Raw genomic sequence first — 57,671 nt, forward strand, 5'->3', positions numbered from 1 at the left:
GGTATATTCTATAATCTGTTAAATAGTAATTTAAAGCGCTTACGTTATATAATTTTTTTAGAGAGGAGGTAAGATTTAGAAAAAAGAATACGGTAATACTCAAGTAGTATGTAGGTGCGTTATGACAAAAAAATTTGGGAGGAAGATTATGCTAAATTTTAAAAAGAATTTCTTGACGTTAGTTCTTGCAGCTACAGTAGGTTGCACCAGTATCCTTGCATCAACCGCAAGCGCAGCGACAGATTATTGGCAAAATTGGACGGATGGTGGCGGAACTGTAAATGCCGTTAATGGATCAAATGGGAATTATAGTGTTAATTGGTCCAATTCGGGCAATTTTGTTGTCGGTAAAGGCTGGAATACGGGATCACCAACTAGGACAATCAACTACAATGCTGGCGTTTGGGCGCCGTCCGGCAATGGGTATTTGTCACTCTACGGGTGGACGAGGAACTCACTCATAGAATATTACGTCGTTGATAGCTGGGGGACATATAGACCTACTGGAACGCTTAAAGGCACCGTGACAAGTGATGGGGGCACTTATGACATCTATACGACTACGCGAACCAACGCGCCTTCTATTGACGGCACACAAACGTTCACTCAGTTCTGGAGTGTCCGCCAGTCGAAGAGAGAGACCGGTAGCAACGTCGCTATCACTTTTAGCAATCACGTTAACGCATGGAAGAGTAAAGGAATGAATCTGGGGAGTAGCTGGGCTTACCAAATATTGGCGACAGAGGGGTATCAAAGTAGTGGGAGCTCTAACGTAACGGTGTGGTAACAGCATCTATGAGAAAGCTATTCATTTTCTTTTTAATGGGAATGATGGTTGTTGTAAGTGCTTGTTCGCAAGAAAGACCTGAAAAGAATGATAACTTTGTACTCGTCAAAGGCGGGACTTTTATGAACACAAAGTCCAACTACTACGGCAAGAGTGTAAAGATATCGAACTTTTATATCGGCAAATATGAGGTAACTCAAAAAGAGTGGATTGAGGTAATGGGAAGTAATCCCTCCGGATTCAAAGGCAGCAATTTGCCGGTAGAAATGGTAAGCTGGTATGATGTTGTTGAGTACTGTAATAAAAGAAGTATAAAGGAAGGCTTAAAACCTTATTACAATATCGACAAAAATAAAATAGACCCGAATAATAAGAGTGATAATGATAATATAAAGTGGACTGTAACGATTAATGCGGAAGCAAGTGGTTACCGATTGCCGACAGAGGCAGAGTGGGAATATGCTGCAGGTGGAGGTCAAGTGAGCAAGAGTTACACGTACAGCGGAAGCGATAATGCAGAGGAAGTAGCCTGGTATTGGAAAAACGCTGGAGATCATTACTTATCAGGTGATTGGAATTGGCCTGCGATTGAAAGCAACCACAATCAAACAAAATCTGTCGGTGATAAGAAACCCAACGAGTTAGGACTTTATGATATGTCAGGTAATGTGAGGGAATGGACCTGGAACTGGTACGGAGACCTGGATAGTAATAGCGGGTCTTACCGGGTTGTGAAAGGCGGCGGTTGGATTGGCGATGTCAGTAACAGCCAGTTGTCTTTTCGAGGCAAGTTCGAGGCGAATGGTTTTGGCCCCGATCAAGGTTTTCGCGTGTGTCGCAGCCCGCTTTAACTTCTAAGGATCCATTTCGACTGGAACTGTTTTGAATCAAGCAATATCACACCCCATCACCCTGTAGCTTCTTCTGGGAGATGGGGTGTTGTTTCCGTTATACCATCTTATTTTCCCATAGTCTCGCAACATTTCAATGTGTCCTCTTGGATGCTTGCGATTGCATGACTGAAATTCGTGGGGGTAATATCTTTACTCTGTGAATTGTAAGCGTATTCTTGATACGTATAATAAATAATGTAAGCAAATAAATGATTGAACTATACAAACGTGCATCTTCATAGAGACAATAAGGGAGGATTAGAAAATGGGTAAGAAAATAAAACGTCCTGTTTTGGCCACCATGGTACCTGTTCTGGCTCTTGGATTAACGCTGGCAGGCTGCACCGACTCGAAGGATGCGGCAAGCAGCACCTCTTCGCCTAGCGGAAGCCAGACAACGCCTGCGGCAACGCAGAGCAACGCAATTAAGCCAGTCACATTGTCCATGTTCATTGACAGCCCGTATCAACAGCCGACTCCTGACAACAAGATTTATAAGATGATTAAAGATAAGACAGGTGTTAGCTTGAAAATGGAGTTTCTGGTCGGTGACCTGCAGCAGAAGCTGGGCGTCATGATTGCCGGAGGCGATTATCCAGATATTATGACAGGAAACGACAAATTAATTGCTGCGGGTGCTTTTGTACCTCTCGAGGATTTGATTGAGAAGTACGCTCCGAATTTGAAGAAGCACTATGCAAACGTGTGGAATAAGATGAAGGATCCTGCGAGCGGCCATTTATATGTGCTTCCAAATTACAATGTGTTCAGTGGTCAATTTAACGAAACCGCGTATGAAGGACCAGGCTTTTATTTGCAAAAGGATGTACTGAAGGAAATGGGCTATCCAACGCCTAAAACATTGGACGAGTACTTTGATATCATTGCCAAATATAAAGCGAAGCACCCCGATATGATCGGCTTTGAGACGCTGAACTTTGACTGGAGAAACTTCCCGCTGCTCAATCCGCCAGAGCATTTAGCTGGTTTCCCTAATGACGGCGGGGTTATCGTCGAGAATGGGAAAGCACAAATATTTGCTGACAAGGACATCGCTAAGACATATTACAAGAAGCTGAATGAGATTAATGCGCAAGGTTTGTTGGATAGGGAAGCTCTGGTGCAGAACTACGACCAGTACTTGGCGAAAATTGCGAGCGGCCGTGTCATTGGGATGTTTGACCAGCACTGGAATTTCGGAGATGGCGAACGCTCGCTGATTTCTCAAAATAAAATTGGCAGTACTTACGTTGGGTTCCCGCTCTTATACCCAGGCGCTAAAGAATACTACCGTGACCGTCCCGTGTTGAACATCAATCGCGGATACGGGATTTCAACTAAAGCGAAGGATCCTGTACAAATCATTAAATTTTTGGATTCCCTTATGACAGAGGATTGGCAAAAGACACTCCAATGGGGGATTCAAGGCGAGGATTATATGGTGAAGGATGGCAAGTTCTATCGTACTCCTGAACAACGCGCTAAAGCGGATGATAATACATGGAAGCTTGCAAATAAAGCGGAAGCGTTCTTTGCTAATTCGCCTAAAATGCAAGGGACCTATAGTGATGGAAATGCTACAGATCCGGCAACGCAGCCGCAAGAATTTTATGACAGCTTGAAGCCGCAGGATCAAGAAGTATTGAAAGCGTATAACCATAAGACGTGGGCGGAGTTTTTCAAAATGCCAGTTGAGAATCCCGTATACTACCCAGCATGGAGCATTGATTTGATCGATGGTTCGCCAGCTAAAGTGGCCAATACGAAGATGACCGACCTTGCTGTAAAATATTTGCCGAAAGCTATTTTGGCCAAACCGGAGGACTTTGAAGGTATATGGAAGGAATATGTGGATCAGATTTCCAAAAGCAACTTCAAAGCTTACGAAGATCGTATCAATGATCAAATTAACTGGCGTATTCAGAACTGGAGCAGTAAATAAAGGGATAAAATATGCAGTGGAGTGGGGGAGGCTCAGGTCTTCTCCGCTTTACTTCCTAGGAGGAAATGTCGATGGCCGTGAGCATACTGCCCAAGAAATCAAATAAAAAGCAAAAAATTGATCCGGAAATCGGCGTCGGTTTAAGCTGGAAGACGATAAAAAACCAGAAGCAGTTAATTTTGATGTCTTTTCCTATCCTGATTTATATTTTGATCTTCAATTATGTACCGATTTGGGGCTGGCTGATGGCGTTCCAAAATTATCGCCCGGCATTAAAGTTTTCCAAACAGCAGTGGGTGGGGCTGAAGCATTTTAAATTTCTGTTTCAAGATGATACGTTCTTAACGGTGCTGCGCAACACGCTTGCTATGAGTATAATCAATTTGGTTTTAGGTTTTGCAACAGCCATCCTACTGGCTCTAATGCTGAATGAGATTAAAGTTCGTTTTTTGAAGCGGTCTATTCAAACAATATCCTATCTGCCTCACTTTCTGTCGTGGATTATTGCTGCGGGTATCGTAGCGACTTCGCTATCGATTGATGATGGTATCGTTAATCAACTGTTGATGAAGCTGCACATCATTAAGGAGCCTGTGATGTGGCTTAGCGAAGGGAAGTATTTTTGGGGCATTGTGGGCTTGTCTAATGTGTGGAAAGAGGTGGGATGGAATACGATCATTTACCTCGCGGCAATCACTTCGATTGATCCATCGCTGTATGAGTCTGCAGGGATCGACGGTGCAAATCGTTACCAGAAGATCCTGTACGTCACACTGCCCGGGATCAAGTCAACTTTTATTATTCTATTAATCATGAACGTGGGGCACATCCTGGATGCAGGCTTTGAGATTCAATATCTGCTCGGTAACGGGTTAATTATCGACTGGTCGCAAACAATTGATATTTTCGTTCTTAAGTACGGTATTGCTCTAGGCAATTATTCGCTGGCAACTGCAGCAGGCATTTTCAAAACGGTTGTGAGTATAGTCCTTATTCTAATTGCAAATTCTACCGCCAAACGTCTTGGTGAAGAGCGGTTGATATAAAGGAGAGATGACGATGGGGAGATCAACCGTTAGCAGAGCCCGAATTGAGCCCATTCTGTTCCATACGATTAATGGCATCTTCATGCTCCTTCTTGCTGTAGTTACGCTCTATCCTTTCCTTCATACTTTAACGATTTCATTTAATGAAGGTAATGATGCGCTTCGTGGGGGCATTTATTTATGGCCGCGCTCCTGGTCATTGCAAAATTACAAGGCGATTTTCATTTCTGGTACGATTTACCACGCGGCTTGGATTTCCGTGGCCCGTACAATTACAATAACTGTGCTAGGTGTGTTTCTCACCTCTATGCTTGCCTATACTCTGGCGCAGCCCCAATATATTTTTCGTAAAATAATAAGTTTAATATTTGTATTAACGATGTATTTCAATGCGGGGCTTATTCCTAATTACTTTCTGATTAAAAGCTTGGGACTGTTGAACAACTTCTGGGTATATGTTTTTCCGGGGATGGTAAGTGCGTTTAATCTTATCGTCATTCGAACATATATGCGTACTCTTCCTTCAGGCTTGGTTGAGTCTGCGAAGATAGACGGAGCAGGTGATTTTACCATATTTGTACGAATTATTCTTCCGTTGTGTACGCCTGTTCTAGCGACTATAGCCTTGTTTATTGCGGTTGGCTCTTGGAATTCCTGGTTCGATACGTTCCTGTATGCATCGTCTGATTTGAAACTGAGTACCCTTCAGTACGAAATGATGAAACTGCTTGGCTCTACGATGAACAGCAACAATGATCCAGGTCTTCTGGCTGGTGCAAACACGAATCAAACGAAGGCCATGGTTACGCCTGCTTCCATACGTGCGGCGATTACAATTGTGGCGGCGGTTCCGATTCTGTTCGTATATCCTTTTCTGCAAAGGTACTTTATTGTCGGTATGAACCTTGGAAGTGTCAAAGAATAAGAGTAAGACTTAGCAAGGATGATCATAATCATTTCCCGTTTCAGCTCGCTGCTGGGACGGTTTTTCTTTATTCAAGCTCATCTTCTCCTTTATAATAGTTCATATCTACTTCCTAAAGTGAGGTGATTCCCATGTTAAGGGTTATGTTTGCCGATGACGAGCCTTACATGCTGGAGGGACTGCGGTCGATGATTGATTGGGATAAACTAGGATTTGAAGTGTGCGGGGAAGCTTCAGATGGTGAAGACGCATTAGCTTTGATGGCGTCGACCCTGCCGCATTTGGTACTGACGGATGTTCGCATGCCTGTTATAGATGGTTTGGAATTGATTGAACAAGCTTCAAGTCTGTACCCTGAAATGAAATTTATCATTTTGAGTGGGTTTGCGGATTTCGAATATGCCAAAAGAGCAATGCGGCATGGTGTGGCCAATTATTTGATGAAGCCTTTAATTGAAGATGATCTTGTAGCTGCAGTGGAAGCGGTCGCGGTTACGATTCAAGTGTGTGAAGCTAACAGCAAGTATGAAAGCGCTGCATTGGATCGCTTACGCTTGGAAACGATTTCAAAGTTGCTGCAGGGAGAAAGCAGACAGAAATGGATCGAGCAGGCGAACGCCTTAATGGATTTTCATGAACGTTCCAATTTCCGCTGCATCTTGTTAGAGCCTGATATTCCGCCTCATGTCCAATCGGATCTTATGCAGGTTATTGCAGATCGAATAAAGCTTACTCAAACGACGGTGCTTCCATTTGGCGTAGGTAAAGAGCGACATGGATTCTTGCTGGTCACAGAACCCGGGGGGCGCGGTCTTTCTTCTGCGATGATAACAGAGATCATTGACAGTGTCAGACATAACTGGGGCAGAGTGCTCTCCTTTTCGATTAGCGGTGAACACAAGGGACCGCATGCGTTAAAAGAAGCATTTCGTGAGGGGCTTATGGCCGAAATGTGCAAAATTCCTTCTGGAACTGAAGGGATTTACATCTATCAAGGAGAGTGGTCAGCGGAGACGCTGCCTGCATTTGTTGGGATGACGGAATCCATCCTAGATGCTGTAGGGAGAGGGTGTCCAGAAGCAGTGCAAGCCCGTGTACACGACTTATTCATCGCTTTTTCGAGGCAGTCTGTATCTGAATCTTGGGTGAGTGCTTATTTAGGCAACATTAAGCTTGAAATTCTTAAGACGACAGCCCAATTCGGCGGTGATCCGATGTGGGCTCCAAGTTGGTTTGCTCCCACCGTTCCAATGGATATTGGCCTCTTGGAACGCAAGGTAACACAAGAAATTGTGCAAGCTGCAGAGTGGATTGGTCTGAAGAATGGCGTAAGGCAAGATGAAGTCGTTTCCGCAGCGGGAGACTATATCAAATTGCACTATAGGGAAAAGCTGCAGCTGCAGGTTGTTGCAGAGCATTTTCGGCTGAACCCTGCGTACTTTGGCCAGAGGTTCAAGAAGCAAGTGGGTCTCACCTTTAATGAATATTTACATGTCGTACGAATTGACGAGGCCAAAAAATTACTTCGCCGTGAAGAACTGAAAATATCCGATGTCGCCGATCGTGTCGGCTACTCGGATTCCGAACAGTTCGTATCCAAGTTCAAGGCGCTTACTGGCTTGTTACCCTCTGCCTACAAGAAGGGTTAACCTACGACTGACAAGGAGAGCAAATATGAGCAAGAAGTGGAAACTGTTGCGAATTGTTAATGATATTCCCCTGAAGTTCAAGTTTCTGATCATTTACTTGATGTGTGTGCTGCTGCCGATTTTGTGCATAAACAGCTTATTTTTCTTGCAGGATAGCAAAAATACAGAACGTAGAGAGATGGATAACTTGCGGATTTCTCTGGACAGGGTCGGAAACGAAATCATGCAAATGGTGAACTCAGGGGTTGTGATTGGCAACGCTGTTTCCGCTGATCGTGTCTTTAATGAGATGCTTGAATATACGTATTCGGATAATGTTGCTTATTACGAAGAATACGACAGTTACCTCCGTGACAAATTGGGGCAATATCCGAATATTTATCCCTACATTTCTTGGATTGGCGTATACACCTCGAACCCAACGCTATCCAATGGTGGAAGCTACTTTATGCTTAAGCCCAGTGATCTGAAGAGCGAATGGTATCAGAAGATGAACGAAAAGAAAGATAAGGTGACCGTGACCTCTTATTTGGATACGAATCCCATGAATCCCGAGGAGAAATTGGTCTATGTCAGCATCATTCGGAAGCTGGACAATTTCCCTGACCTCATGAAATTCTCCAAATATCTGCGTATCGATATTCGGATGGATAAGCTGTTGGAGCTGTTCGATAAAGAGCGCAATTACTTGCTAGTCAAGCTCGTGGATGAGGAAAATCGGCTTGTTCTTGAATCGGCGGGTGCGTTTAAGGGAAGAGACCCTTTGCTCCCGACTCTGCAGGTGTCAAAGGGTTTTCAGCTGACAGGCTTGCCTGAGAATAGCTTTGTCAGTCCTCTCAGCAGCGCTAGTTATGTGCTTAACTGGCGGCTGGTTGGAATTCCGGAGGGAAGTCGAATCGCGGAGGAGAGAAGGGCGGTTATCCACTTCTTTATCTGGCTGACGCTCATTAGTACGATCATTCCGACGATATTGATTTACATCATTATGCACTCTTTCAATTTCCGGGTAAGAAAGCTCTCTAAACATATGCAGTTGGTGAAAAACGAGAGGTTTGAATCCATTACGATGTATGAAGGGAAAGATGAGATCGGTCATCTTCTTCACAGCTTTAATTTAATGACGGAAAAAATTCGCAATTTAATTAACGACGTGTACAAACTCGAAATTCAAAAGAAAGATTTGGAGCTAGAACGCATACAGGCCGAGCTGAATTATTTGCAAAGCCAGGTAGATCCTCATTTTCTGTTCAATACGTTAAATGCGATTCTTGTCGTATGCAAGAAATATCGCTATGAGCATGTGATAGAAATTATTCAAAACCTGTCCCAGATTCTGAGAAGGCTGCTAAGCTGGAAGGAGGATTTGGTGACGGTAGAAGAAGAGCTAAGCTTCACTGATATGTACCTCCAGATCGAGAAGTTCAGATTCCAAGATCGGTTTCACTATGAATTATCCGTTGACGAATCTGTTCTATCGTATCGAATCCCGAAAATGAGCATCCAATCGCTCGTAGAGAATTCTTGCAAGCATGGGCTTCAATCGGTGAAAGGGAACCGCAGAATTCGGATATCCGTAGAAAGAGCAGGGACGAATATGCTCATGAAGGTCGAAGATAACGGAATCGGTATGAACAGCGCGAAACTGGATGAAATTGTTCAGAGTCTGTATAAGGGAGAAGACAATGGCAAGAACATCGGACTTCGCAATGTGTACCGCCGTTTAAATCTGTTTTATGCTGAACGTTCTTTGTTCCAAATTGAAAGCATCCCCTTCGAGAAAACGAGCGTTACCATACAGATTCCTTTGAGTCTTATTAGGAAACAGGAGGAGACTGTCGGACATGTATAAGGTTATCTTGGTGGATGACGAGCCTTTCGCATTGGAAGGCATAAAACTCATGGTCGAATGGGAAGAACTTGGCTTTGAAATCGTGGAAATGTGCGAGAACGGTGAAGAGGCCTTAGCCTGCATTGAAGCCTGTAAACCCGATCTGGTAGTGACAGATATTCGGATGCCGGGAATTGACGGATTGGAATTGATCGATCGGGTGCAAAAGGCAGGCAACGATCCGGTATTCATCATTTTAAGCGGCTACAATGACTTCGAATATGCACGCTCCGCCCTGAGGTTTGGGGTAAAGCATTATTTGCTTAAACCGGCGTTGGATAGGGAATGGGAGACTGTCATTCAATTCGTTATTGGGGAGCTGCAGCATCGAGAACAGCAAAGGGTACGCCAAGACCTCGTTGCCGATCGTCTAATACCGACTTTGCTTGCTCAGATGCTTCGGGGGGAAATATCGGCAACGGACGGGAACGTAGGCGAGATATTAGATCCCTTGGCACAAGGGGATCATGGCTGGAGGTATATTCACGTCGAATGGCTTAGCGGCTCAAAACAGGAGCTGGATGCCCGTTACTTCCTCTCGCGAAAAGCTCATGCCATCGATTTGCTTGGGAGTCAGGACGGTCTTGTTATGGAATCATTCCCTGAGATCGAGGAATGGGCCGGGCAGGTTTACGAAGACTTACACGAGCAAGGCATCGAATGCTGTCTTTCGATAGGACCACGGGTGGACTCGCTCCGTCAAATAGAAGATTCGTATGCAGGTGCTCTAGAAACATCCGTGCATCATTTCTTTCATATATCCGGTGGGCCACTCGGCTACGATAAGGTTCATCACAAGGAAATCAGCTATGATCTTAATGCGGTTTCTATGGTAGATGACATTCAAAGTGCGATCGAGGCGCTTCAGGATAAGCAGGTTGAGAACCTGATTAAGCAAATGTTTGTGATGCTGTCAGCTAACAAAACGGCCCGGGAAGTCGTTCATTTGCTTGTTATACGCATTGTTTTGAAGAGCGCTGCTGTCATGCGGGAGATGGGGATCGACTCGGAGGCGCTGCCTCGGGTTCGTGATTTTTTGAGAAGGGAGCATCGTACCCTGAAGGAAGTGGAGGAATCCCTGCAGGCGTATGTGCAGCAGTATATGAGCCAGTTGAAGCAGCATAAAGAGAAATTCTCCGGTCATCCCCTTCGAGTTATTGAGCGTTTTATCCAGGAGCATTATCGGGAAACGCTGACGATTAAAGAGATCGGAGAACGATTCTTCATGAACCCGGTTTATTTAGGCCAAGCGTTTATGAAGAGGAACGGCGTAGGCATCATTGAGTATATCCATGACCTGCGTATTAACGCGGCGAAGCGTATGCTATGCGAAACGGATGAGACGATTCGTCTGATTGCGGAGCAGACCGGATACGTTCACTATCATCATTTCCTCAAGGAGTTTGAAAAACGTGTGTCAGAGAAGCCTGCTGTGTTTAGACAATTAAGCAAAGCCTGATGGACGTTTTCAATTCAGCGAATTGGCGATGAATCGGAAAGGATAAAGGACGTGTATTTCTTTTCTAAGAAATGCACGTCTATTTGCTATGAGTACGACTGGAAACAACGTACACAATCTTAAAGGATTTTAAGAATAGGGGGTAGAGATCTTTAATCTGTGAATGGTAAGTGTATTCAGATTCTATATCATATAACATAGATGGCTTGTTTAAATAGGGTATGATGAGGAGGTTTGCCAATCTATGAACAACAAGGTACCGAACTTGCACGAGGCTTATAATGGCATATTCAGAATCGGGGCTGCTGTTAGCACGAAGACCATCCGGTCCGATGGGGATTTCATCGCCCGGCATTACAACAGCATTACCGCGGAGAACCAGATGAAGTTCGAGGAGATTCATCCCGAGGAAGAGCGGTATGCGTTTGAGGCGGCGGATGAAATAATGGATTTTGCCTTGCGAAACGGAATGGCCGTTCGGGGGCATACGATGGTCTGGCATAATCAGACCTCCGATTGGGTGTTTGAAAGCCCTTCTGGCGGTCCTGCCGACAAAGATCTGGTTCTCTTGCGGATGCAGGAGCATATCCGTACGATTGCCAGTCGTTATAAGGGCAAGGTTTATGCGTGGGACGTGGTTAATGAAGCAATCGAAGACAAGGCGGACCTGGTGATGCGAAGTACCAAATGGCTGGAAACTCTCGGGGAGGATTATATCCGGCATGCCTTCGAGGCGGCACATGAAGCTGATTCGAATGCACTTCTATTCTATAACGACTACAACGAGACAGAGCCGGTCAAGCGGGATAAGATTTATAACCTTGTACGTTCATTGAAGAAGAAGGGGGTTCCTATCCATGGAATCGGCATGCAGGGGCATTGGAACATCTATGGTCCCACTTTGGATGAAATTCGGCAAGCGATTGAGCTTTACGCATCTCTCGATCTGCAGCTTCACATCACCGAGTTGGATATCTCCATGTTCCAATTTGAGGACAGACGGACCGATCTGACAGCGCCCACCGTGCAAATGGTCGAGCTGCAGCAGCGACGGTACGAGGAAATCTTCAGGCTTTTTAAGGAATATCGGGATGTTATTACGTCGGTAACGTTCTGGGGAGCTGCTGACAATTATACTTGGTTGGACAACTTTCCGGTTCGCGGTCGAAAGAATTGGCCGTTTCTATTCGATGGGGATCTTCAGCCTAAGCAGGCATTTTGGCGTGTAATCCGGGAGGCAAAGTGATCCCAAACGGTCCATGACGGCTGTGGTGACAAGTCTCAAACCGTGAAGTCGGTGCGCACGCTGGCTATTCTGCTCCATAATTGAGGGGGGATTATTCTTTATTTTGAGTATGGGAAGCCAATGACCTAAGTTGTAGAATGAAATGGAATAATATTGTAAGCGATTGCAGAATGAGGAGGATGAGGATGCTTGTGAGAAAAAAAATGAATGTATGGATGGCAATCGTGCTGCTGTTCGGGTTGATCGCCCCCCAGCTTCTAGTTTCTTTGGCATCGGCTGCCGGCAATACGGTCGTTTTGTCCCAAAGTTTTGAAGACGGTCAAACTGGCGGTTGGGTTAAGGCATCCTGGATGGGAGACGGGACCATTGCCGTGACGTCAGCAGCAGCCTCTGACGGCTCCAAATCCTTGGCAATGACGAACCGTGCTGCAAGCAACAGCAGCCCGTTGCTGGGTTTGACTTCGTATACGCAAGCCGGCCATACGTACGATTTGTCACTGAAGCTTAAAGTCGGGACAGGAACCGATAGTTTTCATATCGCATCTAATGTCGATGCCGCCTCGCTGACCAACAAATATCCTTGGCTGGTGGGAAATAAATCGGTTAACTCCACCGATTGGACCCTTTTTGAACTGAAGGGATACGAGCTTCCAGGCGATACGAAAGGGTTCAAAATATGGGTGGAGTCGGATTCAGCTTCCACTACTACGGAAGACCTCTATATCGATGAAGTTCAGCTAACGGACGTCACGCCGGCTGCACCGGCTGATCCGGGAGCCGTTGACCAAACTGGAATCCAATCTTCCTTTGAGGACGGGCAAGGAAATTGGGTGCGCCGAAACGGTTCCGGCAATATTGATATATCGACGGCAGACAACCACACCACAGGCGGCTCTAAGAGCTTGCTGACCACGGTATCAGAGCAATATGACGGGCCGTTGCTGAACGTCCTTGGTAAGATGTCCAAAGGCTACAAGTACAATTTGTCCGCATGGGTAAAGATGGCTCCGGGACAAGCTCCTACCGTATTGCGGCTCTCTGTGCAAAGCGGCGATAGTAGTTTTGCTAATGTTTCGTCTAACGCGACGGTAACACCCGACGCTTGGGTAAAGTTGACTGGCACATTTACATTAACAAGCACTCCGACTGTTTTGAATGCATACGTGGAAACAGCTGACAAGTTGACCGGTGCAAGATCTTTCTATTTGGACGATTTCGAATTGTCCTATGTCGGTCAAGTATCCGGGCCGAAGCCAATTCAGACGGATATCGATGCTTTGAAGGACATCTATGCGGACAACTTCAAAGTTGGTGCGGCGGTGACGGGAGATCAGCTTACTTCGGATGTTCACAAGCTTCTGGATTATCACTACAGCTCCCTCGTAGCTGAGAATGCCACAAAGCCGGGTTCTCTGGAACCGGCAGAAGGGCAATGGAACTGGACGGAAGCAGACAAAATCGCACAATATGCCAAGGCTCACGCTATGAATTTCCGGCTGCATACCCTTGCTTGGCATTCGCAAGCAGCGGAATGGATGTTTAAGGATGCGCAGGGCCAGCCGCTAGCAGCTACACTAGAGAATAAACAGTTGGTGCTTGACCGACTGACAGTTTATATCCAAACCGTAGCGCGTCACTTTCATGCTATGGACGTGCCGATCAATGCCATCGACGTCGTAAACGAAGTCATTGACCCGGGGCAGCCAGACGGCATGCGGAAGAGCGAGTGGTATCATCTGACCGGCTTGGACTTCATTCGTACAGCCTTTAAAGTTGCCCGGCAAGAGCTGCCGAACGCAAAGCTGTATATCAACGATTACAGTACGCAGGATCCAGTTAAACGCGATTTCTTGTTCAATTTGGTGACGAAACTGAAAGGCGAGGGAATTCCGATTGACGGTGTTGGTCACCAAACGCACATCAATGTAAGCGGTCCCTCTATTGATCAAATTTCCGCATCCATCCGGAAATTCGGCGAAGCCGGATTCGACAACCAGGTGACGGAGCTTGACGTTTCGGTTTATACCGACAGCAGTTCCACCAGCTATGATGATTCCATCCTTGTGAAACAAGGCTACCGTTATAAGCAATTGTTCCAAGAGCTTGTTCGTCTGGACAATGAGGGTAAAAATGCCGCCCCGAACACCCCGGCCTATCATCCTGACGGATGGATCAGCAATGTTACGTTATGGGGGATTGCAGACGATCATACCTGGCTTGATAACCAAGGGGCAACGCGTAAAGATGCTCCTTTCCCGTTCGACGTGCAGTATCAGGCCAAATATGCTTATTGGGGTATGATTGAGGCGGTAAAGACGCTGACGCCATCCCACCTTCCCATAACCTCACAGACGGCAAATACAGCGAAAGGTACACCGGCTAATGCTTCGGCTCCGGTTTGGAACACGGTTCCGGCATTGAAAACACAACAATTAGGTATCCTTCGGGCTGAAGTGAAAACCTTGTGGGATGAACAAAATCTGTATGCCCGCGTTGCGGTCAAAGACATTACCAATACCGCAACGGATAAAATCGAGCTCTTCGTGGATGACAATGGAATCAAGAAATTTACTTTTCCACGTAATGACGCTCAAATTACGAACAGTACAGATGGTTATGTACTTCAAGCAACTATCCCGTTGGCAGGTACCTTAGGCAAGCAGCTGAGGTTTGATGTCAGAGTGACCGACATGGGGATGAATGACGGTACGGAGCATGGCAGCAACGGTGTCATCGTTTCCTGGAGCGATCCTAGGAACGTCCAGGACAACGATAGTCTTGGTTACGGGGTCTTGACTTATATCGATGCTACCAAAGTGGCAAAAGCTCTTTATGGCACCCCCGTTATTGACGGTGAAATGGACAGCATGTGGGCAAACGCTCCGGTTTATATGACCGATGTAATGGTAGAGCAGCGTAATAACGCAATCGCCAAAGCTCAATTCCGCACGATGTGGGATGAGCATAACCTTTATGTCTATGCCGTCGTGAAGGACAGCGTATTGAACGATGCCAACATCAACGCATGGGAGCAGGATTCGGTGGAAATTTTCGTTGACCAGAACAATGGAAAATCGGAGACCTACCAAGATGACGACGGTCAGTACCGGATCAACTTCAAGAACGTAAAGACGGTCGGCGGCCATGCGAAGCAAAATAACTATACATCGGCTACCAAAAAAATCGATGGAGGCTACGTCGTAGAAGCAGCCATCGCGCTGGATACGATCACGCCTACTGCAGGGAACATGATCGGATTCGACCTTCAAGTCAACAATGCTCAGGACCGTGGAAGCCGGGAGAGCGTCTTTACTTGGAACGACCCGACGGGTCAAACCTATCAGAATACCTCGAGATTTGGAGTTCTGACGCTTGAGCCGAAGCCTGCACCGCCTCAGAGCGGCACTACCTCGTCCTCCACTGCCACGACCTCCATACCGGATGGGTCCGTTAAAGTGGAAGACCAGAAGGGCGGCAAGGTGGAACAAAATGGGGTGACCCTTGTTTCGCCGCCGGGAGCCATGGGCAAAGACTTTATCGTGGTCGTTAAAAAGGTGAGTGATTCCTCAAAGCTGAATACCGACCCGAAATTGAAGCTGGCCGGAGATGTGTACGAGATTACCAAAGACGCAGCAGGAGCGTTCCAGAAACCAGTCACGATTACCCTTCCGTTCAACACTAGCTTGTTGGATGATGAGCTTGAGCCGGCACTGTACTGGTACAATGAAGAAATTGGCAAGTGGGTTAAACTGGACGATATTAGAATCGACCTGATGAAAGGCACCGTTTCCGGCAGTGTAAGGCACTTCACCAAATTTGCGGTATTGGCAGCAGAGAAGTCCGCATTTGTCAAACTTCCGGCATTGACCGATATTAAAGGACACTGGGCGGAAGCAGGCATACAATCCCTAGTGAAGGCCGGTATCATTAACGGCTTCCAAGACGGTTCATTCCGACCTGATTTCACTGTAACAAGATCCGAGTTCGTATCCATGATTGTCAGAGCTTTCCATCTGACGGCAACAGGAGGAGCTGGGTTCTCCGATACCGGCAGCCACTGGGCGAAGGATGCAATTGCAATAGCCTCCGCGATGGGGATCGTAAGTGGCTATGAGGATGGAACCTTCGGGCCGGATGACAACATCACCCGGGAACAAATGGCCGTAATCCTTGCACGTGCCGCACAATTGACATCGGCCAGCAGCGGTTTGGACTTTAAGGACAGCGACGATGTCTCGGCCTGGGCCCAAGGACCGCTTGCGGCTTTGACCGCCAAGGGTGTGTTGAACGGCTACGAAGATGCTACGCTGAAGCCGAAGGCTTTCAGCACCCGCGCAGAAGCGGCGGTTATCATCATTAGGACTATGGATGCTCAACATGTGCAATAACACCAGCCGGTGTCTACAATTTTAGTCGATTGATATTCAGTCATTGTGATGATCATGTAAGGTCCTGTGTTGTGAGTAACATACTTTGTTCGTCAATTTTAAAAGGACCGTCAGGGTGAACTTCCCTGACGGTTTTTCTTATTCTAACAGTCGCCCATTCCAGGTGATTTAAATCCATCTGGTAACTTGCCCTGTAAAGTGCCTTAGACGAAGCAGGGGAGGTATAGGCAAAAGCGGCTTTACAAAACAAATTCGTTTATGCTAAGCTGAGATTATCGCACTTGATGAAACTAAGTTTCATTAGATGAAACTAAAAGGAGGATGAAACAAATGGATACTAAGGAACAGGTCAAGGCACAATTCGGCGCGAATGCGGCCAAGTATGTCGAGAGTCCGCGTCATGCTTCCGGCAACGATTTGAACATTTTGAAGGAATGGGTGAAGCAGGAGCACGCGGATAAGGCGCTCGACATTGCAACCGGCGGTGGGCATAGCGCACTTGCTTTGAGTCCAATCGTCCGCGAAGTGACTGCGCTGGATATGACTCCCGAGATGCTTCGGGAAGCGGAGGCATTCCTGAGCGGAAAGGGCTGCACGAATATAAACTATGTACAGGGCGACGCGGAAAATTTGCCTTTTGGGGATGCGGAATTCGATCTGGTTGTCTGCCGCATAGCGGCTCATCATTTTCCGAATGTGGAACGGTTTGTCGCGGAAACAGCGCGTGTGCTGAACAGCGGAGGAAGCTTTATTCTGATGGATAATGTGGCTCCGGAGCCGGATCGTCTGGATGAGCTCTACAACGAGGTGGAGAAACGAAGAGACCCGAGTCACTTCCGGGCATGGAAGAAGACGGAGTGGATGCGTCGAATCGAATTAGCTGGATTCCGCGTAGAGCAGCTGCTGCAGACAGGAAAAGCTTTTGAATTCGATTCTTGGTGCGTTCGAATGAATGTTCCCGAGGAAGTCAAAAGGCAGCTTGAGGCTGATATGCTGGGCTGGCCGGAAGAACATCAAAGGCAGCTTAACGTGCGTATAGAGAACGGCAGGCTGGTCGGCTTTGAAGGAAGCTTCATGATGCTGAAAGCGATCAAAGTCTAAAGGCGCGAGCAAGGAGCGATTCATAACGGCCCTCGGCTTCGATTCGGTTCGGTAAGCCTGTCTGCGATCGGAAGAGCACAAGGGAAAAGAGACGTGCCGGAGTCAAATTTCCCTTGCCCGATTCGTACTTATTTGAGGGGTGAAATAATTTTAAGATGAAGGGAACCATATGAAAACTCATACGAAAATAAGAAAAGCTATAGCAAGCGATGCCAAAGGAATAGCCAAAGTACATGTGGATAGTTGGAGAACTACTTACAAAAATATCATTCCAGATGATTACTTACAAAATCTCTCTTACGCAAAAAGAGAACAGCTGTGGATCGATGTTATTCCTAGAGGGATGGTCTATGTTGCTGAAAATGAACATGGAGAGATTGTTGGATTTTCGGATGGTGGAAAAGAAAGAAGCGGGAATTTTAAGAATTTTGATGGGGAATTATATGCTATTTATCTTCTCCAGGAATATCAAGGTCATGGAATAGGGACGAAACTTGTAAAATCGGTTGTAAATGAATTGAAAAAGATGGGAATGAAATCAATGACTGTTGTTGTGTTAGAAGATAATCAATCCCGACTATTTTATGAAGGATTGGGCGGCAAAAAGTTAGACACTATTGAAGTAGAGTTTTCGGGTAAGAAATTAAAGGAAATTGTATATGGATGGCATGATATTAATACGCTGTTTTAGTTGTTTACTAGACCAGAAAGCAGACCGCCGCGGCTGCGCTGCAGAAATGATCTGCTTCTGTTGCATAGCTCTTAAAGCAATCGCTTCTTGAGCCAGACGCGGTAAACGACGTACACGGAGGCCAAAAAAAGGACATACACGCCGACGGACAAAACGAGCTTGCTGGTGCCGGCAAACAGATTGCTGCCGATGAATGCAAACAGGAGCATAGCAGGAATTTTGCCCAATGCGGATGCAACGGCGAATGTAACGACCGGAATGGAAGTAATGGCAGGAATGACATTAACGACAGCCTGAGGGATAACCGGGATCAGTCGAGCCAATAAAATAGTCAGGAACGGATTTTTTTCAATCGCGGCTTGAAGCTTTTCCAGCTTCTCGTACTTGGACAAGTAAGCGCGGCCCTGCATTTGAAACAAGTAGCGTGCCAGCCAAAAAACAATGACAGACGCGACGGAAGCAGCAGTCCAACTGATCAAAGCGCCCGTCAATGGACCGTACATAAACCCGAGCATACCGATGACTATTTTGTAGGGAATGACCGGTACGATAATAAAACCGAGCGCAGCCGCAAAAATAAGCAGCACGGGCGCATCCCCATACTGCATCCAATGCAAAATTTCATCCTTGAATATATAAACAATGAGTATGAGCACGAGATACATGCAGATGGTGTACCATTTCTTCATTTGATAAGGTGTCTCCCTTGGTCGTCTTAGTCTTTCTTCTAGCGGTGTTGATCATACTTAGTGTAACACACAAACATTCTTTATTGGTGTACATTGCCCGCTTGACGAGCTTGAGCGGATATAACCCCATCTTACAGCCGCATCTCCTGTGTATCTTTGCGGTAGTGGCCCGGCGTGGTGCCGGTGATTTTTTTGAAAATGCGGATAAAGCTATTAACGGATGTATATCTCAGTTTATCGGTTACCGCTTGAATGGAGTTCTTGGGATCGCTAAGCAATTCTTTGGCTATCCCTACCCGGAACTGAATCACATAATCGACGAAATTAATGCCCATGATTTTCTTGAAAGAGCGGCTGAGCTGGGAACTGCTGAGGCCAACAAGGTCCGCACACAGTTGCAGCGAAATATCCTGATCATAGTGAGCCCGGATATAAGCGACGACTTCCTCAATTTGTTGACGCTCCAACGACGACTTCTCTGGCTGCGATACGATTAATTTATCAAAAAATTGAAGAGAGAAAAAACGTTCAATCTCTTGCAAATTCCTCTGACGCTCCAATTCCATCGTCAAATGTTTCATATTCACCGACTCTTTATCTCCATGATAATCCTTCCCTACGGTATGCATCATCGCCCCAAGAAGCTGTGAGCAATAGGTTTTGACTAACTCCGAAGTTAATGAACTATCATCCTTTAGTAATTGAATCAATTGCGTAAAAAGCTCCTGCGCCTCACCATAATTCGATGCATGGAGCGATTGTAGAATGAGATTTTCCACTTCAACGAAAGCGTCTGCCTGATCGGAAACGGATGGATCCAATTCATCGCTGATAATAACTTGATTAGCTCCCAGTGAGAAGCTGTATCGAAGGGCATGCTTGGCTTGGGTAAATACATCATGAATCCCAGGCAAGCCTGATTCCGAATAGCCGGCTGAGATGACGAAGTTCAACTTCAAATAAGTACGAACCGCATGCAATAGTTCATTGGCATATATACGTGGCTGTTGGGAAACAGCTTGCTCGGGCTGATGGAGAATCGCGAATAAACCTGGCTGAATCATCATGATGCGGGTTGTGCCTTTGGTGCTCAGAATTTCATCGACAATGTTATCAATGGCATAGTACATGAGAAATTGATCGTTGCGCGAGTATTGCGATTTCATATAAATCGGATCGGTTTCTAGAAGAAACAAGCAGATGGGCTTATTTTGGAACGTATCCTGCTGCAAGGTCGTATCGCTCGAGTTCCCAATTAACAAGCTCATGAGGCTGTACTGCTCGGCGTGTGTCTGATATTGTTTCAGGTTTTTTTGCAAAAAGTCATTGTGCTCTTCCACATGCTGGATATGCTCTGTGATGTAATGAATTTCGTCCTTCGTTGTCGAGGCATCCTTGTCATGAAATACACGTTGAGTTAGCTTATGTACGGGCTGATAAATACTTTGAGATGTGCGAACCGCTATAATAATGGCGAGTAAAATAAAGGCAAAGCTGACGCCGAATAATAGATTACGCAGTTGATTCGTTTCCTTCGCAACCAAGGCCGTCGGCAGGATTGACGCGTAATACCAATCGCGATTCGCAGAATATACGGAATTAATGAGTGACGGTTTGCCGTCCAGATTGATCGTGAAGCGATAGTTGGGCATATTTTTACCCTTCGTAAGCTCATCTCTAAAGTGAGGGGAGTCAATAAAGCTGCCTACCTTGGTGGGATCCGAGTGCATGACCGCATTTCCATCCGAATTGAGTACGAGATAGGTTGCCGGATCATTCACATTCGCCTTCAATTTGCTGCTTAAGGTGGCGGCATCCAAATAAACGATAAAGAAACTATTTACCAAATTGGAGCCTGCGCTGTTCATCGGTCTGATGTAAGTGATAACAGGGCGATCCAAGCGCGTGTTCAAATGATTTCGCGTATCCAACCATCCGCCGTATTTGGTCAATGTACGTGATTTATCGATCGCTAGAGGATCCAGAAAGTCATCTGGCTGCAGCAGCAGTCCACTCGAAGTGACAATCTTATTATAGGAAGTGCTGAAAAAATCGATCTCAACGACATTTTCCATACCGCTTCGCAGATTCGTTAACACGGTGAATAGATCATTGACCAGTTGAAAGTTCTGATACGTTAAGTCATCTTGCGTAAACCGGCTGAGAGCTGAATTATCATACGTATATTGCAGCATGAGTTCATCAAACTTTTTAAACTGACTGTTCATTTCCTTCTCAACCTGATTCAGAAAAACCTGATGCATCTGATCCGTCTGGTCACTTAGAATGCGGTTGCTAATGAAGGAAGAAGACAGCGCCATAATGGCAATTGGGATACTGGAAAGGAGGATAAGTGAAATGAGAAGGCGGTTTTTTAGTTTCCAGCCACGCTTATTCATCATGAGGATTCGTTTAAGCTGGCGCCAAGAGTGAGTATCCATAACCAAGCTCCTTGTCAGTTACATGTCACTTTTTTGAAATTAGTATATCACAGATCGGTGGTTATCTTGGGTGGTCAGCGGTACACTTTTTTTACCGAAGCCTCATTTGCCTGCAAAAATAGTGTATGTAAGGGATCATCTGCCCGAATTCACCTCTATTTCATAAGCTTTTTTTGCGTAAAAATGGTGGATTGCCCGCTAACGCCTCAATGCCTATGATGGGGTCCAAGGGGGTGACGAACAGATGATACAGGGGAAAGGGGCAGCGCAAACAACATGGAGATTCAGAAAGAAAGGCGAAAGCATTTATGGGGGCACCGCTTCTTAAAAGAAAGATATTTATGGCTAATGGCTTTACCAGGCATCATTTATTTCTTAATCTATAAGTATATCCCCATGCTAGGGATCGTCATTGCTTTTCAGAAATATATTCCGTCTAAAGGCTTTCTCAAAAGCGATTGGGTGGGGTTAGACAATTTTCAACGCATATTTGATTCACCGGAAATTGGACGATATTTTATGAACACCGTTATTATTAGCTTTTATCAAATTGTATTCGCTTTCACAGTTCCGATCCTCATTGCCATCTTATTGAATGAACTCAAGTTTGAGTTTTTTAAAAAGATCGTTCAAACGCTTCTCTATTTACCTCATTTCTTATCTTGGGTCGTAGTCGCAGGTATCTTCTATTTATTATTCCAAAGTGATGGGCAAGTGAACCATCTATTGATGAGTTGGGGATTAGATCCCATCAATATTTTATCCAATGAACATAATTTCCGGGGCATGCTTGTCCTGCAGGTGATTTGGAAAGAGTCCGGTTGGGGCACGATCATCTATTTGGCTGCATTGACAGGGATTGATCCGGAGCTATATGAGGCTTCCAAAATCGATGGTGCCGGCCGGATTCGTCAAATTTATCATGTGACTTTGCCAGGTATCCGCTCAACGATCATCTTGTTGTTTATCCTCCGTTTAGGAACGGTTCTTGACGTAGGATTCGAGCAAGTGTATTTAATGCTCAATTCGACCGTTTCGGAGGTCGGGGAAGTACTGGACACCTATGTCTATAGGATGGGCGTTGTGAACGGGAATTTCAGCTTTACAACCGCAGTGGGTCTGCTCAAAGGGATCGTCGGTATGATACTTATCGTTACAGCGAACAAATTTGCGCGGGCATTCGGTGAAAAAGGCGTGTATTAGACTAACAAACTAAACGGCTGCGCTGTCCTCAAAAGGACGAGTGCGTTTATGGGAGAGGCTGGTTTCATATGAAAAGTATTGGAAAAATACTAACCGCAGCAACAGCAGTAGTGATGGTAAGCTCATTGGTTGCAGCATGCAGTAAAGGAACGGATACCGCACAATCAACAAACGCAGCTGGGACGGCACAGACTTCCCAGCAAGCTCAAGCGACAACAAAAGTGGATAAAAAATATAAAATTCGTGCGATGAATATTTTGTACGGAGCGGCACCGCCGGAAACAAGCACGGGCAAGAAAGCGATTGAAGACCGCTATAATATTGAATTTGAATATTTGCCGGTTGCGTCCGGGGAGTACAACAACAAGATGGGGGTTACTTTGGCATCGGGCGATGTGCCGGATACGGTGTTATTTCCCTATTTAGACGCTGTCTATTTCAATGCAATCACCAGTGATCAATTCATCCCGCTTGAAAGCTATTTATCTGACAGTGCGAAATACCCGAATTTAGCCAAATTGCCCAAAGACGTAATGGAAACGCTCAAATACAAAGGCCATATCTACGGGATCCCTCGTCTTCGCGGTATTCCTGGCGCTACAATCGTCATGCGTAAGGATTGGTTAGATAAGTTAGGTCTGCAAGTTCCTACGACGTATGATGAGCTTTACAATGTGATGAAGGCTTTTAAAGAGAAAGATCCAGATGGCAACGGCAAAGATGATACATACGGTTTAGCTGCCGGTGTTAACAGTGGTGCGGGCGTGAATGGCGCTTATCCTTTCGTATCTCTCATGGCCAGTATGAAAGCGGGTCCGAGCGTTGGCTGGGTGGAAGATGGCAAAGGCGGCATCGTACCAGGCGAATTTGCCCCTAATAATAAGCAGGCCATTGGCTATTTAGCCAAGTTGTATAAGGATGGCCTGATCGCGAAAGATTTTGCTATTAAAAAGGATCAACAGGTGGAAGACGACTTCTTGCTGGGTAAAGCGGGTGTTGTTGCTAACTGGGGGTATACAGGCTTCACGCCAGAGCGTTTAGCGAAAGCGAGAGCAGCGGATCCTAAATTCCAACTGATCGCTATTCCGCCACTGAAAGCACCGGATGGTTCTGAGGGCGGTTATGTGAAAAGCGCAGGTTTCTTCGGTGTATTCGCACTGAATAAAGATCTGCTGAAGGATACAGGCAAGCTTGAGAAAATGTTGAAAATTTTGGATGATCAAATGGGTGATGACGGGGCTAATTTCTTCAAATGGGGCGTCGATGGCGTTCATTTCAAAACGGAAAACGGCCAGAAGGTCGTAACTGATCTTGGTAAAACGGAAGGCCCGAATAAATATCAACTTACGAATCATGCCAATGAAGGCGAATGGATTCTCAGCTCGGCAGATACGCCAGAAACAACGAAACTAAAGCAAGATTCGTTCTCCAAAGCGATGCAAGGCAAAGCGTATTCCTCACAGGATGTAGGACTTTTCTCCAAAACGTATGCGGAAAAAGGTGCAGAACTTTACAAGAACACCGTGGATGGCGTAGTGAAAATCATTGTTGGCGAGAAGTCAGTAGATTACTTAGACCAAATGTTTGAAGATTGGAAAGCCAGAGGCGGCAAGGATGCTTTAACCGAAATGAACGATGCTTGGAAAGCAAGAAAATGAGAACGTCCAAACTCTCCAATCGGCTGATGGATATGACGGTTATTGTGATCTTGACCCTATTGACACTCCTATGTCTGATGCCGATTGTAAATGTTGTCGCCATGTCATTTGCTTCATTGAATGAGATTGTATCAGGCAATTTCATTCTGTGGCCGAAGCAGCTGGATTGGAAAGCCTACCATTACATCTTCAACACGGGCGTGTTCTTCTCGTCCCTCCGAAATACAGGTTGGATTACGGTGGTAGGTACGATTGTGAATTTAGCCGTCACATCCTTGTTAGCCTATGTCTGTTCGAGAAAGCGTTTTAGCGGAAGGAGAATGCTCCTGTTCATGGTGTTATTCTCGATGCTGTTCAGCGGTGGGATGATCCCGACCTATCTGATCGTTAAAGCAACAGGATTAATGAACACATTATGGGCGCTTGTCATTCCAACAGCTGTTTCCGCTTTTAACTTATTGGTGATGCGGGAATTTTTCGAATCGATACATGAAAGTATCATCGAGTCAGCCACCATTGACGGTTGTAATGATCTCGGTATCTTTTTCAAAATTGTACTGCCGCTTTCGATTCCATCCCTTGCGACGTTTACGTTATTCTACGCGGTTAGCAACTGGAATCAATATTTCTCAGCGATTCTTTATTTGAACAAATCGTCGTTGTGGCCGTTGCAAATTTTATTGCGGCAGGTCGTTCTTATAGGGCAGAGCGATATTTACTCCCAGTTAAGTGCAGGCGAAGCTTTACCGATGCCCGTATCAACGCAAATGGCAACCGTCGTATTGGCCTCTGCGCCGATCGTTGTGTTGTACCCCTTTTTGCAGCGCTATTTCGTAAAAGGGTTGTCGCTAGGGGCTGTAAAAGGATAAGAAAATAGATAACCCCGCTCGAATCTTATCCTCGGATCTATTTGAAAAATCAGGAGGAATGCAATGTGAGGTTTAAGGCAATCCGTTTATGGTCCAGTATGATCTTATTTGTTTTCCTTGTTTGTACGTTTACGTTTGAGGCAGGTACGGCACATGCAACGACAGCCAATACGCCCTACAAGACGACCATGGGTGCCATCACGAATATGACCTGGGGCGGCGGTGACGCAAGACCGGGATTTGCCAAGGCAAATGGCTATTTATACTCGGTGTGGGGCCGGGGAAATGCTTTTAAAATGAGAAAAGCTGCGACCTATGCTGGTTTGGAGACAGCGACAGAAAACACAGTAACGGGGATGGATGCAGCGGATTGGGTAGTTGGCCTCTACTATGATAACGCGACCAGTACCTTCTATGTGACGGCGCATGTAGAATATGATTATTTCTTGGGCAGTGTTGCTGCGCATCATTACCGGAAGATCAAGATGTACAAATCGACCGATGGTCTAGCAACGGTAACAAAAGTTGGCGATATCATTACCAGCGATAACTCTGATATTCATGGGTATGTGGATTACACAGGAAACTACTATGATTTCGGTGCAGGCGACCATAATTTCTACGTTGATGAAGCTGGAGGTTACGCCTACATTTTCTATGCCCATGCATGGGCGGATCTGAGATCGCAAGCTTTTGCGGATGGGATGTTTAAGAGTGAACGCGTAGCACGCGCTCCCATCAGTCAGCTCGGTGACCCGAATGCATGGAAGAACTTTTACCTAGGGACTTGGAATGAGCCTGGCCGAGGAGGAAATGCTTCCGATTTGGCTGATGGCACGAATGGATATGTGTTCTACAGCTCTGTCATTGGGAAATATCTGATGGTGTATAACAACACGATTGCATCGGCGACAAGTTTGACGCTGCAAGACTGGACACCTTTGTATACGAATCCGGATTTGACTTGGTTCTACTATGCAACGGCGCTTGATATGGACACCTTCAGTCCTTACATTATCGGCAGTAATGCGATTTATCTCGAATTGACCAGGAGGCGTTCAGCGCCGTTAACCGTCACCAATACGGTCACGAACCGGACTGTCATCGAACCTGCCTATCCTGCGGAATCCGTACCGGACAACAATTATGGTTGGGATTGGACTTTCACGGGAACACCGGCACCGAAGCCTCTGACATATATCATTTCGTATCAATGGCCCTATCAGACGCACACGGCAGGCATTGGCTTCTATTCGGATTATACCGTACCGTATTCCATTAACTATGGGTTTGGTATGCGTATGACCTCAACGGCAGTTGGCGATTATGTGCAATTAACGGTGAACGTGCCAACGGCCGGGACTTATAAATTATACAGCTATAATGCAACGGGACCGGGTGCTGGTGATTTCCAACTCGCCATTGATGGAGTGAATCAGGGAAGCAGCGTATCTTTGTTTGAAGCGTCGCCCGCTCATCCGCAGAATGGCTTAGGCTACAAGAAAACAGATATGGGAACAGTTACCTTTACAACGGCAGGCAATCATACGTTCAAATACACAGTCACGGGGAAAAATGCGGCGAGCACCGGTTATCAATTGTATTTTGATGTGATTAAACTGGTCAATACAACGACAACACCGCCTCCTGCGCCGGCTTTCAGCGATAATTTTGAATCCGGCACGGCCAGTGGCTGGACGACGACAGGTGGAACATGGGCTGTGGTTACCGATGGGTCCAAAGTGTATCAACAAAGCAACTCGGCGGCGGCAGATACCCATGCGCTGAATGGCAATGCAGCTTGGACGAATTACACGTTGAGTACCAAGGTGAAAGTAGATGCATTTGATGCCGGAGGCTATGCAGGTGTAGGGATTGACGCGCGCTATCAAGATGCGAATAACTACTATAACTTTCAATATTACAAGTTGACCGGTGAATTGAAAATCCAGAAAAAGGTCGCCGGCGTGTTCACAACGTTAGCCACCAAAAACTATGCGTTCTCGACAGGGACGTGGTACAACATGAAGGCTGTCCTGAATGGCGGGAACCTCGAGTTCTGGGTGAACGGTAATTTGGAATTGTCGGCAACAGATACTAGCTTCAGCTCAGGTAAAATAGGGCTGAATGCACATCGCGCGAATGCGAAATTCGATGATGTGACTGTGCAGTAGGAGAATTGCAGGATGCTGAAAAGCCCTTTTTAGAGGGCTTTTTTGCGTTAACAGCAGTATCTAGCCCTTTAGGAAAGAGTGCCTAACTTACAAGCATTTCGATTCTCTATCGCATAAGGTGTAATCATGAGAGGGGTGTGTGTGGATTGACGAAAATCACAATCGCTGCAGTCGGGGATTTATTAATGAAAAAGAAGATGATCGCTTCGGCCGCACGGGAAGGCGGATTCGCCTCTATTTTTGCCAAAGTGAAACCATATTTGCGGAACTCCGATTTAACGATAGGCAATCTGGAGACGACATTCTCCGGCAATACATTTCGCGAAGAGCCCGGAAAACTGTTGTTCAACTCCCCGGACAAATTCGCCGCTACGCTCCGGAACTTGGGTTTCGATGTAGTAGGCACAGCCAATAACCATTGTATGGACGGCAAACGATCCGGTTTGAAACGGACATTAAACGTCCTCGATCAACACGGTCTGCGACATACGGGCACATTTCGCTCCGCTAAGGAAGCACGCCGGAAACTGATTGTTAACGTAAAGGGAATCAGAATCGGAATATTGGCTTATACGAAAGGAACGAACGGGATTCCAGTGCCGGAGCCGTGGTTAGTCAACCGGCTAAACCAGAGTAAAATCATAGCGGACGTGCGCAGCTTGAAGAGTAAAACAGATTTTATCATCGCTTGCCTGCATTTCGGGAAAGAATTTCAAACGTATCCCGACCGCAACCAAATCCGGCTCATGCAGCTGTTGTTTAAAAATGGGGTGAATGTCGTGCTGGGAGCACATCCTCATGTACTGCATCCGATAAAAATGTTTAAGGCGAAGGACATCGACGGAAATAGTAGAAATCGGGTAGCGGCGTCTTCTCTAGGAAATTTCGTTTCCACCGAACTTCCCCGGCATACCGCTAGACTGCGAGGAACAATCTTGCTCTTAACCATAACGAAAAATGCACAAGGGGTAACGGATGTATTAAAAATGTCACGTGTGCCAACCCGCATTATGCAAAATATAGGGAAGAAAAATGTTTATCGTGTTGTGCCGGATTGAACGTAACGGATGATTCGTACTCCGACTTGGTGGACAGACGCGAGAAAATACTATCTATCTCCAAGGATATTAGAGCTGGAAAACCGGTCGAAGAACATTGGTGACATTGTCGAAATCATTAAAAACATCGCGGCACAGACGAATTTATTAGCATTAAACGCATCCATTGAAGCAGCACGCGCAGGGGAGCAAGGCAGAGGTTTTGCCGTAGTAGCAAGTGAAGTCCGCAAGCTGGCGGAGCAATCGTCGGAATCTTCCCGCCAGATTGCTGACATGATATCGACGATCCAAGAAGAAACGCATCAGGCTGCGCAATTTATGCAAACTGGAATCAGCGAGGTGAACGAAGGCATTTTTGTCGTCAATATAGCAGGAGTATCATTTGAACATATTGAACGTTCCGTTTCAAAAGTGGCCATTCAAATCCAAGAGGTTGCAGCGGCTGCAGGGCAAATGTAAGATTTAAGGTATAGATACAATTAATTAAACATTTAAGAAGATTATGTACGTCTTTCAACCGTAATCACAGCAAGGAAATTGCTGGTGTTAGCGGTTTTTTTCATTATTGTATGTCCCCGTCGGTATATCGGAACTTACAAGGGGTTGAAGTTTGCGAGCTTGTCCTGTACGCTTGTCATTAATGATGTCACTGAAGGAGAGAAGCTATGTCCGTCTTTGGAAAGCGCTTACATAACTACCTGTTGGGCACAAGTCTTCAGAAGAAGCTTATTATTTTGTTCCTTCCGCTAGCCATAATTCCCCTATCGATTCTAGGCACGTTCTCATACTACAAATCGTCGCAGGTCGTGCAGAAGCAAGTATGCCAGACGATTCTCGAAAGCTTGCAGCAAGTTAATTACAGCTTAAACTATTTTGTGAAAGACATTGAGCAGTTGACGATGTACATCTACAGTAATAAGGAAATACAAGACGTGCTTTCGAAGGAGCCAGATCGTGCGTTAGCTGAAAAGCATCAGGATGAAACAAAGGTCAATGACATTTTGGACACGTTTCTTGGCTTCAAAAACTGGAATATTGCCATCTATTTGCTCGGGGAGAACGGGGACCGTTACTTTACCGGCAATCTCTTGCCGAGTCAATATGACGATTACAATATCAATTGGGGCTTGTTTCGGAAGATGAGGCTAGCTGGAGGAAATATAGTATGGGATACGCACTACAGCATGAAAAAGACGGAAGATTTCGGCATTGTTTTAAGCAGTGGCAGGCTATTAAAAAAGATTGAAACGAACAAACCCCTCGGTTACATGATCGTGGACATTATGGAGAACGCGCTGGCAGACAAATATAACAAGGCGCACCTGCAGCCCGGCGGCCAAATGCTGCTGCTGGACCGAAACGGCTATGTTATATCGAGTACGCCATCGAAGCTTATCGTGGGCACGAGGTTGAACGAGCCCTATTTGGATCAAGTCCTAACCGGCAGTAAAGGCTATTTTGAGCCGTCCTCAAAAGGCAGCGAACCGGTCATGGTCATTTATGATACATCCGAAATTACAGGCTTCAAGCTGGTCAGCATCGTTCCAGTCTCTCAATTGACCAAAGAAAGCAGCAGCATTCGCAACTTGACACTATTCGTTATGTTTTTGTTTGGCGTCGTCTCATGCTGGCTTGCCTATGTATTATCGGTAACGATTACGAACCCGTTGCGCAAGCTCAAAGTACTTATGTACCAAGTGGAAAACGGCAATATGGATGTAGCTTTTACGTCCAAATACAGGGATGAAGTCGGTCAGCTAGGCCTTAGCTTTAACAAAATGGTACATCGGATCAAGCAGCTGATCGACGAAGTTTACAAGAAGCAGCTCATGCTTAAAGAAGCTGAAATTAAGGCGATTCATGCCCAGTTCAACCCCCATTTTCTATATAATGCTTTGGATTCGATCAACTGGATGGCGCGCATTCATAAGATGACGGATATTAGTCGAACCGTCGTCTCCTTGGGAGAACTGCTGCGTTTCAGTATCCGCAAAGGGCAGCCTTTTATCCAGATTAAGGAGGACATGCACCAAATCCATAATTATCTTGTTATTCAAAAAATGCGCCACGGGGATAAACTGGAAGCCGATTTGCAAATTGACGAAGAGATTGAATCGTTGTACACGTTTAAGCTGCTTATTCAACCGATCGTGGAAAATGCGATTACTCATGGCTTGGAAATGAAACCGGGCAAAGGGGAGCTTTTCATTCGAGGCTGGCGAGGCGAAACGTGTGTATGCTTTGAAATTCGCGACAACGGCGTAGGCATGTCTGCCGAATTGGTGGAGCGCATTCTTAGCGGCAGGTTCGAATCGGACAGTGAGTTCAGCACCGGCATCGGCTTAGAAAATTTGCTCAAGCGGCTTCATCTCTATTTTGGCTCGAATTACCGATTCGATATAGAGAGCAAAATTATGCAGGGTACAACCATTCGTATCGAAATACCTATCATGCGCTCAGGGGAGGAACACCGTGTATAAAGTGTTTATCGTAGAAGATGAATGGCTTGTTCTGCAAGGTTTAAAACTGACGATTCCATGGGAAGAGATGAACTGTACGGTGATCGGCGAGGCGAATGACGGACAAGCCGGATTGGAAGGCATTTCGGCCACTTCACCTGACATTGTACTGACGGATATTCGGATGCCAGCCATGGACGGCATTCAGTTGGCAGAAAAGGTGAGAGAGTTATGGCCGCATGTGAAAATTGTTTTTCTGACCGGTTTCGACGACTTTGCTTACGCCCAGAAGGCCGTAAAGCTTGGAGCGTCGGATTTTGTGCTTAAGCCCACCAACTCGGACGAGCTGATGAAGGTCATCGGAGACATTGCGCAAAAGTTGGAAGAGGAGCGCCGTTCGCAATCACAGCAGGATCGGATGAAGCTCAGGTTCGGATGGGAGCAACCGCTAATTGAAGAGAAAGTGCTCTATGATTTGATGCTCGACAATGCGGGTTCATTGGAAAAAGAATGGTTTTTGGAATTCCGTGAAGGTTTCGAAGACGCAGAGGTTGAGCCTGTTTTCCCAGCGTATCGCATATTATTGTTACAAGCGGACGGAAAGACGGCGAATAAAGGGTTGTCGGGCGGTCTGTTTCGCGAACAGTTGAAGGTGCTGGTTGACGAGCTCTCGACGTTCAGTCTAGTGAGGATGAACGAAACGCGGTATGCGATCGTAGCCAATCGTCATGTCGAGCGTGCCGAGCTAAGCGCTGCTTTGAAAGAGTTGATGGCCTTGTTGATCGCGATACCGCAGCGATACATTCTCACAGTAAGCTGCGTCTACTCGACGATCGATTCGATCGCGGAAGCTTATATCCAAGCTATGCACGCCTTGTACCAGACCGTTTTTCTGGGCGGCGAGCAGCTTATCTGGTTTGAAGATATCGAAGGCCAGCAGGAAACGGCGCCTGTGGATGCCAACATGGTGCAGGAGTTGATCGAGTTGGTCAAATGGGGGACGCCAGTTGCTATCGAAAAGCACACAGGGCTATGGTTTACGCAAATCAGCCGCCTTCATCCGGATGGGCTGGAAGTGAGAAGAAGCTTTTTCGAATTCATGGTGACGTTGAATGCCATGCTGCTCCGGGACAATGAACTGCAAAGTCTCGTTATAGATAGCGGGTTTATTCTTGCTTCGGTGGAGCGCGTAGACGATCCGCTGGAGCAGTGGCTAAATAGGTTGAACGCAGCGTTATTCGAATGGAACCGGCAGCATAGAGAGCAATCTGATCTTCAGAAGAAAAGCGGTTTCGAGGAAATTGCAGCCTTCATCGCAAGACACTATGCGGAGGATATTACGCTGCAAAGTATCGCAGAGCGTTATCATATGAGCGAAAGCTATTTCAGCCGATTGTTTAAAAAGCAGATGGGGACCAGCTTTCTCGAATATGTGACGGAGATTCGAGTCCGCCAGGCTAAGGAATTGCTCACGAATCCAAGGCTTAAAATTTACGAAGTATCGATGCAAGTCGGCTATCAAGATTCCCGGTATTTCAGTCAAATATTTCGCAAGTACACAAGTGAGACGCCGACGGAATTTCGCAAGCGGCTCGGAATTGAAAATCTCCCCATATAGACGGCAAATCTTGGGAAGTTAACCGGCGGGGGAACCGAATTGAATGGCAAGTCACGCCGCTAACCAGCTGCGCTATTATGGCGCAGCTGGTTTTATTTTGGACAAAAATTTCAACAAAGACGAAAAATCGTCACATTGAGAGTGCTTACATTCCAACGTATAGTAGTACTAGAGGTTGAAAATACAAACCATATGGAGGGTCAACAAAATGAAAAAAACGGTTACAAGTGTTCTCTTATCTACGCTGCTTGTCGGTTCGTTGGTGGGATGCGGTGAAAAAGAAGCGGCCAAATCGCAACCGGCTCCAAGCTCGGCCAGCGCAGCCTCTACGAAAGCTGGCGGTAAGCTCACGTTGTATTCCCCGAATGCGGCGGAGCTCAACAATCCGATAGTTAAGGAATTCCAGGATCGCACAGGTATTGAAGTACAGCTCATTTCCGGCGGTACGGGAGATTTGCTGAAGCGTGTACAAGCCGAGGCAAGCAATCCGCTGGGCGATGTGTTCTGGGCAGGCGGTGCTGATTCTCTCGAAGCATATAAGAAATATTTTGAACCGTATAAATCCAAAGAGTACGATAACATTTCCCCGCAATATGTAGACAAAAATAATGTGTGGACGCCGTTTGCGGCTTTGCCGATGATCATCATGTACAACAAAGAATTGGTTAAAGCGGGAGAGGAGCCGAAAGGCTGGACGGATCTGCTCGACGCGAAGTGGAAAGGCAAAATCGCCTATGCGGATCCTGCCAAATCGGGATCATCCTACACGCAATTAATTACAATGCTAACGGCGAATGGTAAAGACCAGGGCTGGGATTTCGTGAAAAAGTTTGTGACCAACCTCGATGGCAAAGTGCTGTCAGGATCGGGTCTTGTGTACAAAGGAGTAGCCGATAAAGAATTTGCGCTTGGTGTCACGCTGGAAGAAGCGGCGTACCGTTATGTGGAGGGCGGGGCAAAAGTCGGCATCATTTATCCGGCAGAAGGCACCTCGGCTGTACCGGACGGAGCGGCGATCATCAAAGGCGCTAAAAATATGGAAGCGGCCAAACAGTTTATTGATTTTCTCGTAAGCAAAGACGTACAGACCATCATTCAAAAAGAATTCAAACGCCGCTCTGTCCGTAAAGACGCGGAAGTCGTTCAAGGTATCGCTCAAGCGAAAGATATCAAGCTCGTCGATTATGATTTTGATTGGGCAGCCAGCAAAAAAGACGAAAACATCAAGCGTTTTGGCAAAATCGTATCCGGCCAGGAATAACAAATTGCTTTAACCATATAGGGTGCCTTTCCTGTGGTAGGGGCACCTTTTTTCTAAACATCGGAGGGAATAACATGCAAAAAATTGTCTTTGACCACGTGACCAAATATTTCGGTACCGCCAAGGCAGTCAACGATGCGCATTTTACGATCCAGGAGGGGGAGTTTTTCACCCTGCTCGGCCCAAGCGGATGCGGCAAAACGACGCTGCTCCGGACGATCGCGGGCTTTTATCGTCAGGAGGAAGGCGATATTTACTTCGGCGACCGTAAAATTAATGATGTTCCGACACATGAAAGAAACATTGGCATGGTTTTTCAAAACTATGCGATTTTCCCCCATATGACGGTATTTGAAAATGTTGCTTACGGTTTGAAAGCGCGCAATGTGAATAAGAAAGAAACGGAACAACGGGTCATGGAAGCGTTAGAAATGGTTCAGCTTCAGCACTTGCGGGATCGTGTTCCTTCGAATATGAGCGGCGGTCAGCAGCAGCGGATAGCGCTGGCGCGCGCGATCGTCATCCGGCCGGGGCTGCTGCTGATGGATGAACCGCTGTCTAACCTCGATGCCAAGCTGCGCATCAAAATGCGCTCGGATATCCGAAAGCTGCAAAAGGAATTAAATATAACGACCATATACGTTACACACGATCAGGAAGAGGCGCTTGCGGTCTCCGATCGGATCGCCGTTCTTAGTGAAGGTCAAATTCAGCAAATCGCGCCACCGGAAGATATTTATGCGTTTCCGGCCAACCAATTTGTGGCGAACTTCATCGGTACATCGAATTTCATTCAGGCCGAATGCCTCGGAGGGCAGAACGATCGAGGCGAAGCAGAAATCAAGCTGCTTGGGGCCTCCTTCCGTTTGCCTCTTCTAAAGCCTTACGAAGGCAAAACGCTGTTATCTCTGCGTCCGGAGCGTATCCGGCTGGAAACCGCTCCTGAAGGGGAGCATGTAATCAGGGGGAAGGTAGATACTGTGACGTTCCTCGGGGAGAAGGTCAGTTATTTAATTGAACTACCCGGCGGAGAGATCATTGACGTGCAGGAGCATGCGGTTGAGCCTCACCGCTTGCGCAAGGCGAACGATATTGTTTATGTCAATTTGCAGTTGGATAAGGCGGCGATGTTTGATGAAAGCGGCAAGGAGGCGATCTACCGTGCAAAAAGCTAAACAAAGCCGGTGGTTCTCCTTTAAACAGTGGGATTTCTGGTCTTGGGTAACCTTGTTTATGTATCTCTTTTTGCTGGCCTTTATCGTATATCCGTTGTTCTCTTTGTTGTTTAACAGTTTTTTTGACGACCAAGGCGTATTCTCACTGGTGAATTATGCCAACTTTATCAAGCTGAAGTATTATTACAGCGCGCTGTGGAACAGTTTGCAGGTCTCTGCGCTCACAACGGTGTTCTCGATATTGATCGGGGTACCGCTAGCTTATGTTACTACCCGATATAATGTGAAATTCAAAGGACTCATTCAAATTCTTGTCATCATGTCCTTGCTCTCGCCTCCTTTTATCGGTGCGTATTCCTGGATCTTGATGCTGGGCAACAACGGCTTTTTGACGCGCTTCTTGCATGACATCGGGATTCCGTTTACATCTATCTACGGCTGGAAAGGCATTGTATTCGTATTCACGCTGCAGTTTTATCCGCATATTTATCTCTATGTGTCGGGCGCGCTCAAAACGATTGACACCTCACTGGAGGAAGCTGCGGAAAGCTTGGGCCGCTCCAGCTTCCATCGATTGCGGACTGTGACGATACCGCTTATTTTTCCAACCTTGTCCGCAGGAGCTTTGATGGTGTTCATGGCATCTTTTGCCGATTTCGGAACGCCGATGCTGCTTGGTCAAGGCTTCAAGGTGCTGCCGATTCTGGCGTACGAACAATTCATTAGCGAAATGGGCGGGAATCCCGCTATGGCCAGCACGCTGAGCGTTATCCTAATTTTATGTTCGACCAGTATTTTGTTCTTGCAGCGCTACTTTGTATCCCGCAAAAACTATACGATGACCGGCATGCGGACACCGAAGGTGGAAATGCTGACGCCGCTCTCCCAATGGCTGCTGACCGGCTTCGCCATGTTGGTGTCGATCGTGTCGATCATTCCGCAAGCGACCGTTATTGTCACTTCCTTCATTAAAACCAAGGGACCTGTCTTTCATCAGGGCTTCAGCTTAAACAGCTATAAAGAGATCTTGTTCCGCGTTCCGAAAGCGATTATGAACACGTATACCTTTTCCTTGATATCCATTGTGATTATGGTCGTGATGGGTATGCTGGTTGCTTACGTGTTAGTTCGCCGTAAATCAAAGCTGACTGCGATGTTGGATGGACTTATTATGATTCCATATGTAATGCCGGGCACGGTTCTCGGTATCAGTATGATCATCGCTTTCAATAAGCCGCCAGTTATTTTGACGGGAACGTGGGTTATTCTTGTTATCGCTTACGTGGTGCGCAAGCTGCCCTATACAATCCGCTCAAGTACCGCGATTTTGTACCAACTGGACCGCAGCGTTGAGGAAGCTTCGATCAGTCTGGGCGTGCCGCCGATGAAAACTTTTTTCAAAACAACAGGCCGTTTAATGGCCCCCGGCATTTTGTCCGGTGCCATTTTGAGCTGGGTGACGACCATCAATGAGCTAAGCTCGACGATCGTGCTTTATTATGGAGCGACGGCTACAATCACGGTGACGATTTACAGCGAGGTGTTTACGTCTAATTATGGCACCGGTGCTGCTCTGGCTTCTATTCTGTCGATCACGACGTTGATTTCTCTATTGATCGCCAACAAGCTGAGCAAGAAAGGGCTGCAGCTGTAGCTCTGTGAAGTGGATAGCGAACACATGGCTTCGCCATGATTTCAGAGAAGCGTCATGCTACAATAATAACAATTATTGATGACGAGCTAATCGGAGGAATCATGAAACGGAATAATTGGATCGTATGGAGCATTGCCTTACAATTGGTCGTCATTCTGATTGTCGTGATGATCTTTCAACATAATAAAACGGTCGGTCCGAGCGGCGAATCGGCTCGGGCAACGACGTTATCGGTTTGGGTCTATAGTCAAGGGCTTGAGAACGCGTTGAATGAATTTCATCAAGTTAACCCTGATATTGACATGGATGTGCGGTATTTCCGCTCAAGCGATCAATTATTTACCGAACTCATGGCCGCCATCTCGGCAAACGATGCCCCTCAGCTTGCCGAGATCAAAAGCTTCTATGGCATCGCACAGCTTATCGATACGGAAGCGGTGCTGCCTGTTGACGAGATGGCCTTCCCGCAATGGAACCATTTGCAGTCCTCATTCACGGAGCCTTTTCATTATGGGAAGCAGTACTGGGCGGTGCCCTTCAGCGGCAGCCTGCCATTGCTTTATTATCGGGAGGAGCTGCTGCAGCATGCGCAAAATGGGATATTCGGCAGCTGGGATGAAGTCATCAAGGCGGCTGTCGAAACAAACAGGATCGACAGCGATAGCAATGTCCATGGTCACTGGGGGATCGGCATCGACAAGGAATTGCCTTGGTATTTGGAAAGCTTGAATGTCAAAGCAGGCAATTCGGAAACGAATGAGTTTGGAATATTTGACTCGGCAGCGTCAATGTGGAGCGCTTGGGTACACAGCTTGAAAATTATGAAGCCTCTTACGCATCGCAGAGCCCCTAGCGACTTTATTAACGGCAAAATCGGCTTATTTATTAGTACTTCAGAACAAATGGCGACCGTAGAACGATACATTGGCGGTAGATTCAAATATAGCGCACAGCTGCTTCCAGGAGCCGATCAACAAGGCGTTGCACCCTCCATTGACAGTTTGATTGTGTTGAAATCGACGGAAGCCAAAGTTAAGGCGGCAAACAGGTTTATGGCATACATGCTGGATTCGACGACGCAAGACGCTTTGTGGCGCAGCGTAAGTATGATTCCATCCCGAATCGATGTTTGGCAAAAGCTTCAGCAGGAAGGATCCTGGAGGCCAGTTCAGAAGCTGATTCTTGATGCGGTTCGTCAGTTCGCGGTGAAGAAACCGGCAAAAGAGGATTTTGTGCGATGGGTCACAACGCAATCCGAGTTGGAGCAATTGGAGCAGGAGCCAGACGTACTGATGCGACTTACAGGGAAATGAATACGAACCGGAGCCCATTCATTAGTTTGGCAAACGAATAAGGAGGCAATAAACATGAATATCGAAACTATCTCCATACCGGGCAGCGCTGAATGGAACGAAGATGCCCTTGTCGGTAACGAGCAGCTGCAGCTATATGGGGTTTTGGATGGAGCTACCTCGCTTCTTCCTTATAGAGGACCCCATAATGAAACCGGAGGCTACTTGGCCTCACAGGTGATCAAGCAATATTTGGAATCATTGCGGTCCGAGGATATTGCAGACTTGAATCTTAAACAATTGGTCATACAAGCTAATATCCGTTTAAGGCAAAAAATGGAGGAGGCTGGTATTGATATGTCGGATAAAGCGGCTCTTTGGACGAGTTCGCTTGCGCTTATCCGCATCGAGGAACATTTTGTCGATTTTGCTCAAGTAGGCGATTGTATGATTATTGCGGGTTACGAGGACGGAACGTTTCGCGCAGTATCACGGGATCAGGTCGCGCATATCGATTATCAATCCAAACAAATTTGGGAGCAGGCGATCGCTAACGGCATTGAGAAAAGAGAGGAATTATGGGAGCTGGTCAAGCCAACGATTCTGAAAAATAAATCAAAGATGAACACGATTTCAGGCTATTCTGTGCTAAGCGGAGAACCGCATATGGCCGATTTTATCGAATTCGGCAGAATCAACCGTATTCAGTTAAAGTCGCTGCTGCTTGTATCTGACGGGCTTTTTCCGCATACCGAACGTGGTGGCGAACAGGTTGACGTCATTCAGGAATTGACAGCAGGCGTAAGCCAATTGACGTTGAACGGCTATGCGAATTGGCTTGTGAATACAGAATTATCGGATAAAGATTGTCTGCGGTTTCCACGGTTTAAGGTTTCTGACGATAAAACCGGGATATCGATCGCGTTCTGTTAAAGCCATTTTTACGAAAAAGGCGGCTGCTTGGAGATGAAAATAACGGTCGGAAAAAAGATTATGTTTGGCATTGGTATCATCTTTATGTTAATGGTCGCTATGGCGCTCTTTTCACTCAATCGCATGAATGTCATGAAAGAACGGGTTGATTCGATAACAAACGTTTCTTTGCCAGGCGTTGAACTAAGCAATGAGCTGAATTTTGAGGTCGAGCATGTCATGCGGATGACGCTCATGCATCTGCAAGATACGATGAAAACCGGCAAGGAAAGACAGGAGAGCAGTATCGCACAAACATACCGGAAAATCGACCAGACGCTTGAAAGTTACGATAAAAAGGTTATAGAGGAAGAAGACCGGAAAAATTTGGCGGATTTCAAAAGCAAATGGAGCGAGTTTAAAGAGATCAATCGTCAGACTTTAGAGGTAAGCCGTTCTAACAACGCCGCTAAGGCAGCGCAATTGATCCTTCAAACGGAAGAGTTGAATGTGACGATTCAGGCGATCCTGGACAAGATGAAAATTTTCAACGATGGCGAGGCCGTTCTGGCAACAAATGAGGCAATCGGAGCTTTCACATCTGCCGAAACGGGACTTACGGTGCTGTTAGTCGCCAGTTTGCTCATTACTGCTGCTGTGATTGCGGGCTTGCATGTGTACATCTCTAGAACGCTGCTCAGAGTGACAGCTCACATCGTGCAAGTTTCCGAAGGGGGGCTTGGTTTGCAGCCCTTGCAGGTTAGAAGCAAGGATGAATTAGGACAGCTGGCTAAAGCCGCTAACGATATGGTGGCTCAATTGCGGTCTACTTTCCGGCAAACGCTGGCAACCTCTTCCCATGTCACGGCGTTATCCGATGAGCTGGTATCGAGCGCGAATCAGACGGCCGCATCGTCCAAGCAAGTCGCTGCAGCCGTGCAAGAGGTTGCCGGAGGTGCGGCCAATCAGCTCATCAGCGCTGAAGAAGCCGTCAAGGTGATGGAAGAGATGGCGATCGGCATCGGCCGCATCGCCGAAACGTCATCGGTCGTTTCCGAGAAGTCCGCTGCGACTTCAGTACAAGCAGGACAGGGGGGCGAGGCGATTCGTCAGGTTGTTGCACAGATGGAAATGATTCACGCCTCTACATCGACTACAGAGGCGTATGTCCAGCGCCTCGGACAGCGTTCGGAAGAAATCGGAGCAATCGTTTCGCTTATTTCGGAGATCGCAGCACAAACCAACTTGCTGGCGTTGAACGCCTCCATTGAAGCGGCACGGGCTGGAGCCGGAGGTAGAGGGTTCGCGGTGGTCGCGAATGAAGTGAAAAACTTGTCCACGCAATCCAGCGCTTCAGCGAGCCAAATAGCATCGCTCATTCATGAAATTCAAATGGAAACGAAGGGGACCGTCGAATCGATCCAGAGGGTGGCACGCGAAGTGACAACCGGCATTTCTGTCGCTGAAACGACAAGCGGGAAGTTCGGTGCGATTCTGGACGCCATCCAGCACATTAACAATGAGATTCAAGAGGTATCGGCAATATCCGAACAAATGGCAGCCTCTTCGCAGCAAATTACAGCATCCATTATTTCAACGGCTGCTATCGCCAGGAATTCCAACGATAATACGCAGGCTGTTGCCGGTGCATCTGATTTGCAGCTGGCAGCGATGGGGAAAATATGTTCATCCGCTTCACAATTAAACAATATGGCGGCTGATTTGCAGCATTATTTGCTAAAATTTAAGTTGGAATAGACGCTGCTTGGAAATCGCGAATATCTTCCAACAATTTCTATCCAATATTTGTAATAAATTTAATTCCGATAAATACGATGGGAAAATATTAAATTGTCGTTGACATCCCATTGTTAGGCAGTTAAGATAAGGATACTAACAAGCACTCGTAGCATCTACGGTGGGAAAAAACGGAAATCAACTGGACAACCAGAGATTCAATGGGATTGCCTTAAGGGGCGCCTATTGGGTCTCCTTTTTTTTATCCACGCAATACCGTTCGAGGGGGGCAGCTTTGACAAAATGAGTGCGTTAAAACAAATAAATATTTTCTATGAGCGAAAGGGTGTTCAACAAAATGAGAAAATTTTCAAGATCGAAACTTAGTTTCTCCTTAATAATTGCCACGGCAGTTGTAACGGTATTTACCTATGCTACTGTTTCAGCAAATAAGAAGCCGCAAGATATTGTTCCAGCTTCTGGAACGTCAAGTGCCAACCAAACCGTATCGGTAGAGTCCAACACGCAAGCGAAAGTACAAACGACTTCTGCGAAGGTTGAAGCTCAGCCTCAAGAAAAAGCGAGCGTCACGGCGGAAGTGCAGCCACAAGCGTCAGCTCCAGCCCCAGCACAAGCGATCGACAAGCAGTCCAATGACAAGCAGCTTGCGACGGTAACAACGGCAGCTGTAGCTGCAAAGTCTGAGCAGTCTCCTGCAGCGCCGAAGGAAACGAAAGCCGCCACTCAACAGCAAGTGAGCGAGCCTGCTGCTAAGGCTGAAGTGAATACAAGTGTGGCGACTTCGGCTACACAGCCTAAAGAAGAACCTAAGCCGCAAACAATTGTTGAAACTCCAAAAACTGTAACCCCTGCGCCAACAGCGACGCCGGCAGCTAAGGAGGAGAAAAAGTCCGCCAACTTGGTGAAAAAACAAGAGGTACTGCCGAAAGTGAGTGCTCCTGAGGCAGCTAAATCTTCCAGTACTTCGAGTTCTTCCAGTACTTCTGGTTCTTCGAGTTCTTCGTCCTCTAGTTCTTCGAATTCTTCTAATTCGTCGTCTTCGAGCGAAGAGGACTGCCTGTAGAAAGTGATGATGGCTGCTAATCTATAGCCAATAACCATTCTTTATATAGACAAGGAAACGAGGAACCTTCTATGAAAATACAAACTAAACCTAAGAGAATAATATCGCTGCTCCTTGCGCTATTCCTTGTTGTTCCCTACCTAAACCAAGGAAATGCCCAGGCTGAAGCGAGCCTCCCGAGTAGTGTAAGCAGTCATTTTGATTATTTTGAAAATGTATACACGAACTTGAAAGATGTGGACACTCATGTGTTCAAAACCATTACATTCGAGGATCTTGTTACCCTATCAAGAAGCAAAGGGACATTCGCGCTTCTAATCGGCGGTGCTTGGAGCGACGAGACGCAAGCCGATATCGGCTATATCAACGAAGTGGCCAAAGCGAGCGGTGTTCAAACGATTTATAATTTCGATACGAGGCTGGATGGGGTAAATCCAAATTTGGATATTGCAACGACCCACGCACCGCTGACAGCAACATCAATCAGCGGAAGCAGTGCAACGACCAATTATTTTGATTACACGGAGTACTATGTTGAGGAGATCAACCAGTATTTCACTAATCTGTCGACGTTGTCTGAAGTGCCGGCGTCTTATCAGAACTTATCCAAGAAAGTTGTAAATACCACTACCCAACAAGAGACGACGGCTTCGACTGTTGTGGCAAGCGGCAGCGCGAAATCGATTCAATCCCCTTATCTCCTGATTTACAATAAAGATCATGTGGTAAATGGCGTGAGCGCGCCCGTCGTTTCTTACTTGGAGAAGCACGGTACGAATGATTCCTATACTTGGGATAGCTATTTTAAGAATAATTCCAGTCATGTTAACGCATATAAAGACCAGGTAAAAGCGGTGTTCGATCAAGCTGAAGCCGCAGGATATTCGCCAAGCGGGTTTAATACGTTAACAAGCTGGGATTTCATTGCACCGGCATTCAACAAGAACAGAGCGAGCGGGTCTATAGAAATCTTCCCCTCCAAAACTGTAAATGGCAGAGTTGTCCCTGACACTGGACAAAATGGCATTTACGAGGATGATGCCACTCTTGTATTCGAACATGTCACTTATCACGAATTGACGAAGATATTGGCAAGCCAAGGCAATTATGCCTTTCTGTTCGGCGGCTCTTGGTGCCCGAATACCCAAGCGGAGATTAGATGGATAAATCGTTATGCGAAGGCACATAACATTGATAAAATTTACTTCTTTGATACGAGATTGGATGCCGGTGTTGGAGTAACGCTGCGTACACCGACTTATAACCAACATGATCAGGGTACAACCCTACAAACCAGAGACAATGAGACGGCGAATCCATTGGCTTACTTGTACGGTGGTATTGTTGATACGTATTTAAAAAATATTCAGACTACTTATCTGATAACGGGTTCTTCGAGCCAGACCGTTACCTATACCGATCCTGTCACGGCAACAGTGAAAAAGGTTAACAAACTTCAAGTGCCTTATCTCTTTACTTATAATAAAGACAGCAAAGATGCGAATGGAGCATCCGCTCCTATTCGGGGACATGTTGAAATCATGAATACTTGGCCCAATACGTACAAAGGTCCTTTTTATAAATCGGTCTACGGCGATACCAGCCCGCAGTCACAGTACGATAAGTACGATATCGCAGCTAACGATTTATTCGCTAGACTCTCTAGACAGGAATCAACGCCATCTGGTCTGATAGGTGTTGCTCCAACAGTAGCCAGTGCGGTTTACGGGCAAATTACAGGAATTGCTGGACGGAATTTGGAGTATACGAAGTCCGGTGGAACAACGTATACGGCTGTGTCGGGCGATTCGATTACGGGCTTAGTGCCGGGAACATACCAAGTAAGGTTCCAAAGTAATGGTTACAATACCGGTTATAACCCAACCGTAAAACCAGTGACCGGAACGGTGACGTATAACCTTGACAGCTTCATCGAAGTTATCGTGCCTGCTTTCCGAGCTGCGCCAACCGGACTTCACAGTGTAGCGGAGACAACGTACGGCGGCAATGACGGGAAAATCACGGCGAACGACGGAGTTTCTGTGACAGGACTTGTTTATAAAAATTCGGAAGCGGGTGCTTATCGTCCTGTAAGCTCTTTCCCAATTACTGGTCTGGCACCTGGAGAGTATCTATTCAAATATGAGGCCCAACCAGGATTTGCGGAAAGTGATACAACGTCAGTAAGAGTAACAGCTTATGGTGAATTGCTGCCTCCGTCCCAATTGACAGGTGTCGATACGACATTGCTGAACACAGATGGCAGCATTCAGGGGTGGAAGAACGGAGAGGAATACCAGGCAGGATATATCATCGAGTACAAATTAAAGTCCAGCGCCGGGCAGTACGTGCAAGTGCCGGATGACGTTTCTTCCATCGACAATCTGGTTCCGGGCGTTTATCTCGTAAGATATGCGGCTCAAGGCCAATTGAGCGCAAGTCAATCCATTGAAATTACCATAAAAGGACAGCAGGCTAAGCCAAGTGGACTAACTGGCAACGCTCCTACATCCGTTAATGGTACGGACGGGAAGATTAGTGGGACCGTATTGGGTCTGGAGTTCAAGAAAGCAGATCAAACGAGCTACAACGACGCTGCTTATCCAACAATAACGGGTCTGACAGCCGGTGAGTATTATATCCGTTATAAAGCTAAGGATCTTTACCATCAGAGCGATGATACCGTAGTCGCCGTACCTGCTTACGCCGGCAATAACAACGGAAATAACAGCGGTAATAACAACAGCGATAATAGCGGGTCTTCGTCATCAACTCCGACCACTCCGGTAGATACAGGCGTAGTGAAGACACCAGTTACCGGAAACGCAGATAAAGTGACGGTTAACGTTCCTTCCAAAACTGATCCTGCAACCGGCGATACGTTAGCAACGATAAGCAAGGATGCGGTGACTAGCCTTGTGGAGAATGCTAAGAAATCTGAAGCGGAAGGAAAATCCGCTGTCGTAGAACTGAAGGTTGAAGCAACGGAGAATACGAAGACAGCTCAATTGACGATTCCTAGAACTTCCTTCAACGAGATCGCGACAGAAACGAAAGCCGAAGTGAAAGTCGATTATGCTCATGTAGGAACATTTAGCTTCGACGCCAAAGCGGTTGCATCAATCAACTCTTGGGCGGCGACTGGCGATATCAGCCTCATCATCTCGAAAAGCGAGCTTACGGACGAAGGCAAGCAAGTACTAGGCGATCGTCCTGTATATGATTTCTCGGTATTCGCAGGCGATAGCAAAGTATCATCCTTCGGCGGAGGGAACGTTCATATCAGCCTTCCTTATACTCTAAAAGCAGGTGAATCGCCTGAATCGGTGATCGTGTACTATATCGACGATGAAGGTCAGTTATTAACGGTTCGCGGACAATTTAATTCGGCAACGGGCACGGTCGATTTCACTACGACCCACTTCTCCGAATATGTGATAGGGTACAACCAAGTTTCGTTCGCAGACGTACAGCATTCAGCTTGGTATGCCAAAGCGGTTAGTTACCTTGCTGCTAGGGATATTACAGGCGGTACGGACGATACCCACTATAGCCCGAACGACGCGGTAACGAGAGGGCAATTTATTGTTCTGCTCTTGAAAGCCTACGGCGTCGATGTTCAGGCAAGCGGCGGCAGCACGGCTAACTTCATCGACGCAGGAAATACGTATTATACCGAATATTTGGCAGCGGCCAAAAACTTGGGAATTGCGACAGGAACCGGCGATAACCAGTTTTCCCCAGACAAAATCATTACGCGCGAAGACCTGTTTACGCTGCTTTATCGCTCACTGGAGAAACTTGGAGAGCTTCCTGTAGAGAAAAAAGGAGCTTCCATAACAGCTTTCAAAGACGCTGACAAGATATCCGGTTACGCGCACACGGCCATTCGTACGCTTGTGGAGAGCGGAAGTATTGCCGGAAGCAATGACCAGATCGATCCGCAAGGCGTAGCGACTAGAGCGCAAGTGGCGCAAGTGCTATACAACCTGCTATCCAAATAGTACGAAGCCTGCAAATAACTATGTTTGACGCAAAGCTTTAAGGGGATGAAAATGGGAGGCCAGTCGGCTCCCATTTTCTCGTTTAACGAGATTGTGATGACGAGGAGAGAGCTCATTTGGATTTATTGTTGGCATTTTCAGCGGGTTTGCTTTCTTTCTTTACTCCATGCCTTCTGCCTCTTGTTCCGGTCTATTTAAGCTATCTGATCGGATCGTCCGTTGCGGAGATCCGGACCGGCCAAGCCAAAAGAAAGCTGCTTTGGAAAGCAGCCTTGTTTATTGCAGGCTTTTCGATCGTCTTTATTCTCATGGGGATTTCTGTAAGCACCGTTAGCCGTTTGTTGTCTTCACATGTGAAGCTGGTCGCGCAGATCGGCGGCGCTTTAATCGTATTATTCGGTCTTCATATGACCGGCATCATGAAGATCAAGTTTCTCTATCAGGAGAAAAGGTTTTCTCCCGGCAAGCGAACAGGAGGCGCCGTCGGCTCGGTCATGCTGGGGATGGCTTTTGCGGCAGGCTGGACACCGTGCATCGGGCCGGTTTTATCCTCTATTTTGATTTACGCAAGCAGCATGAAGACGATCGACAAGGGCGTTGAATTGCTTGCGGCGTATTCGTTGGGGCTCGCGGTGCCGTTATTTTTATCCGCACTGCTAGTCGAGAACTTAAGCCGTTTCTTCAAAAAAGCAGCGGAGTATTTCTACGGCATATCGGTCGCAAGCGGCATTGTTATGATGATTATGGGGGTACTCGTATTCACGAATAAGCTGGAGGCCGTTATCGGTTCGGCCAGATTGTTCGGCTCGTAAAGGAGAATATTGTATGAAGAAAATCCTACTTATATGGAGCGTGGCGGCGCTATTAATCGTGACGGCGATTGTCGTCACACATACATATAGTTTGAACGAAGATTCTAAGGAGCCCTCATCTTCAACTTTGCCTGAGACAGGTAGTGTTAAGCTGGAGAAGGCTGTGGATTTTAGACTAGAAGATCTGGACGGCAACCCAATTTCCCTGCAAGATTTGCGAGGCAAGAATGTCTACTTGAATTTTTGGGCGACTTGGTGTAAATGGTGCAAGAAAGAAATGCCCGACATGAAGAAAATCTATGACCAATATAAGGGGCAGAACATCGTCATGCTGACGGTGAACGTTGGCGAGAAGCAAGAGACAGCTAAGACATACATGACGGATAATCAGTATCCTTTCCAAGTCCTTCTGGACTCTGATAAGAGCGTCACGCGTGCCTATGAGATTCGCTCTATCCCGGTTTCCTTGTTCCTAGACAAGGAAGGTAATATCGTACACAAGCGAGTCGGAGCCATGAACGAAGAGCAAATGCAAACGGTCATCAAGGAACTTTTAGAGTAAAATGCTTAGGACACCCATCCGACTTGTATGTGAAGAAAAGGCGAAATTATGTAATAATAAGATAGAGCAACCGCATACGTGTTGTCTAAGAAACCACTCCAATGAAGGAGTGGCTTCGTCTTTATGTGCAAATGTGCGCATTCATAATTAACGTTGATCTAGAGGTGGGTATGCAATGAAGCAGAAAAGTATGGATATTCTTTTTCTTATGGCAGGTTCTATGATGTTTGCATTGGCTGTAAATCTCTTTGTTATTCCTAATAAGTTTGGCGAAGGCGGGGTTACGGGCATTACCATTATTCTATACTATCTTTTCCAATGGTCTCCCGGACTCGTGAATTTTATTTTGAATGCTATATTACTGGCGGTAGGTTATAAGTTTTTGGATAAGACGACGATTCTCTATACGATTATTGCCGTGCTGTTCAACTCTTTTTTTCTATATATAACAGAGGGATGGCGCATTTCTTCAAATGAACTGATGGTAAATGCGATATTTGGAGGGGTCTTCGCCGGTGTAGGCTTAGGTTTGATTATTCGGGTCGGAGGCACTACGGCGGGTTCTACGATATTAGCCAGAATAGCAAGCAAGTATTTGGATTGGAACATCAGCTACTCACTCTTGTTCTTCGATTTGATTGTTGCCGGGTCTTCTTATTTTATTATTGGGCCTCAAAGTTTAATGCTTACTATTGTGATGCTGTACGTAGGAACGAAGGTTATGGATTTTATCATTGAAGGGGTTAATCCTAAAAAGGCTGTTACGATTATTTCTGAAGCGCAGCATAAAATTGCCGAGCAAGTTAATGTACGGATGGACAGAGGGGTTACCGTCTTCTATGGTCATGGATATTATACAAAAATGCCAAGAGAGATTCTTTATATCGTTGTCAGCAAACAGGAAGTCAGTCTGCTCAAAAAAATTGTTAAAGCCAACGATAAACATGCATTTATAGCGATTCATGACGTGCGTGATGTGTTCGGAAAAGGATTTGTCGATATGTCAAAGTAAGTATTCCCTAAATGGGTTACTGTTAGCCAGCACAGGTGGCGAAGCTTCAAATGTAAAACGTTGTTCATATGCCGTTCATTTTGGCTTCCTATACTTTAGACATTACGAAGGAGGTAAGCAAAATGTATCTGGCTATTCGAGAAATGAGGTTTGCTAAGGCTCGGTATGCGTTAATTGCCACAATTATGGTTCTTGTTGCATTTCTGGTTTTGTTTATCACTGGTCTTGCACAAGGGCTTGCCTATGATAACGCGGCTTCTGTTAAGAATATGGCTGCAACTCATTTTGTCTTGGAACAGGATTCTAATCACCGCTTCACCAGGTCCCAGGTCGATCTGAATCAGCTTGAAAAGGCTGGCTTAATCGTAGGAAAAGAGAATGCAGAGCCGCTTGGTGTGAAAATGACAACTGTAGTTCCATCTGATGGAACGGAGAAAATCGATGTTACTCTGCTCGCGGTTAATCTTGGTGGCTGGCTGGCGCCAATCGTAACAGAAGGTTCGCCTCTCTCGGATCAGCTGAAAGGACATGTTCTCGTTGATCAAAAACTGTCTGATTCTGGCGTCAAAATCGGAACAATCCTTACAGATCAAGCTTCGGGAACAAAATGGACGGTAGACGGATTTGTGAAAAACGAGTCCTTCAGCCATACCCCGGCTGTGTTCCTAAATAAGCAGGATTGGCTTAATCTTCAGAAGCAGACACTTGCTCGTCCAGGAGCAGCATCAGCAGATAGTCAAGTCTACAATGCGATTGCTATCAAAAACTCGAACGAAAAAGTGAAGGAGCTTCAGGCCGCGCTGCCTAATACAGAAGTTATAACGAAATCTGAGGCAGTATCAGCGATTCCTGGCTATAAAGAAGAGCAAGGCTCTCTGATGATGATGATTGTATTCTTGTTTGTTATTTCAGCCTTTGTACTGGCCGTATTTTTTTATGTGATTACGATTCAGAAAACGAGTCAATTTGGTATTTTGAAAGCTATCGGTACACGCACTGCCTATTTAGCCAGGAGTGTGACGATGCAGGTTTTCGTCTTATCGGTCGGCAGTTTGGTCATTAGCGTCCTGCTGGTACAACTGATGGAAGCCGTATTGCCAAGTTCTATGCCATTTCAATTAAGTTTCTCTACATTGGCGCTAACCTGCATCTCTTTTGTAACGATGTCTCTTGCCGGTTCGCTGTTTTCGGTGTGGAAGGTAGCCAAAATTGACGCATTGGATGCGATTGGGAGGACAGCGGCATGAGAAACAGACTCGTATTACAGGGGATTACTCGGACTTTTGAAGATGGCGGTATCGAAAGGACGATTCTGGATAACCTAAACCTTGAGGTGGCCGAAGGTGAACTGGTTGCAGTAATGGGTCCTTCAGGCTCGGGCAAAAGTACATTTCTGTCCATAGCAGGAGCGCTTCTTGAACCAACAAACGGCCAGGTTCTACTCGATGGAGAATCTATCGACGGCAAAGGCAAGCAAGCACTTTCTGAATTGCGACTTCGCAAAATAGGCTTTATTTTTCAAAGCGCCAACTTAATCCCCTACTTGAAAGTAGAAGAACAACTGATGCTGGTAGCCAAACTTGCTGGAATGGACAAAGCAAAGGCAGCGAAACGAACAAAAGAGCTGCTGGAAAATTTAGGATTGGCTCATCGCGGAACCGCATATCCGGAGAAGCTTTCCGGAGGGGAGCGTCAACGGGTCGCTATCGCAAGAGCCTTAATGAATGACCCGGCTGTCCTTTTCGCAGATGAACCAACAGCAAGCTTAGACGCATCGCGAGGGCTGGATGTAGTAAGTATGATCGCGAAGCAAGTCAAGTCTCAGCGAAAGAGCGCGGTTATGGTTACGCATGATGACCGGGTTTTGTCGCTTTGTGATCGAGTGTTGTTCTTGGAAAACGGGAAACTCATTCATCATTAATTTCGTCAGAGGGACTGTGCTGATTTTTAGACCGTATTCATTGTTTTGTTAGAATTTTGAGAGAACGATTTGATAGAATAGAGGGATCGGCTTTTAGCGCGGAAGTTATTATGGTCCAAGGGTAAAAAGCAGAAGGTGCTTTGGTTTGAAACCATAGCGCCTTTTGCTTTTCTTCGTATAAGCTCCGCTCATTCAAACATCCGTGTTCCACGCAATCTGTTATTGTTGAAAATAAGGGTACTGTGTTATTTTGGTTAGAAGGCTAGCCTATGGTAATACAGCGGGTGTTCCAACTCATCGAGATTTAGAAAATATATTACGGGGAGCGTGTGTCTATATACTTTTCACTATGAGCAGAAATGTTAAATCACTCCTTTATGATTACCTGACTTTAAAAAAGAGGATTATTATGATCTTCTTATTTAGCTCGTTGATTCCGTTTATTAGCATCGGTGTGATTTCTTACTATACGATCTACTCCATTCTTACAAATAAAATTCAAAGCGGCATACAAAGCAATTTAAAGCAAGTTGAACTCTCGTTAGAGGGCACCATCAGTAATTTGAACCATGTATCCCAACAGCTTGCATTTGAAGGTAGCGTAGGCAAGAAATTAGATCAATTGTTATCGAGTACAGATAGTCAACCATACGAACGCGTCAAAATGAAAAGCAATTTGAAGGATGAATTAAGCCTCATTACTTTCACGAATCCTAGCATTGGATTAACCCTCTATTATTTCCAGAATGATCATTCCTATGATCTTGAAAATTCGGGAGTCAAGAATAGCTTCTCTCCGGAACAATTGCCATTGCTTGCCCAATACTCTGGAATTTCCTATTATGGTCCGCATGTAAGCAACAATGCATTCGATAATCAATATGTGCTGTCTGCTTTAAGAAAAGTAGAGCTGCCGAATCGGGATGATGTTTATGTTTACATAGAAACAGGGTTCCATTTGACACAAAGCATCCTGAACAATGATCAAACCGGAGTTAAAAACTCGCATCTATTCCTTGACAATGACGGGAGAATTGCCTACAGCGAATTGCCGAATACATTTGCAATGGATACGGAATTCCCTGGCTTCGAAAACGGAAAATCTTCAGGCACACATAATGGGTTTTACTGGTTTAGGCAAGAGAGCAATCAAGGCTGGAGCGTTGTCTCCGTGATTCCTAAAGCAGATTATAACAAAGAGATGAATCGATGGTTCGTTCAAATTCTGCTGTTTTCGTTAGTTTTTTTGGGAATGAGTCTGTTTTTGGCTTGGTTATTATGGAAAATGGTGTATCGACCTTTAAATGGCTTCAATAAAGAGATTAAGCTGATGGCGCAAAACCGAATTCAATCTGGTATCGCAAAAACAAGAATACCGGAATTTGATTACCTCTTGGATCAATTTCGACAAATGAAAGAACAAATTTGGGATTTGTTTGCGGAAGTGGAACAGAAAGAAAAGCGAAGAGTTGATCTTGAGGTCGAGAAATTGCTTTATCAAATCAATCCTCATTTCTTGATGAATACGTTGGATACGGTGCATTGGCTGGCTGTCATGAACGGGCAGAACGAAATTGATCGTCTTGTAACGTCTTTAAATAAACTGCTGCATTATAATTTAGGCAAGCTGGGACAAGCTTCAACAATGCAGGAGGAAATCGAGGCATTGAGGCAATACCTTATTTTGCAGCAAATTCGTTATGATTTTCAATTTGATGTGCAAATTCATGTGGATGATGAGGTATTGAAAATGCCGGTTCCGCGGTTCATCCTTCAACCGCTCGTGGAAAACTCGCTTTATCATGGCTTAAGCGATGATGGCTTCATCCGCGTTGAAGTGAAATTAACACAATCGCTTAATATTTCGATTCATGATAACGGCTCAGGGATGTCAGAAGAAATCATACAAAATTTATTAAATAACTCAGAAGTTGAAAACAGGAAGGTCGGTATGGGCATCGGGATGAATTATGTGAAGCGTATCATTGATTCGCAATATGGTGAGCGGGCTAAGGTGGAAATTCATAGTGCCGTAGGGAAAGGAACGAGCATTTTGTTGAGCCTGCCGCTCTCGGAGGTGGAACCAAACCATGATTAAAGTGATGATCGTTGATGATGACAAATTAGTTCGTAAAGGTCTTATCTCGGCCATGCCATGGCACAATTTCAATATGGAGGTTGTCGGGGAAGCAAGTAATGGCGAGAAGGCAATGGAATTTCTAGAATCTAATGCAGTTGATTTATTGCTCACTGACCTTGAAATGCCTGTTATGTCGGGCATTGAATTAATAAAGAGGGTTCGTAAAAAGTTCTCTCCTATCCACATTGTTGTATTGACGCTCCATCAGGATTTTGAATACATCCAAGAGGTGCTGAGATTAGGCGCGATTGATTACATTGCTAAGGTTCAACTTGAAAAGGAGCGCTTTGAGGAAGTGCTCGAAAGGATCTGCAACCGGATTGCCCAAGAACAAAAACGAGCTCTGGATTTAAATGAGATTTATACAAGTGATCGAGGCTGCGCATTGCTCTCATTACATCATGCTGATGGAGATAATTGGGTAGAGGCATGGTGTGAAAACGCGAATCCATTCATGATTGAAGTGGACGTGAATCTTTGGCTTTGCACACAACCAGCGGAGCCGTCTGGCGAATTATGGTTGGAAGGGCTTACACAAGAGGTCAGCACGAAATCGGGATGGGCCTTGATAAATCTATTCGGTCTCTACGGCAGGCCCCATAAAGATGTGCATCGATGGTTAAGAGAATATAGAGAGAAGGATTTCTTTTACGATTATGATTTAGATGCTAGTGTAAGGTCGATCGTGCTGCAAGAATGGGGCTGTCTCAAGCAAGCACCGTCTGAACAAAGGATAAATCATCTCAAAGAGCAATGGTCGTCTTACGAATGGATTTATCAGGACAGCTTATTTGAGCAGCATATCGCAGCTTTAAAGATGATGCGGTTGCCTCAGGCGAAGCTTTTCGGGCTGCTGTATGCATTAATCGATAAGTGGAATCTTTTATTTTATCCTGTGAGCTTAGTGAAAATTGAACTGCTGGATTCATTTGATTTCTGGTATCAAGTCGACGAATGGTTTAAAAACACAAGGAATATGATGCGTAACGCTATGAATAAACCTACTTTTTCGCAAGAGGTTATGGAGAGCATTGTTAGAGCTGTGTATATAGCTCATGAAGAGATGGATCAACAGATTACAGCGGTAAACATTGCCAGAAGAGTCAATATGAGTCGAAGCTACTTCAGTCAATGCTTTAAAGAAATTGTCGGTATGAATTTTAGTGACTATTTACGTCAGGTTCGTATCGAAAAAGCAAAGATGTTTCTGCTCCATACCAACAAAACAATACTTTGGATTGCAGAGAACGTTGGGTATATGGATGAAAAGTATTTCAGCCGCACCTTTCGTGAGCAAACGGACATGCTTCCGAGCAAATATCGGCAAACACGGGGGACAGGTAGAGAAATGTCCGATACATAGGGGGGCAAAAGTTGATTGCTGAAAAAAAAGATGCAATGCCGTGTTAATCGTCGGTCATTTGGCTCTCTAAACAGGCAACCGTCGCCTATCCTAGCTAGAAGACTTTGTGTGATACCCTTTACATGTGGACTAATTGAAAAGAGAAAGAAGGGGCGCACATGAGCAAAGCTATAAAAGGCATTCAGATTTTACTTGCAGGCATGATTATTGTATTACCCGCATGCAGTAATTCAAGCTCTTCCAAAGAATCGCCGAAGTCTTCAACGGATGCCGTGCAGAAAGCTACGGATCCGTTTGGAAAATCCGAGAAACCAATCACGCTTAGAATTGGAAAAGAAGTCGATGCGTCGGATAAAAGTTTACCAGCCGGCGATTCTCCCGAGAACAACCAGTATACCCGTTATGTGAAAGAAAACTTGAACATTGATACGAAGATTGTTTGGCAGGCCGCCGGAGGAAAAGATTACGAACAAAAGGTGAATTTATCCATTGCCAGTAACGACTTGCCTGATGCGTTAATTGTGAAGGAGACGCAGTTCAGACAAATGGTAAAAAGCGGCCAGCTTGAGGATTTAACCGAGGTTTATAATAAATATGCTTCGCCAACCATTAAAGGCATTATTGAAACAACGAATGGGCTTGCACTCAAATCAGTTACTGTGGATGGGAAAATGTATGCTTTGCCGAACGTAACACCGGAAGCAGATATGGTGCATTACATGTGGATTCGCAAGGATTGGTTAGATAAGCTAGGCCTGCAGCCTCCAAAGACGATGGATGAGTTGGAAAAAGTGGCAAAAGCCTTCGTTGAGCAGGATCCCGACGGAAACGGGAAGGCAGACACAATCGGCATAGCAGGTCCGCAGCTGGGCGGAAAGCTCAATGCGGATTTCATTAATCCCAACAGCAACAACTATGGGTTTGATCCCATTTTTGCTTCATTCCATTCTTATCCGGGATATTGGTTAAAGGGTTCTAATGGTAAAGCAGCGTACGGCTCCATTCAGCCTGAAACGAAACAAGCGCTTTCCAAGCTGCGCGATTTCTATGCCAAAGGTTTAATCGATAAGGAAATGAGCATTCGCAAGGATGCACAGGAGTCCATCAAGAATGGAACCTCAGGCATTTATTTTGGCGTATGGTGGTCAGGTGGGTATGGTCCGTTAGCAGATGCGATCAAGAATAATCCAAAGGCAAACTGGCAGGCCTATGCCGCACCACTGGATGTGAATGGCGAATTTACTCCGCATATGGGCAACCCATCGAACCAATATCTCGTTGTTCGGAAAGGTTATGAGCATCCTGAAGCGGCGATTCAAATGCAAAACCTGTTATATCGAGATGAATCGAAATTCGATGTGAATGTTGCGATTAGCAATTATCCACTACGTCTGGTCTTTGCCTCGATGGATGTCATGGATGTTACCTATAAAATGTTGAAAGAGGTTTTAGAGGGCACTAAGAAGCCGGAAGACCTGGATCTTCCCGGATATAACCTATTGAAAGCTGACGCTGAAAACGTAAAAAAAGTTAAATTGGAGCCTTACGACAATAATGATATTCAGTATTGGAACCCGAATGCGGATTTGGGTGTATGGAAACGAATGTATTCTACCTTCGTCGGCATCTCACCTCTGCAAAAACCTTATAAAAAAACCTATAGCTTAACCTATTCGCAGACTAAAACCATGGAAAGCCGATGGGCTGCACTGGATAAATTGGAAAAGGAAACATTCCTCAAAATTATCATGGGTGCCGCCCCTTTAGATGCCTTCGATCAGTTTGTATTAGATTGGAAGAAACAAGGCGGAGATCAAATTCTTGCAGAAATAGACGAGGTTGCAAAACCGTAAATTTCCCCTAAAGGCGTCAGCGAAATCTGATGCCTTTCTCTTACTAAGCGAGAATGGAAGTGATTTACAGAATGATAACTAAGGGTTATGCCAAGCATTACTATCTCATGCTCCTCCCTGGATTTATTTGGTTGACTCTGTTCAGTATCGTTCCTATGTTTGGAATCGTTATCGCTTTTCAGGACTTTAATCCCGGCTTAGGCATGTTTCACTCCGAATGGATCGGATTGGAAAATTTCAAGTATATGTTTGCGCTTAATGACAGTAAAACGATTTTTATTAACACGATTTTTATTGCTGTAATGAAAATTATCGCCAATATGATTGTGCCGCTCGCCTTTGCCCTGATGTTGAATGAATTACGCGTCACAATTTTAAAAAGATGGATTCAGACGATTGTTTATTTGCCCCATTTTTTATCTTGGGTCATTCTTTCGGGCATTCTTTTGGATATCTTGTCTTACAAAGGACCGGTTAACGGGATCTTGTCTGTGTTTGGGATAAGCCCAACTTTATTTTTTGGCAGGGCGGATTGGTTTCCCTTCATTGTTGTTGGAAGCGATGTTTGGAAGGAATTTGGATTCAATACGATTATTTTTTTGGCCGCATTGACGGGAATCAATCCCTCTTTGTATGAAGCGGCTGCGATTGATGGCGCATCGCGTTTGCAGCAGATGTTGAATATCACGCTGCCTGGAATTCGTACAACGGTTATTTTGCTCTCTGTGCTTAGTCTTGGCAATGTGTTGAATGCTGGATTCGACCAAATATTTAACCTGTATAATCCTCTTGTTTATTCAAGCGGTGATATTATTGACACCTGGGTATATCGCACCGGTTTATTGAATTTACAGTATGGTTTGGCAACTGCGGTGGGACTGTTAAAATCGGTTATCAGTTTTACTCTGATCACAGCTTCCTATTTCCTGGCTGCGAAGTTTGCAAATTATCGTATTTTTTAACCATGTTTAATATAAGGAGCATGACAATGATTGTAGAAAAAACATTCGGCTCCAAAGCATTTGATGCTTTGCTTGTAGTGCTTCTGGTTGGCACTGCGCTTTTGTGCGTGCTCCCTTTATGGTACACGCTTGTGATTTCGTTAAGTGAGAATGCAGCAGCTTCCTCGGGTCAGGTTGGATTATGGCCGGTAGGGTTTAATTTTAATTCATATAAAGAAATTATGGGCGACAGCAAATTTTTTAATTCTTTTTGGATTTCAATACAGCGTGTCGTATTAGGATCTAGTCTTAATTTTGTCATCATCGTTCTCATGGGATATCCGTTATCCAAAAATGCAAAGGATTTGCCTTTTCGAAATGTACTCATGTGGATTTTGATTTTTACTATGCTATTTAACGGCGGCTTGATTCCTTGGTATCAAACGGTTAAATCATTTGGTTTAATCAACAATATTTGGGCACTCGTGTTAGGCAACAGCGTTCCGGTTTTTAGTGTGATTCTCGTCATTAACTATTTTCGCAATCTGCCTAAGGAGCTAGAAGAAGCGGCGTTAGTAGATGGAGCGGGTCCATGGTACATGCTTGTAAAGATTTATGTTCCACTGGCTGTTCCGGTGCTTGCTACGGTTACTTTATTCAGCATAGTCTATCATTGGAATGAGTTTTTTAACGGTCTTGTGCTGATGTCCAGCGCCGATCATTATCCGCTGCAAACCTATATTCAACAATTGGTTGTTATCATTGATGCACAAACCATGACAGCAGAACAAATTCAAAAGATGAGTGAGCTTTCCAACCAGACATTGAACGCAGCCAAAATCTTTATTGCGATGATTCCCGTTTTAGTCATTTATCCGTTTTTACAAAGATTTTTTATCCATGGGATCACGTTAGGATCTGTTAAGGAGTAATCATATAAAGGAGTTACGGCATGCTACCATCACTTCCATATCTGAAACGTCAATTAGAAGGAATTTTGCGCAATAAATTTGAGCAGGGACATCAAACCTCCGGGTACTTGGCCAAACTGGAAATGCTTCCAGCAAGCTATGATGCCTATGTGGAATTCGCTTACAGCTTGGCTGCTATTCCAATGAGGGACAATTGGTCTTACTATGAGCCCGATGATTTAGAGGAGATATGGCGGGAATGCGATCCGACTCGACCTCTCGGTCAAGTCGGAACCCTGAATCTGAAGGACAGCTCCAAGAGGGTAGAGGCGGCATTCCTGGCTTCAGTCTGCGGCTCCATGTTGGGCAAGCCAATTGAGGTAAACCCCAGCCTCTCAGAATTGCGTCAAGCGCTAACCTCCGTAGGGGAATGGCCGCTCTATGATTATATTTCTGAAGAAGTTCTCCATGCATTAAATCGTCGTCATTGGTCCTGGTATGAGACGACCCGGGGGCGAATGCATTACGTGGCGCCTGACGACGATATCAATTACACCTTGATGGGAATGATGGTGCTAGAGCAATTTGGCGCTGGTTTTACGAAAAGAAATATAAGAGACTTATGGATTAATCATATTCCGATAAGCACAACCTGGGGGCCAGAGAGGGCTATCCTGATTCGATCGGGGATAAGCTATTTGGAGTATGACAGGGACATATTTCATCATTCTGAAATCGAGGGTTGGCCTGATTTCATGGTTCAGGATACAGAGCTGTGCGGTGCAGCGATTCGTGCAGACGCTTACGGCTATGCCTGCCCTGGCCAACCGGCTCTTGCTGCTGAGCTGGCTTG

Annotated in this window: 41 protein-coding genes (1 of these 41 running past the window's edge); 39 read left to right on the forward strand and 2 right to left on the reverse strand. The window is 45.8% G+C overall.

Annotation, left to right across the window (positions count from 1 at the left end):
- The first annotated feature begins 148 nt into the window (after nucleotides 1–148).
- The 12 genes from AC3WRW_RS00005 (at nucleotide 149) to AC3WRW_RS00060 (ending at nucleotide 18,015) form a co-directional block, all read left to right on the forward strand.
- The gene (locus tag AC3WRW_RS00005) at nucleotides 149–787 is read left to right on the forward strand and encodes a glycoside hydrolase family 11 protein (RefSeq protein WP_492543747.1); all 639 of its coding nucleotides are present in this window, start codon (nucleotides 149–151) and stop codon (nucleotides 785–787) included.
- Nucleotides 788–795: 8 nt separating this feature from the next.
- On the forward strand, nucleotides 796–1,638 hold the full coding sequence (locus AC3WRW_RS00010; protein ID WP_492543749.1) for a formylglycine-generating enzyme family protein: 843 nt from the start codon (nucleotides 796–798) through the stop codon (nucleotides 1,636–1,638).
- Nucleotides 1,639–1,945: 307 nt separating this feature from the next.
- Nucleotides 1,946–3,622, forward strand: a complete 1,677-nt coding sequence (locus tag AC3WRW_RS00015; RefSeq protein ID WP_492543751.1) for a type 2 periplasmic-binding domain-containing protein — start codon at nucleotides 1,946–1,948, stop codon at nucleotides 3,620–3,622.
- A 71-nt stretch (nucleotides 3,623–3,693) separates the two neighbouring features.
- Entirely contained in the window at nucleotides 3,694–4,668 is a 975-nt protein-coding gene (locus AC3WRW_RS00020) for an ABC transporter permease (protein ID WP_492543753.1), read from the forward strand.
- 13 nt (nucleotides 4,669–4,681) lie between these two features.
- Nucleotides 4,682–5,593 carry a carbohydrate ABC transporter permease gene (locus AC3WRW_RS00025; RefSeq protein WP_492543755.1) on the forward strand — a complete coding sequence of 304 codons (912 nt, stop codon included), beginning with the start codon at nucleotides 4,682–4,684 and terminating at the stop codon, nucleotides 5,591–5,593.
- 131 nt (nucleotides 5,594–5,724) lie between these two features.
- Nucleotides 5,725–7,242, forward strand: a complete 1,518-nt coding sequence (locus tag AC3WRW_RS00030) for a response regulator transcription factor (RefSeq protein ID WP_492543757.1) — start codon at nucleotides 5,725–5,727, stop codon at nucleotides 7,240–7,242.
- A gap of 25 nt (nucleotides 7,243–7,267) precedes the next feature.
- Nucleotides 7,268–9,091 (forward strand): sensor histidine kinase, encoded by a 1,824-nt coding sequence (locus AC3WRW_RS00035; RefSeq protein WP_492543759.1) that lies wholly within the window; start codon nucleotides 7,268–7,270, stop codon nucleotides 9,089–9,091.
- A complete protein-coding gene (locus AC3WRW_RS00040; protein WP_492543761.1) occupies nucleotides 9,084–10,589 on the forward strand; it encodes a response regulator transcription factor in 1,506 nt (501 codons plus the stop codon). Before AC3WRW_RS00035 ends, AC3WRW_RS00040 begins: the two co-directional genes overlap by 8 nt.
- Nucleotides 10,590–10,833: 244 nt before the next feature.
- Nucleotides 10,834–11,835: an endo-1,4-beta-xylanase gene (locus AC3WRW_RS00045; RefSeq protein WP_492543763.1), complete on the forward strand. Its 1,002-nt coding sequence runs from the start codon at nucleotides 10,834–10,836 to the stop codon at nucleotides 11,833–11,835.
- Between the two features lie 185 nt (nucleotides 11,836–12,020).
- Entirely contained in the window at nucleotides 12,021–16,223 is a 4,203-nt protein-coding gene (locus AC3WRW_RS00050) for an endo-1,4-beta-xylanase (protein WP_492543765.1), read from the forward strand.
- A gap of 330 nt (nucleotides 16,224–16,553) precedes the next feature.
- Nucleotides 16,554–17,324, forward strand: a complete 771-nt coding sequence (locus AC3WRW_RS00055) for a class I SAM-dependent methyltransferase (RefSeq protein WP_492543767.1) — start codon at nucleotides 16,554–16,556, stop codon at nucleotides 17,322–17,324.
- 169 nt (nucleotides 17,325–17,493) lie between these two features.
- The gene (locus AC3WRW_RS00060) at nucleotides 17,494–18,015 is read left to right on the forward strand and encodes a GNAT family N-acetyltransferase (RefSeq protein ID WP_492543769.1); all 522 of its coding nucleotides are present in this window, start codon (nucleotides 17,494–17,496) and stop codon (nucleotides 18,013–18,015) included.
- A 71-nt stretch (nucleotides 18,016–18,086) separates the two neighbouring features.
- On the opposite strand, the gene AC3WRW_RS00065 is transcribed toward AC3WRW_RS00060, so the two are convergent.
- The gene (locus AC3WRW_RS00065; RefSeq protein WP_492543771.1) at nucleotides 18,087–18,704 is read right to left on the reverse strand and encodes a TVP38/TMEM64 family protein; all 618 of its coding nucleotides are present in this window, start codon (nucleotides 18,702–18,704) and stop codon (nucleotides 18,087–18,089) included.
- Nucleotides 18,705–18,835: 131 nt separating this feature from the next.
- Nucleotides 18,836–21,145 (reverse strand): AraC family transcriptional regulator, encoded by a 2,310-nt coding sequence (locus AC3WRW_RS00070; protein WP_492543773.1) that lies wholly within the window; start codon nucleotides 21,143–21,145, stop codon nucleotides 18,836–18,838.
- 276 nt (nucleotides 21,146–21,421) lie between these two features.
- On the opposite strand from AC3WRW_RS00070, the gene AC3WRW_RS00075 reads away from it, so the two are divergent.
- From AC3WRW_RS00075 to AC3WRW_RS00205, 27 genes are all read left to right on the forward strand, one after another.
- Nucleotides 21,422–22,348 (forward strand): ABC transporter permease, encoded by a 927-nt coding sequence (locus AC3WRW_RS00075; RefSeq protein WP_492543775.1) that lies wholly within the window; start codon nucleotides 21,422–21,424, stop codon nucleotides 22,346–22,348.
- 68 nt (nucleotides 22,349–22,416) lie between these two features.
- Nucleotides 22,417–24,006 carry an extracellular solute-binding protein gene (locus AC3WRW_RS00080; RefSeq protein ID WP_492543777.1) on the forward strand — a complete coding sequence of 530 codons (1,590 nt, stop codon included), beginning with the start codon at nucleotides 22,417–22,419 and terminating at the stop codon, nucleotides 24,004–24,006.
- Nucleotides 24,003–24,875, forward strand: a complete 873-nt coding sequence (locus tag AC3WRW_RS00085; protein ID WP_492543779.1) for a carbohydrate ABC transporter permease — start codon at nucleotides 24,003–24,005, stop codon at nucleotides 24,873–24,875. Before AC3WRW_RS00080 ends, AC3WRW_RS00085 begins: the two co-directional genes overlap by 4 nt.
- 65 nt (nucleotides 24,876–24,940) lie before the next feature.
- Complete coding sequence (locus AC3WRW_RS00090) at nucleotides 24,941–27,049, forward strand: 3-keto-alpha-glucoside-1,2-lyase-like domain-containing protein (protein ID WP_492543781.1); 2,109 nt, start codon at nucleotides 24,941–24,943, stop codon at nucleotides 27,047–27,049.
- A gap of 146 nt (nucleotides 27,050–27,195) precedes the next feature.
- The gene (locus AC3WRW_RS00095; protein ID WP_492543783.1) at nucleotides 27,196–28,107 is read left to right on the forward strand and encodes a CapA family protein; all 912 of its coding nucleotides are present in this window, start codon (nucleotides 27,196–27,198) and stop codon (nucleotides 28,105–28,107) included.
- A 9-nt stretch (nucleotides 28,108–28,116) separates the two neighbouring features.
- Nucleotides 28,117–28,566 (forward strand): methyl-accepting chemotaxis protein, encoded by a 450-nt coding sequence (locus tag AC3WRW_RS00100; protein WP_492543785.1) that lies wholly within the window; start codon nucleotides 28,117–28,119, stop codon nucleotides 28,564–28,566.
- Nucleotides 28,567–28,772: 206 nt separating this feature from the next.
- Nucleotides 28,773–30,587 carry a sensor histidine kinase gene (locus tag AC3WRW_RS00105; protein WP_492543787.1) on the forward strand — a complete coding sequence of 605 codons (1,815 nt, stop codon included), beginning with the start codon at nucleotides 28,773–28,775 and terminating at the stop codon, nucleotides 30,585–30,587.
- Nucleotides 30,580–32,184, forward strand: coding sequence for a response regulator (locus tag AC3WRW_RS00110; protein ID WP_492543789.1), 1,605 nt, complete (start codon nucleotides 30,580–30,582; stop codon nucleotides 32,182–32,184). The genes AC3WRW_RS00105 and AC3WRW_RS00110 overlap by 8 nt, the downstream gene beginning before the upstream one ends.
- 208 nt (nucleotides 32,185–32,392) lie before the next feature.
- Nucleotides 32,393–33,445 (forward strand): ABC transporter substrate-binding protein, encoded by a 1,053-nt coding sequence (locus tag AC3WRW_RS00115; protein ID WP_492543791.1) that lies wholly within the window; start codon nucleotides 32,393–32,395, stop codon nucleotides 33,443–33,445.
- Nucleotides 33,446–33,519: 74 nt separating this feature from the next.
- Nucleotides 33,520–34,620, forward strand: a complete 1,101-nt coding sequence (locus AC3WRW_RS00120; RefSeq protein ID WP_492543793.1) for an ABC transporter ATP-binding protein — start codon at nucleotides 33,520–33,522, stop codon at nucleotides 34,618–34,620.
- Nucleotides 34,607–36,274, forward strand: a complete 1,668-nt coding sequence (locus tag AC3WRW_RS00125; RefSeq protein ID WP_492543795.1) for an ABC transporter permease — start codon at nucleotides 34,607–34,609, stop codon at nucleotides 36,272–36,274. Before AC3WRW_RS00120 ends, AC3WRW_RS00125 begins: the two co-directional genes overlap by 14 nt.
- A 101-nt stretch (nucleotides 36,275–36,375) precedes the next feature.
- Nucleotides 36,376–37,587 (forward strand): extracellular solute-binding protein, encoded by a 1,212-nt coding sequence (locus tag AC3WRW_RS00130; RefSeq protein ID WP_492543797.1) that lies wholly within the window; start codon nucleotides 36,376–36,378, stop codon nucleotides 37,585–37,587.
- A 54-nt stretch (nucleotides 37,588–37,641) separates the two neighbouring features.
- Complete coding sequence (locus AC3WRW_RS00135) at nucleotides 37,642–38,499, forward strand: protein phosphatase 2C domain-containing protein (RefSeq protein ID WP_492543799.1); 858 nt, start codon at nucleotides 37,642–37,644, stop codon at nucleotides 38,497–38,499.
- A 33-nt stretch (nucleotides 38,500–38,532) separates the two neighbouring features.
- The gene (locus tag AC3WRW_RS00140; RefSeq protein ID WP_492543801.1) at nucleotides 38,533–40,236 is read left to right on the forward strand and encodes a methyl-accepting chemotaxis protein; all 1,704 of its coding nucleotides are present in this window, start codon (nucleotides 38,533–38,535) and stop codon (nucleotides 40,234–40,236) included.
- Nucleotides 40,237–40,573: 337 nt separating this feature from the next.
- Nucleotides 40,574–41,299 (forward strand): hypothetical protein, encoded by a 726-nt coding sequence (locus AC3WRW_RS00145; RefSeq protein WP_492543803.1) that lies wholly within the window; start codon nucleotides 40,574–40,576, stop codon nucleotides 41,297–41,299.
- Between the two features lie 71 nt (nucleotides 41,300–41,370).
- Nucleotides 41,371–45,303 (forward strand): S-layer homology domain-containing protein, encoded by a 3,933-nt coding sequence (locus tag AC3WRW_RS00150; protein ID WP_492543805.1) that lies wholly within the window; start codon nucleotides 41,371–41,373, stop codon nucleotides 45,301–45,303.
- A gap of 116 nt (nucleotides 45,304–45,419) precedes the next feature.
- Complete coding sequence (locus AC3WRW_RS00155; protein WP_492543807.1) at nucleotides 45,420–46,115, forward strand: cytochrome c biogenesis CcdA family protein; 696 nt, start codon at nucleotides 45,420–45,422, stop codon at nucleotides 46,113–46,115.
- A 13-nt stretch (nucleotides 46,116–46,128) separates the two neighbouring features.
- On the forward strand, nucleotides 46,129–46,677 hold the full coding sequence (locus tag AC3WRW_RS00160; protein ID WP_492543809.1) for a TlpA family protein disulfide reductase: 549 nt from the start codon (nucleotides 46,129–46,131) through the stop codon (nucleotides 46,675–46,677).
- Between the two features lie 175 nt (nucleotides 46,678–46,852).
- Nucleotides 46,853–47,689 (forward strand): YitT family protein, encoded by an 837-nt coding sequence (locus tag AC3WRW_RS00165; RefSeq protein ID WP_492543811.1) that lies wholly within the window; start codon nucleotides 46,853–46,855, stop codon nucleotides 47,687–47,689.
- 122 nt (nucleotides 47,690–47,811) lie between these two features.
- Complete coding sequence (locus AC3WRW_RS00170) at nucleotides 47,812–48,936, forward strand: ABC transporter permease (protein ID WP_492543813.1); 1,125 nt, start codon at nucleotides 47,812–47,814, stop codon at nucleotides 48,934–48,936.
- Nucleotides 48,933–49,610 (forward strand): ABC transporter ATP-binding protein, encoded by a 678-nt coding sequence (locus AC3WRW_RS00175; protein WP_492543815.1) that lies wholly within the window; start codon nucleotides 48,933–48,935, stop codon nucleotides 49,608–49,610. The genes AC3WRW_RS00170 and AC3WRW_RS00175 overlap by 4 nt, the downstream gene beginning before the upstream one ends.
- Nucleotides 49,611–50,019: 409 nt before the next feature.
- Nucleotides 50,020–51,708: a sensor histidine kinase gene (locus AC3WRW_RS00180; protein WP_492543817.1), complete on the forward strand. Its 1,689-nt coding sequence runs from the start codon at nucleotides 50,020–50,022 to the stop codon at nucleotides 51,706–51,708.
- A complete protein-coding gene (locus AC3WRW_RS00185; RefSeq protein ID WP_492543819.1) occupies nucleotides 51,701–53,113 on the forward strand; it encodes a response regulator transcription factor in 1,413 nt (470 codons plus the stop codon). Before AC3WRW_RS00180 ends, AC3WRW_RS00185 begins: the two co-directional genes overlap by 8 nt.
- 158 nt (nucleotides 53,114–53,271) lie before the next feature.
- Nucleotides 53,272–54,966, forward strand: coding sequence for an extracellular solute-binding protein (locus tag AC3WRW_RS00190; protein WP_492543821.1), 1,695 nt, complete (start codon nucleotides 53,272–53,274; stop codon nucleotides 54,964–54,966).
- Nucleotides 54,967–55,037: 71 nt separating this feature from the next.
- Nucleotides 55,038–55,928: an ABC transporter permease gene (locus AC3WRW_RS00195; protein WP_492543823.1), complete on the forward strand. Its 891-nt coding sequence runs from the start codon at nucleotides 55,038–55,040 to the stop codon at nucleotides 55,926–55,928.
- 26 nt (nucleotides 55,929–55,954) lie between these two features.
- Nucleotides 55,955–56,839 (forward strand): carbohydrate ABC transporter permease, encoded by an 885-nt coding sequence (locus AC3WRW_RS00200; protein WP_492543825.1) that lies wholly within the window; start codon nucleotides 55,955–55,957, stop codon nucleotides 56,837–56,839.
- Between the two features lie 20 nt (nucleotides 56,840–56,859).
- A protein-coding gene (locus tag AC3WRW_RS00205; RefSeq protein WP_492543827.1) for an ADP-ribosylglycohydrolase family protein crosses the window boundary here: on the forward strand, nucleotides 56,860–57,671 show its 5' portion. It continues 589 nt past the right edge of the window; the window shows 812 of its 1,401 coding nt (coding positions 1–812); its start codon is at nucleotides 56,860–56,862; the stop codon falls past the right edge of the window.

The sequence above is a fragment of the Paenibacillus sp. FW126-R14 genome (assembly GCF_058789495.1).

Coding starts and splice junctions, on each gene's coding strand:
- AC3WRW_RS00160 (WP_492543809.1), top strand. CDS start 46,129: ATGAAGAAAATCCTACTTATATGGAGCGTGGCGGCGCTATTAATCGTG.
- AC3WRW_RS00115 (WP_492543791.1), top strand. CDS start 32,393: ATGAAAAAAACGGTTACAAGTGTTCTCTTATCTACGCTGCTTGTCGGT.
- AC3WRW_RS00075 (WP_492543775.1), top strand. CDS start 21,422: ATGGAGATTCAGAAAGAAAGGCGAAAGCATTTATGGGGGCACCGCTTC.
- AC3WRW_RS00105 (WP_492543787.1), top strand. CDS start 28,773: ATGTCCGTCTTTGGAAAGCGCTTACATAACTACCTGTTGGGCACAAGT.
- AC3WRW_RS00190 (WP_492543821.1), top strand. CDS start 53,272: ATGAGCAAAGCTATAAAAGGCATTCAGATTTTACTTGCAGGCATGATT.
- AC3WRW_RS00140 (WP_492543801.1), top strand. CDS start 38,533: ATGAAAATAACGGTCGGAAAAAAGATTATGTTTGGCATTGGTATCATC.
- AC3WRW_RS00080 (WP_492543777.1), top strand. CDS start 22,417: ATGAAAAGTATTGGAAAAATACTAACCGCAGCAACAGCAGTAGTGATG.
- AC3WRW_RS00100 (WP_492543785.1), top strand. CDS start 28,117: ATGATTCGTACTCCGACTTGGTGGACAGACGCGAGAAAATACTATCTA.
- AC3WRW_RS00180 (WP_492543817.1), top strand. CDS start 50,020: ATGATCTTCTTATTTAGCTCGTTGATTCCGTTTATTAGCATCGGTGTG.
- AC3WRW_RS00170 (WP_492543813.1), top strand. CDS start 47,812: ATGTATCTGGCTATTCGAGAAATGAGGTTTGCTAAGGCTCGGTATGCG.
- AC3WRW_RS00025 (WP_492543755.1), top strand. CDS start 4,682: ATGGGGAGATCAACCGTTAGCAGAGCCCGAATTGAGCCCATTCTGTTC.
- AC3WRW_RS00020 (WP_492543753.1), top strand. CDS start 3,694: ATGGCCGTGAGCATACTGCCCAAGAAATCAAATAAAAAGCAAAAAATT.
- AC3WRW_RS00050 (WP_492543765.1), top strand. CDS start 12,021: ATGCTTGTGAGAAAAAAAATGAATGTATGGATGGCAATCGTGCTGCTG.
- AC3WRW_RS00165 (WP_492543811.1), top strand. CDS start 46,853: ATGAAGCAGAAAAGTATGGATATTCTTTTTCTTATGGCAGGTTCTATG.
- AC3WRW_RS00065 (WP_492543771.1), bottom strand. CDS start 18,704: ATGAAGAAATGGTACACCATCTGCATGTATCTCGTGCTCATACTCATT.
- AC3WRW_RS00030 (WP_492543757.1), top strand. CDS start 5,725: ATGTTAAGGGTTATGTTTGCCGATGACGAGCCTTACATGCTGGAGGGA.
- AC3WRW_RS00070 (WP_492543773.1), bottom strand. CDS start 21,145: ATGGATACTCACTCTTGGCGCCAGCTTAAACGAATCCTCATGATGAAT.
- AC3WRW_RS00175 (WP_492543815.1), top strand. CDS start 48,933: ATGAGAAACAGACTCGTATTACAGGGGATTACTCGGACTTTTGAAGAT.
- AC3WRW_RS00055 (WP_492543767.1), top strand. CDS start 16,554: ATGGATACTAAGGAACAGGTCAAGGCACAATTCGGCGCGAATGCGGCC.
- AC3WRW_RS00150 (WP_492543805.1), top strand. CDS start 41,371: ATGAAAATACAAACTAAACCTAAGAGAATAATATCGCTGCTCCTTGCG.
- AC3WRW_RS00035 (WP_492543759.1), top strand. CDS start 7,268: ATGAGCAAGAAGTGGAAACTGTTGCGAATTGTTAATGATATTCCCCTG.
- AC3WRW_RS00040 (WP_492543761.1), top strand. CDS start 9,084: ATGTATAAGGTTATCTTGGTGGATGACGAGCCTTTCGCATTGGAAGGC.
- AC3WRW_RS00145 (WP_492543803.1), top strand. CDS start 40,574: ATGAGAAAATTTTCAAGATCGAAACTTAGTTTCTCCTTAATAATTGCC.
- AC3WRW_RS00120 (WP_492543793.1), top strand. CDS start 33,520: ATGCAAAAAATTGTCTTTGACCACGTGACCAAATATTTCGGTACCGCC.
- AC3WRW_RS00135 (WP_492543799.1), top strand. CDS start 37,642: ATGAATATCGAAACTATCTCCATACCGGGCAGCGCTGAATGGAACGAA.
- AC3WRW_RS00200 (WP_492543825.1), top strand. CDS start 55,955: ATGATTGTAGAAAAAACATTCGGCTCCAAAGCATTTGATGCTTTGCTT.
- AC3WRW_RS00010 (WP_492543749.1), top strand. CDS start 796: ATGAGAAAGCTATTCATTTTCTTTTTAATGGGAATGATGGTTGTTGTA.
- AC3WRW_RS00045 (WP_492543763.1), top strand. CDS start 10,834: ATGAACAACAAGGTACCGAACTTGCACGAGGCTTATAATGGCATATTC.
- AC3WRW_RS00015 (WP_492543751.1), top strand. CDS start 1,946: ATGGGTAAGAAAATAAAACGTCCTGTTTTGGCCACCATGGTACCTGTT.
- AC3WRW_RS00195 (WP_492543823.1), top strand. CDS start 55,038: ATGATAACTAAGGGTTATGCCAAGCATTACTATCTCATGCTCCTCCCT.
- AC3WRW_RS00060 (WP_492543769.1), top strand. CDS start 17,494: ATGAAAACTCATACGAAAATAAGAAAAGCTATAGCAAGCGATGCCAAA.
- AC3WRW_RS00005 (WP_492543747.1), top strand. CDS start 149: ATGCTAAATTTTAAAAAGAATTTCTTGACGTTAGTTCTTGCAGCTACA.
- AC3WRW_RS00185 (WP_492543819.1), top strand. CDS start 51,701: ATGATTAAAGTGATGATCGTTGATGATGACAAATTAGTTCGTAAAGGT.
- AC3WRW_RS00130 (WP_492543797.1), top strand. CDS start 36,376: ATGAAACGGAATAATTGGATCGTATGGAGCATTGCCTTACAATTGGTC.
- AC3WRW_RS00085 (WP_492543779.1), top strand. CDS start 24,003: ATGAGAACGTCCAAACTCTCCAATCGGCTGATGGATATGACGGTTATT.